The 53,260-nt window shown below is 72.1% G+C and carries 74 protein-coding genes and 2 pseudogenes (1 of these 76 cut by a window edge); 56 read left to right on the top strand and 20 right to left on the bottom strand.

All coding sequences use genetic code 11. From position 1 onward, the window contains the following. Window positions 1–442 carry the end of a PAS domain-containing sensor histidine kinase gene (locus AA75_RS07095; protein WP_033818916.1) on the top strand. Its footprint begins 1,076 nt before the window's first position, so the window shows 442 of its 1,518 coding nt (coding positions 1,077–1,518); its start codon lies off the left edge, out of view; its stop codon occupies window positions 440–442. 334 nt (window positions 443–776) lie between these two features. Here AA75_RS07095 and AA75_RS07090 read toward each other — a convergent pair whose 3' ends face one another. Further along, window positions 777–1,028 carry a WhiB family transcriptional regulator gene (locus tag AA75_RS07090; RefSeq protein WP_014138019.1) on the bottom strand — a complete coding sequence of 84 codons (252 nt, stop codon included), beginning with the start codon at window positions 1,026–1,028 and terminating at the stop codon, window positions 777–779. 369 nt (window positions 1,029–1,397) lie between these two features. Continuing rightward, window positions 1,398–2,369, bottom strand: a complete 972-nt coding sequence (locus AA75_RS07085) for a diacylglycerol kinase family protein (RefSeq protein ID WP_033818915.1) — start codon at window positions 2,367–2,369, stop codon at window positions 1,398–1,400. Between the two features lie 50 nt (window positions 2,370–2,419). Between AA75_RS07085 and AA75_RS07080 the strand changes: the two genes are divergently transcribed. Then, on the top strand, window positions 2,420–2,839 hold the full coding sequence (locus tag AA75_RS07080) for a hypothetical protein (RefSeq protein WP_063794294.1): 420 nt from the start codon (window positions 2,420–2,422) through the stop codon (window positions 2,837–2,839). Window positions 2,840–2,915: 76 nt separating this feature from the next. Here AA75_RS07080 and AA75_RS07075 read toward each other — a convergent pair whose 3' ends face one another. The 6 genes from AA75_RS07075 to AA75_RS07050 form a co-directional block, all read right to left on the bottom strand. Then, entirely contained in the window at window positions 2,916–3,977 is a 1,062-nt protein-coding gene (locus tag AA75_RS07075) for an RNA polymerase sigma factor SigF (RefSeq protein WP_233288946.1), read from the bottom strand. 125 nt (window positions 3,978–4,102) lie between these two features. Next, a complete protein-coding gene (locus AA75_RS07070) occupies window positions 4,103–4,516 on the bottom strand; it encodes an anti-sigma regulatory factor (RefSeq protein WP_033818914.1) in 414 nt (137 codons plus the stop codon). A 239-nt stretch (window positions 4,517–4,755) separates the two neighbouring features. Beyond that, a complete protein-coding gene (locus AA75_RS07065) occupies window positions 4,756–5,238 on the bottom strand; it encodes a GNAT family N-acetyltransferase (protein WP_033818913.1) in 483 nt (160 codons plus the stop codon). A 289-nt stretch (window positions 5,239–5,527) separates the two neighbouring features. After that, window positions 5,528–6,838, bottom strand: a complete 1,311-nt coding sequence (locus AA75_RS07060; protein ID WP_033818912.1) for a site-specific integrase — start codon at window positions 6,836–6,838, stop codon at window positions 5,528–5,530. Window positions 6,839–6,840: 2 nt separating this feature from the next. Next, entirely contained in the window at window positions 6,841–7,056 is a 216-nt protein-coding gene (locus AA75_RS07055; RefSeq protein WP_033818911.1) for a hypothetical protein, read from the bottom strand. Window positions 7,057–7,126: 70 nt separating this feature from the next. After that, window positions 7,127–7,705 (bottom strand): helix-turn-helix transcriptional regulator, encoded by a 579-nt coding sequence (locus AA75_RS07050; RefSeq protein WP_158515454.1) that lies wholly within the window; start codon window positions 7,703–7,705, stop codon window positions 7,127–7,129. Between the two features lie 214 nt (window positions 7,706–7,919). Here AA75_RS07050 and AA75_RS45265 point away from each other — a divergent pair, with 214 nt between their 5' ends. The 49 genes from AA75_RS45265 (at window position 7,920) to AA75_RS06810 (ending at window position 38,764) form a co-directional block, all read left to right on the top strand. After that, the gene (locus tag AA75_RS45265) at window positions 7,920–8,126 is read left to right on the top strand and encodes a helix-turn-helix domain-containing protein (RefSeq protein WP_158515453.1); all 207 of its coding nucleotides are present in this window, start codon (window positions 7,920–7,922) and stop codon (window positions 8,124–8,126) included. Next, window positions 8,123–8,395 carry a hypothetical protein gene (locus tag AA75_RS07045; RefSeq protein WP_033818909.1) on the top strand — a complete coding sequence of 91 codons (273 nt, stop codon included), beginning with the start codon at window positions 8,123–8,125 and terminating at the stop codon, window positions 8,393–8,395. The genes AA75_RS45265 and AA75_RS07045 overlap by 4 nt, the downstream gene beginning before the upstream one ends. Before the next feature lie 92 nt (window positions 8,396–8,487). After that, complete coding sequence (locus tag AA75_RS07040) at window positions 8,488–8,877, top strand: hypothetical protein (RefSeq protein WP_149037984.1); 390 nt, start codon at window positions 8,488–8,490, stop codon at window positions 8,875–8,877. Beyond that, complete coding sequence (locus tag AA75_RS07035) at window positions 8,874–9,200, top strand: hypothetical protein (protein WP_033818907.1); 327 nt, start codon at window positions 8,874–8,876, stop codon at window positions 9,198–9,200. Before AA75_RS07040 ends, AA75_RS07035 begins: the two co-directional genes overlap by 4 nt. Further along, the gene (locus AA75_RS07030; RefSeq protein WP_033818906.1) at window positions 9,197–9,679 is read left to right on the top strand and encodes a hypothetical protein; all 483 of its coding nucleotides are present in this window, start codon (window positions 9,197–9,199) and stop codon (window positions 9,677–9,679) included. Before AA75_RS07035 ends, AA75_RS07030 begins: the two co-directional genes overlap by 4 nt. Next, window positions 9,679–9,864, top strand: coding sequence for a hypothetical protein (locus AA75_RS07025; RefSeq protein WP_033818905.1), 186 nt, complete (start codon window positions 9,679–9,681; stop codon window positions 9,862–9,864). Before AA75_RS07030 ends, AA75_RS07025 begins: the two co-directional genes overlap by 1 nt. Next, a complete protein-coding gene (locus AA75_RS07020) occupies window positions 9,861–10,283 on the top strand; it encodes a hypothetical protein (protein WP_051811956.1) in 423 nt (140 codons plus the stop codon). Before AA75_RS07025 ends, AA75_RS07020 begins: the two co-directional genes overlap by 4 nt. A 12-nt stretch (window positions 10,284–10,295) precedes the next feature. Further along, complete coding sequence (locus AA75_RS07015; RefSeq protein ID WP_033818904.1) at window positions 10,296–10,490, top strand: hypothetical protein; 195 nt, start codon at window positions 10,296–10,298, stop codon at window positions 10,488–10,490. Beyond that, the gene (locus AA75_RS07010) at window positions 10,487–10,801 is read left to right on the top strand and encodes a hypothetical protein (protein ID WP_033818903.1); all 315 of its coding nucleotides are present in this window, start codon (window positions 10,487–10,489) and stop codon (window positions 10,799–10,801) included. Before AA75_RS07015 ends, AA75_RS07010 begins: the two co-directional genes overlap by 4 nt. Beyond that, entirely contained in the window at window positions 10,798–11,421 is a 624-nt protein-coding gene (locus tag AA75_RS07005; RefSeq protein WP_033818902.1) for a hypothetical protein, read from the top strand. Before AA75_RS07010 ends, AA75_RS07005 begins: the two co-directional genes overlap by 4 nt. Window positions 11,422–11,503: 82 nt before the next feature. Continuing rightward, window positions 11,504–12,352 (top strand): hypothetical protein, encoded by an 849-nt coding sequence (locus AA75_RS07000; RefSeq protein WP_033818901.1) that lies wholly within the window; start codon window positions 11,504–11,506, stop codon window positions 12,350–12,352. Further along, entirely contained in the window at window positions 12,349–12,903 is a 555-nt protein-coding gene (locus AA75_RS06995) for a hypothetical protein (protein WP_033818900.1), read from the top strand. The genes AA75_RS07000 and AA75_RS06995 overlap by 4 nt, the downstream gene beginning before the upstream one ends. 29 nt (window positions 12,904–12,932) lie before the next feature. After that, the gene (locus tag AA75_RS06990; protein ID WP_033818899.1) at window positions 12,933–13,148 is read left to right on the top strand and encodes a hypothetical protein; all 216 of its coding nucleotides are present in this window, start codon (window positions 12,933–12,935) and stop codon (window positions 13,146–13,148) included. Between the two features lie 11 nt (window positions 13,149–13,159). Next, on the top strand, window positions 13,160–14,311 hold the full coding sequence (locus tag AA75_RS06985; protein ID WP_033818898.1) for a DNA cytosine methyltransferase: 1,152 nt from the start codon (window positions 13,160–13,162) through the stop codon (window positions 14,309–14,311). A 51-nt stretch (window positions 14,312–14,362) separates the two neighbouring features. Continuing rightward, a complete protein-coding gene (locus tag AA75_RS06980; protein ID WP_063794293.1) occupies window positions 14,363–14,632 on the top strand; it encodes a helix-turn-helix transcriptional regulator in 270 nt (89 codons plus the stop codon). Further along, a complete protein-coding gene (locus AA75_RS06975) occupies window positions 14,629–15,036 on the top strand; it encodes a hypothetical protein (RefSeq protein ID WP_033818897.1) in 408 nt (135 codons plus the stop codon). The genes AA75_RS06980 and AA75_RS06975 overlap by 4 nt, the downstream gene beginning before the upstream one ends. Before the next feature lie 28 nt (window positions 15,037–15,064). Then, window positions 15,065–15,724: a hypothetical protein gene (locus AA75_RS06970; RefSeq protein ID WP_033818896.1), complete on the top strand. Its 660-nt coding sequence runs from the start codon at window positions 15,065–15,067 to the stop codon at window positions 15,722–15,724. A gap of 67 nt (window positions 15,725–15,791) precedes the next feature. After that, window positions 15,792–16,358: a hypothetical protein gene (locus AA75_RS06965; RefSeq protein ID WP_033818895.1), complete on the top strand. Its 567-nt coding sequence runs from the start codon at window positions 15,792–15,794 to the stop codon at window positions 16,356–16,358. Further along, a complete protein-coding gene (locus AA75_RS06960; RefSeq protein WP_033818894.1) occupies window positions 16,355–16,570 on the top strand; it encodes a helix-turn-helix domain-containing protein in 216 nt (71 codons plus the stop codon). The genes AA75_RS06965 and AA75_RS06960 overlap by 4 nt, the downstream gene beginning before the upstream one ends. A gap of 140 nt (window positions 16,571–16,710) precedes the next feature. Continuing rightward, entirely contained in the window at window positions 16,711–16,995 is a 285-nt protein-coding gene (locus AA75_RS06955; RefSeq protein WP_033818893.1) for a hypothetical protein, read from the top strand. Beyond that, entirely contained in the window at window positions 16,992–17,192 is a 201-nt protein-coding gene (locus AA75_RS06950; protein ID WP_033818892.1) for a hypothetical protein, read from the top strand. The genes AA75_RS06955 and AA75_RS06950 overlap by 4 nt, the downstream gene beginning before the upstream one ends. Before the next feature lie 526 nt (window positions 17,193–17,718). Further along, the gene (locus AA75_RS06940) at window positions 17,719–18,201 is read left to right on the top strand and encodes a phage terminase small subunit P27 family (RefSeq protein ID WP_033818890.1); all 483 of its coding nucleotides are present in this window, start codon (window positions 17,719–17,721) and stop codon (window positions 18,199–18,201) included. Window positions 18,202–18,215: 14 nt separating this feature from the next. Next, window positions 18,216–20,042 (top strand): terminase TerL endonuclease subunit, encoded by a 1,827-nt coding sequence (locus AA75_RS06935; RefSeq protein WP_051811955.1) that lies wholly within the window; start codon window positions 18,216–18,218, stop codon window positions 20,040–20,042. Between the two features lie 18 nt (window positions 20,043–20,060). Beyond that, window positions 20,061–20,234, top strand: coding sequence for a hypothetical protein (locus AA75_RS49100; RefSeq protein ID WP_158515452.1), 174 nt, complete (start codon window positions 20,061–20,063; stop codon window positions 20,232–20,234). A gap of 2 nt (window positions 20,235–20,236) precedes the next feature. Then, window positions 20,237–22,255 (top strand): phage portal protein, encoded by a 2,019-nt coding sequence (locus AA75_RS06930; protein WP_051811954.1) that lies wholly within the window; start codon window positions 20,237–20,239, stop codon window positions 22,253–22,255. 181 nt (window positions 22,256–22,436) lie between these two features. Continuing rightward, a complete protein-coding gene (locus AA75_RS06925; RefSeq protein ID WP_033818889.1) occupies window positions 22,437–23,078 on the top strand; it encodes a hypothetical protein in 642 nt (213 codons plus the stop codon). Between the two features lie 39 nt (window positions 23,079–23,117). Next, complete coding sequence (locus AA75_RS06920) at window positions 23,118–24,335, top strand: phage major capsid protein (protein WP_051811953.1); 1,218 nt, start codon at window positions 23,118–23,120, stop codon at window positions 24,333–24,335. Between the two features lie 40 nt (window positions 24,336–24,375). Further along, window positions 24,376–24,771: a hypothetical protein gene (locus AA75_RS06915; protein ID WP_033818888.1), complete on the top strand. Its 396-nt coding sequence runs from the start codon at window positions 24,376–24,378 to the stop codon at window positions 24,769–24,771. A 12-nt stretch (window positions 24,772–24,783) separates the two neighbouring features. Then, complete coding sequence (locus AA75_RS06910; protein WP_033818887.1) at window positions 24,784–25,107, top strand: hypothetical protein; 324 nt, start codon at window positions 24,784–24,786, stop codon at window positions 25,105–25,107. Window position 25,108: 1 nt separating this feature from the next. Further along, complete coding sequence (locus AA75_RS06905) at window positions 25,109–25,666, top strand: hypothetical protein (RefSeq protein ID WP_051811952.1); 558 nt, start codon at window positions 25,109–25,111, stop codon at window positions 25,664–25,666. Beyond that, window positions 25,663–26,001, top strand: coding sequence for a head-tail adaptor protein (locus tag AA75_RS06900; RefSeq protein WP_033818886.1), 339 nt, complete (start codon window positions 25,663–25,665; stop codon window positions 25,999–26,001). Before AA75_RS06905 ends, AA75_RS06900 begins: the two co-directional genes overlap by 4 nt. Beyond that, window positions 26,001–26,336: a hypothetical protein gene (locus AA75_RS06895; protein WP_033818885.1), complete on the top strand. Its 336-nt coding sequence runs from the start codon at window positions 26,001–26,003 to the stop codon at window positions 26,334–26,336. The genes AA75_RS06900 and AA75_RS06895 overlap by 1 nt, the downstream gene beginning before the upstream one ends. Window position 26,337: 1 nt before the next feature. Next, entirely contained in the window at window positions 26,338–26,520 is a 183-nt protein-coding gene (locus AA75_RS06890; protein WP_033818884.1) for a hypothetical protein, read from the top strand. Further along, window positions 26,520–26,927, top strand: a complete 408-nt coding sequence (locus AA75_RS06885; RefSeq protein ID WP_033818883.1) for an HK97-gp10 family putative phage morphogenesis protein — start codon at window positions 26,520–26,522, stop codon at window positions 26,925–26,927. Before AA75_RS06890 ends, AA75_RS06885 begins: the two co-directional genes overlap by 1 nt. Continuing rightward, window positions 26,924–27,343: a DUF3168 domain-containing protein gene (locus AA75_RS06880; RefSeq protein WP_233288945.1), complete on the top strand. Its 420-nt coding sequence runs from the start codon at window positions 26,924–26,926 to the stop codon at window positions 27,341–27,343. Before AA75_RS06885 ends, AA75_RS06880 begins: the two co-directional genes overlap by 4 nt. A 35-nt stretch (window positions 27,344–27,378) precedes the next feature. Continuing rightward, a complete protein-coding gene (locus AA75_RS06875; RefSeq protein ID WP_033818882.1) occupies window positions 27,379–27,792 on the top strand; it encodes a phage tail tube protein in 414 nt (137 codons plus the stop codon). Between the two features lie 47 nt (window positions 27,793–27,839). Continuing rightward, on the top strand, window positions 27,840–28,235 hold the full coding sequence (locus tag AA75_RS06870) for a hypothetical protein (protein WP_033818881.1): 396 nt from the start codon (window positions 27,840–27,842) through the stop codon (window positions 28,233–28,235). 26 nt (window positions 28,236–28,261) lie between these two features. Continuing rightward, complete coding sequence (locus AA75_RS06865; protein ID WP_199520275.1) at window positions 28,262–28,621, top strand: hypothetical protein; 360 nt, start codon at window positions 28,262–28,264, stop codon at window positions 28,619–28,621. Continuing rightward, a complete protein-coding gene (locus tag AA75_RS06860) occupies window positions 28,554–30,467 on the top strand; it encodes a phage tail tape measure protein (protein ID WP_082526309.1) in 1,914 nt (637 codons plus the stop codon). Before AA75_RS06865 ends, AA75_RS06860 begins: the two co-directional genes overlap by 68 nt. Window positions 30,468–30,476: 9 nt before the next feature. After that, window positions 30,477–33,833, top strand: a complete 3,357-nt coding sequence (locus tag AA75_RS06855; RefSeq protein WP_051811951.1) for a hypothetical protein — start codon at window positions 30,477–30,479, stop codon at window positions 33,831–33,833. An 8-nt stretch (window positions 33,834–33,841) separates the two neighbouring features. Then, window positions 33,842–34,369: a hypothetical protein gene (locus AA75_RS06850; protein WP_051811950.1), complete on the top strand. Its 528-nt coding sequence runs from the start codon at window positions 33,842–33,844 to the stop codon at window positions 34,367–34,369. Then, window positions 34,362–34,685, top strand: a complete 324-nt coding sequence (locus tag AA75_RS06845; RefSeq protein WP_051811949.1) for a hypothetical protein — start codon at window positions 34,362–34,364, stop codon at window positions 34,683–34,685. The genes AA75_RS06850 and AA75_RS06845 overlap by 8 nt, the downstream gene beginning before the upstream one ends. Further along, entirely contained in the window at window positions 34,682–35,632 is a 951-nt protein-coding gene (locus tag AA75_RS06840; protein ID WP_051811948.1) for a glycoside hydrolase domain-containing protein, read from the top strand. The genes AA75_RS06845 and AA75_RS06840 overlap by 4 nt, the downstream gene beginning before the upstream one ends. A 12-nt stretch (window positions 35,633–35,644) precedes the next feature. Next, complete coding sequence (locus AA75_RS06835; protein WP_033818879.1) at window positions 35,645–35,899, top strand: hypothetical protein; 255 nt, start codon at window positions 35,645–35,647, stop codon at window positions 35,897–35,899. Next, window positions 35,896–36,219: a hypothetical protein gene (locus AA75_RS06830; protein ID WP_033818878.1), complete on the top strand. Its 324-nt coding sequence runs from the start codon at window positions 35,896–35,898 to the stop codon at window positions 36,217–36,219. The genes AA75_RS06835 and AA75_RS06830 overlap by 4 nt, the downstream gene beginning before the upstream one ends. 150 nt (window positions 36,220–36,369) lie before the next feature. Continuing rightward, window positions 36,370–37,599 carry a helix-turn-helix domain-containing protein gene (locus AA75_RS06825; protein WP_033818877.1) on the top strand — a complete coding sequence of 410 codons (1,230 nt, stop codon included), beginning with the start codon at window positions 36,370–36,372 and terminating at the stop codon, window positions 37,597–37,599. A 108-nt stretch (window positions 37,600–37,707) separates the two neighbouring features. Further along, window positions 37,708–38,136, top strand: coding sequence for a hypothetical protein (locus AA75_RS06820; RefSeq protein WP_051811947.1), 429 nt, complete (start codon window positions 37,708–37,710; stop codon window positions 38,134–38,136). Then, a complete protein-coding gene (locus AA75_RS06815; protein ID WP_149037983.1) occupies window positions 38,136–38,471 on the top strand; it encodes a hypothetical protein in 336 nt (111 codons plus the stop codon). Before AA75_RS06820 ends, AA75_RS06815 begins: the two co-directional genes overlap by 1 nt. Beyond that, the gene (locus AA75_RS06810; protein WP_033818875.1) at window positions 38,468–38,764 is read left to right on the top strand and encodes a hypothetical protein; all 297 of its coding nucleotides are present in this window, start codon (window positions 38,468–38,470) and stop codon (window positions 38,762–38,764) included. The genes AA75_RS06815 and AA75_RS06810 overlap by 4 nt, the downstream gene beginning before the upstream one ends. A gap of 95 nt (window positions 38,765–38,859) precedes the next feature. Here AA75_RS06810 and AA75_RS06805 read toward each other — a convergent pair whose 3' ends face one another. Beyond that, window positions 38,860–39,144 carry a helix-turn-helix domain-containing protein gene (locus tag AA75_RS06805; protein ID WP_063794291.1) on the bottom strand — a complete coding sequence of 95 codons (285 nt, stop codon included), beginning with the start codon at window positions 39,142–39,144 and terminating at the stop codon, window positions 38,860–38,862. 110 nt (window positions 39,145–39,254) lie between these two features. Here AA75_RS06805 and AA75_RS06800 point away from each other — a divergent pair, with 110 nt between their 5' ends. Continuing rightward, entirely contained in the window at window positions 39,255–39,470 is a 216-nt protein-coding gene (locus AA75_RS06800; protein WP_033818874.1) for a hypothetical protein, read from the top strand. On the opposite strand, the gene AA75_RS06795 is transcribed toward AA75_RS06800, so the two are convergent. Next, a complete protein-coding gene (locus AA75_RS06795) occupies window positions 39,467–40,489 on the bottom strand; it encodes a TrmB family transcriptional regulator (RefSeq protein WP_033818873.1) in 1,023 nt (340 codons plus the stop codon). The genes AA75_RS06800 and AA75_RS06795 overlap by 4 nt on opposite strands. A 147-nt stretch (window positions 40,490–40,636) precedes the next feature. Here AA75_RS06795 and AA75_RS06790 point away from each other — a divergent pair, with 147 nt between their 5' ends. Beyond that, on the top strand, window positions 40,637–40,822 hold the full coding sequence (locus AA75_RS06790) for a hypothetical protein (protein WP_033818872.1): 186 nt from the start codon (window positions 40,637–40,639) through the stop codon (window positions 40,820–40,822). A 245-nt stretch (window positions 40,823–41,067) separates the two neighbouring features. Here AA75_RS06790 and sodN read toward each other — a convergent pair whose 3' ends face one another. After that, entirely contained in the window at window positions 41,068–41,463 is a 396-nt protein-coding gene (gene sodN, locus AA75_RS06785; RefSeq protein ID WP_033818871.1) for a superoxide dismutase, Ni, read from the bottom strand. 181 nt (window positions 41,464–41,644) lie between these two features. Here sodN and sodX point away from each other — a divergent pair, with 181 nt between their 5' ends. After that, window positions 41,645–42,091: a nickel-type superoxide dismutase maturation protease gene (gene sodX / locus AA75_RS06780; RefSeq protein ID WP_033818870.1), complete on the top strand. Its 447-nt coding sequence runs from the start codon at window positions 41,645–41,647 to the stop codon at window positions 42,089–42,091. On the opposite strand, the gene AA75_RS06775 is transcribed toward sodX, so the two are convergent. The 5 genes from AA75_RS06775 to AA75_RS06755 form a co-directional block, all read right to left on the bottom strand. Next, window positions 42,075–42,713 (bottom strand): ABATE domain-containing protein, encoded by a 639-nt coding sequence (locus AA75_RS06775; protein ID WP_033818869.1) that lies wholly within the window; start codon window positions 42,711–42,713, stop codon window positions 42,075–42,077. The two genes, sodX and AA75_RS06775, sit on opposite strands and share 17 nt — an antisense overlap. 134 nt (window positions 42,714–42,847) lie before the next feature. Continuing rightward, window positions 42,848–43,600 (bottom strand): amino acid ABC transporter ATP-binding protein, encoded by a 753-nt coding sequence (locus tag AA75_RS06770; protein ID WP_033818935.1) that lies wholly within the window; start codon window positions 43,598–43,600, stop codon window positions 42,848–42,850. A 44-nt stretch (window positions 43,601–43,644) separates the two neighbouring features. Further along, window positions 43,645–44,640: an amino acid ABC transporter permease gene (locus AA75_RS06765; RefSeq protein WP_233288948.1), complete on the bottom strand. Its 996-nt coding sequence runs from the start codon at window positions 44,638–44,640 to the stop codon at window positions 43,645–43,647. 40 nt (window positions 44,641–44,680) lie between these two features. Continuing rightward, on the bottom strand, window positions 44,681–45,619 hold the full coding sequence (locus AA75_RS06760; protein WP_051811945.1) for an ABC transporter substrate-binding protein: 939 nt from the start codon (window positions 45,617–45,619) through the stop codon (window positions 44,681–44,683). A gap of 410 nt (window positions 45,620–46,029) precedes the next feature. Beyond that, complete coding sequence (locus AA75_RS06755) at window positions 46,030–46,947, bottom strand: ABC transporter substrate-binding protein (RefSeq protein WP_051811944.1); 918 nt, start codon at window positions 46,945–46,947, stop codon at window positions 46,030–46,032. Window positions 46,948–47,690: 743 nt separating this feature from the next. Here AA75_RS06755 and AA75_RS06750 point away from each other — a divergent pair. After that, window positions 47,691–48,827 (top strand): annotated as a pseudogene (locus AA75_RS06750) (NADP-dependent malic enzyme); the annotation flags it as partial. Window positions 48,828–48,959: 132 nt separating this feature from the next. Continuing rightward, on the top strand, window positions 48,960–49,922 hold the full coding sequence (locus AA75_RS06745; RefSeq protein WP_033818867.1) for a quinone oxidoreductase: 963 nt from the start codon (window positions 48,960–48,962) through the stop codon (window positions 49,920–49,922). Between the two features lie 57 nt (window positions 49,923–49,979). On the opposite strand, the gene AA75_RS06740 is transcribed toward AA75_RS06745, so the two are convergent. The 4 genes and pseudogenes from AA75_RS06740 to AA75_RS06725 all read right to left on the bottom strand — a co-directional run. After that, window positions 49,980–51,023: a PadR family transcriptional regulator gene (locus tag AA75_RS06740; RefSeq protein WP_033818866.1), complete on the bottom strand. Its 1,044-nt coding sequence runs from the start codon at window positions 51,021–51,023 to the stop codon at window positions 49,980–49,982. 1 nt (window position 51,024) lies between these two features. Continuing rightward, window positions 51,025–51,921, bottom strand: coding sequence for a DUF4097 family beta strand repeat-containing protein (locus tag AA75_RS06735; protein ID WP_033818865.1), 897 nt, complete (start codon window positions 51,919–51,921; stop codon window positions 51,025–51,027). A 145-nt stretch (window positions 51,922–52,066) separates the two neighbouring features. After that, a complete protein-coding gene (locus AA75_RS06730; RefSeq protein ID WP_030267971.1) occupies window positions 52,067–52,246 on the bottom strand; it encodes a DUF6104 family protein in 180 nt (59 codons plus the stop codon). A 51-nt stretch (window positions 52,247–52,297) separates the two neighbouring features. Further along, window positions 52,298–53,260: pseudogene (locus AA75_RS06725) on the bottom strand (hypothetical protein); the annotation flags it as partial.

Raw genomic sequence — 53,260 nt, 5'->3', positions numbered from 1 at the left:
GGTGCTGGCGATGTGCGTGGAGCTGTCCCAGGACGGCCGAGTGGTGGCCCGGCGCACCGGCAGCTTCGGCATCCTCTCGGCGGAGATCTCCACCCCGCTGGCGATGATCCTCACCGAGGTGCTGCAGAACGCCCTGGAGCATGCCTTCGGCCCGTCCGCCTCGGGAAATCTTGAGGTCAGCGCGTTGCGCGGGCGCGCCCCCGCGACCGGGATGGGCTGGTCGGACAGCTGGAACGGCGGGGCCAAGCCGGACGAGTACCTGCTGATCACGGTGCAGGACGACGGCAAGGGCGTACCGGAGGGGTTCGACCCCCAGCAGGGCGGCAACCTCGGGCTGCAGATCGTCCGCACCCTGGTGACCGGCGAACTCGGCGGCACCTTCGACATGGTCGCGGCGCCGGGCGGCGGCACCAAGGTGGTCCTGGAGATCCCGGTCCCGTAGCGGTGGGGCCGCTCGGGCCCCGCGGCAGGCGGTGGAGAGCGAAACGAGGCCCTGTCGACCGGGGGGGTGGGTCGACAGGGCCTCTCGACCCGCTCCGGCCGTCGGGGGGAGTCGGCCGGAACGGGGGCTCTGGGTGGCGCGACGCCCGCCCCGTGTGTTGCACACGGTGAGCGCCTGGGCTCCACGATATTGCTCTCAGTGAGCAGTATCAAGTGCCTGGGCCGCTCGCGTCGTGGGACCTCGCCGAGACGCGGTCCGTTGAGCGGAAGGCTCGGCCGTCCGATGCGGCGGAGCCCTTGATCATGGGTTGATCGGGTTGCTGCTTGACGATGTGTCAGGCGGTGCGGGCGCGGTTGCGGGCGGCACGACGCTTCATCGCGCGACGCTCGTCCTCGCTCATGCCGCCCCAGACGCCGGCGTCCTGGCCGGTCTCCAGCGCCCACTGCAGGCACTGCTCCATGACGGGACAGCGGCGGCACACGGCCTTGGCTTCCTCGATCTGCAGCAGAGCAGGACCGGTGTTCCCGATCGGGAAGAACAGCTCCGGGTCCTCTTCGCGGCAGACAGCGCGGTGGCGCCAGTCCATGGTCGTCCAACTCCTCCGGTCGCCGGGCTGTGGCCCGGCCGACACACTCGATGGCTTGTGAATGTGAACGCTTTCACGAATCCCGCAACAGCAAAAGGGACCAAAGGCCCATCGGGCCCGGGTGGTCTGTGCTGGGGTGGGGTTCCGGCTATCAAGGGATTCGCCACGGCCACGCCCGTGAGGGCTGGTTCTCGCTGTCGCTGCGACGTGTCCCGATCGCCATGTAGAGGTTCGCAAACCTCGGGCTCGGATACAACCCCCTTCGGGGAGGAATTTTTGATTCTTCGGTGTCGCCTAGCTCACAGCCCGTACTTCTATGGAGTGAAGGGGGCTAGCGCGTTCGAGAAGAAGGGCGGGACCCCCTTCTGGTCACACAATCACACGCAGTGCCCGCCGAACGCCTGTGAAACTGACGCGACTCCTGTCTCCAAGATGGTCCCCGTCGACCTGAAACGGGGCCGGTTCCTGTGAAACCAAGGTGAAGTGCCGGACGTCGTGATAGGAGACGACGTGCTTGCCGCTCGGCCCGGAGGCCTTGGCGGCCCCGTCCGCAGGGGCGTGCGAGCGCAGAATCTGACGGACCGTTCGAGCCGTGCCGAACGCCGTCATTCGAGTGATGCCGAAGACGTCGAGGTCGGTGTCGAAGGAGGCGGAGGGGGAGGGGAGCACCGGGCGGCTGCCCAGGTAGGTCCATGGCGAGGTGTTGGAGACTATGGCCAGGACCAGGCTCGGAACCGGCTCCTGCCCATGCATTTCCAGGGTGACGGGGCCCGAACGGCGATGTTCACGCTCAGTGACGTAGTGCCGGAGCGCCTGGTTCACGTACAGCGCGTGGGTGGACTTGCGCCCGGCCCGGCGCTGCTGCTCCACCCTGCCGACCACGCCCGCGTCGAAGCCGAGGCCCGCGGTGAAGGTGAACCAGCGGTCCGGCAGCCCCTCGGTCATCGCCTTGCCGAGCCCGATCGCCCGCTCCCGCCCGTGGGCCAGCGCGTCCAGCAGCGCGCCGGTCGCCTCCACCGGGTCGTTGGGCAGCCCGAGCGCCCGGGCGAACACGTTGGTGCTGCCCCCCGGCACCACCGCCAGCCGCGGCACCCGCTCCGAAGGGCCCTGCGCCAGCAGCCCGTTGACCACCTCGTTGACCGTGCCGTCGCCCCCCAGCGCCACCACCAGGTCCACCGCGCCCTCGGCGGCCGCGTCCCGGGCCAGGTCGCGCGCATGGCCCCGGTACTCGGTGTGTGCGACGTCCAGCTTCAGATCGCTGCGCAGCGCATGGGTGAGCACGTCCCGGGTCCTGGTGCTGGTGGTGGTCGCCTTGGGGTTCACGACCAGGAGAGCGCGCATTGCGCCAGCCTACGGGTCGGTACCGGAGGGACGGCGGTTACCCTGCTGGAGTGACCGCAGAATCCCCCGCTCCCGCCCCCGTGCCCGCCCGGCCCGCCCCGCTGCTGCTCGGCGCCGGTATCACCGTCCTGGAGGGCGTCGCCCTGGCCGGATGGGGCGTCTACGACCTCGTCGCCGGACTGGCCGGCGACCCGGCGGCGCTCGGGCGCAGTGAGGCCGGCGGCGTGGTGCTGCTGCTGATGGGCCTGCTCCCGCTGCTGGCCGGCCGGGCGCTGCTGCTCGGCCGCCGCTGGGGCCGCAGCCCGGCGGTGCTCACCAACTCGATCTGCCTGCCGGTCGCCTACTACATGGGGCAGTCCGGCGGTGCGATGGCCGGCGCCGCGGTGGCCGTCGCCGTGCTGGGCCTGACCGGCATCGTGGCGCTGCTCAACCCCAAGGTGACCGCACTGCTGTACCGCCCGCAGGACTGAGGCCCGCCCCCGGGCCCCGACACGCCGACGGCCGGAGGGTTCTTCCCTCCGGCCGTCGGCGTGTCCGCGCCCGGTCTCACTCCTCGACGAGCAGCTTCTCCCGCAGCTGCGCGAGGGTGCGGGCGAGCAGTCTGGAGACGTGCATCTGCGAGATGCCCACCTCGGCGGCGATCTGCGACTGGGTCATGTTCCGGAAGAACCGGAGCACCAGGATCTTCTGCTCGCGCGGCGGCAGCTGGGCCAGCAGCGGCTTGAGCGACTCCCGGTACTCCACGCCCTCCAACGCCTCGTCGGTGGCGCCCAGGGTGTCCGCGACGGCCGGCGACTCGTCGTCGCTGTCCGGCACGTCCAGCGACAGGGTGGAGTACGCGTTGGCGGACTCCAGGCCCTCCAGCACGTCCTCCTCGGAGATCCCCAGGTGCTCCGCCAGCTCGTGCACCGTGGGGGAGCGGCCGTGCCGCTGGGAGAGCTCGCTGGTCGCCGTGGTGAGTGAGAGCCGCAGCTCCTGGAGGCGGCGCGGGACGCGGACGGCCCAGCCCTTGTCCCGGAAGTGCCGCTTGATCTCACCGACGATGGTGGGCGTGGCGTAGGTGGAGAACTCCACCCCGCGCTCGTGGTCGAACCGGTCCACCGACTTGATCAGACCGATGGTGGCGACCTGGGTCAGGTCGTCCAGCGGCTCGCCCCGGTTGCGGAACCGCCGGGCGAGGTGCTCGACCAGCGGGATGTGCATCCGCACCAGCTGGTTGCGGATCTCCACCCGCTCGGTGGACCCCTCCGGCAGCGCGGCCAGCCGCACGAACAGGGCCCGTGCGGCCTCCCGGTCCGGCGCGCCCGAGCGGTGCCCCTGGGCGGGCACGGCGCCGCGGACGGCCTCCGCGGCGGCCCTGAGCCCGTCCGCGTCGCTCTGGCCCGCGGGCACCGCCTCGGGCCGCTCGGGCGTCGGATCGGTCGGCTGGGTCATCCGGTGGGAGTCCTTCGGGTGCGCGTCGGGTTGGGCGGCGGTGCGGGCGGCGCTCGCCTGCGGCGGTACGGCAGGGCCGGCCGTACCGCGGTCGAGGACCGCGGACTCGGCACGGACGGTCAGGTCGGCGGCGGCCGCGCCGGCGGCGGCAGCTGTGCGGTCCAGATCACTCACGGCGATCACCCGTTCCGTTCCGGGAGCACTTCTCACTGGTTGTACCGCAGAGCACTGCGATACGGGGCGCCGTACGCGCGGTGAATACGACACCGTGCGTACGGCGGATACTGCGGCACGACGGGCTACGCCGGGGTGGACGACCCGCCGCGCTTCTTGTGCAGGCTGATGCTGACCGTGTTGTCCGCCTCGACCGAGGACTCCACCTCGCCCGCCAGCGCGGAGAGCACCGTCCAGGCGAAGGTGTCCCGCTCGGGGGCCCGCCCGTCCGTGGTCGGTGCGCTGACCGTGACCCGCAGGGAGTCGCCGACCAGCCGGAACTCGCAGCTCAGGACGGAACCCGGGACAGCCTGCTGGAGCAGGATGGCGCAGGCTTCGTCCACCGCGATCCGGAGATCCTCGATCTCGTCCAGGGTGAAGTCCAACCGGGCCGCGAGACCGGCTGTCGCCGTTCGCAGCACCGAGAGGTAGGCCCCCGCAGCGGGCAGCCGGACCTCCACGAAGTCCTTCACTCCGGGCTCGCCGTCGATCTGGGACACCCTCACCTCCTGGGTGACGCGCGGTGCTTGCGGCCGAACGGCCGCGGCACTTCCTCTTGCATGGCTCAACTGCTTCGCCCCAACTGTGCGCAGCGGTGGTGCGGTACGTTCCGGTCATACCCACTGGGAAGGGCCGGAACGCCGTGCATCCGCCCGTGACGTTACCGCGATCGGGGGACAGATGTCGTGATCTTCGGCCACCGTCACGGGAACGAGCGAACCCGACGGCCGCCACGGGCTCAGCGCGGGGTCGATCCGAGCGCCGCGAGCGGCTCGTCGGTGAGCCGGTAGACGGTCCAGCCGTCCATCGGGACGGCGCCCAGCGACTTGTAGAAACCGATCGACGGCGCGTTCCAGTCCAGCACCGACCACTCCATCCGGGAGTAGCCGCGCTCGACGCAGATCCGGGCCAGCTCGGTCAGCAGCGCCTTGCCGTGGCCGCCGCCGCGGTTGCCCGGACGGACGTACAGGTCCTCCAGGTACACCCCGTGGGTCCCGCGCCAGGTGGAGAAGTTGCGGAACCACAGCGCGAAACCGACCGGCTCCCCGGTCGCGTCGTCCTCGGCGATCAGGCCGAACAGTGCCGGGTGCGCACCGAACAGCGCGTCCTGCAGCTGCTCCTCGGTGGCCCTGGCCTCCTGCGGGGCCTTCTCGTACTCGGCCAGCTCGCGGATCAGGGCGTGGATGACGGGGACGTCGGCGGTGACGGCGGTGCGGATCATATGGCGAGCGTACTCGGACGCGGGGCCGGGCCGGGAAGGACTTTCTGCCCCTACGGCGGCCCGCGCGGGGACCTTCCGGCCCTGGACGCGGCGCCGGTCCGCAGGGTATGGCCGGGTACGCCACTGCCCCGGCGGGCCGGGGCTCCGCCGGGGCAGTGGCTGCCGTGATCAGGCCTTCTTGGTCTCCCAGAAGATGGCGTCGATCTGTGGTGGAACTCGGCGGCGACGGCCTGGGAGAACTGTCTCCAGACTAGCCGTCAGTATGGAGAGATGCCAGGTCACGGCACGTTCAGCCCGCTACCGCCGAGGCTGACTGAGACGCCGCGCTCGGCACCGGGATGCGGGCGATGGGAGATTCCTGGGAGATCATCTCCCAAGCTGGCTCCCACACGGCCCACGTGGTCCGGGCGACCCCCAGCGATCGCTCCCACCGGGCCTGGAGGCTCTGAGCCACCCGGCGCTCCATCTCGGGGGTCACATGGGAGTAGAGAGCCTCGACCGTCGCGGACTTGTGCCCCATGCGGGTCTCCACGGCGACCCTGCTGTGGCCGTCCTCGTCCAGCCACACCTTGTGCCCGTGCCGCGTGCCGTGCGGCACCATCCCTCGTACGCCCTCCACCGGTCTCAGGGCCGGCCGCCCCCGGGTGCCCTTCCGCTGAGGCTCGGCCGGTCGGCCGTCCACAACGGGGTGCCAGAACTCGCCGTAGAACTGATCGTCGACCCGCAGGTTCCTGCCGGTGACCGACGTGAACACGTACTGCGAGTCCGTGCTGTCCCGCAGCTCGCGCAGCAGCTCGGCCAGGAACGGCGGAAGGATCAAGGTCCTGTACGAGGCGTACTTGGGCGGGATCAGCTGCCAGCCCTTCCCTTTGATCCACTGCCCCTGGTAGTCGACCCGAATGGCGCTGCCGTACGGGTCGTCCGACAGCCACAGCCGGTCCTTGAGCAGGCCCGAGATCTCACCAATGCGCATCCCCGAGTAGGCCATGGTGAGGACCATGACGTAGCCCATGAAATCGCGGGCCGTCCGTGCGTTCTCGGCCACGCAGAGCGCCTGGAAAGGGGTGGGGAAGATGTAGCTGTCCTGGCCGGCCCCGGGCGGGGGCTGGTACCTGCCGCGCTTGGCCGCCTTGCCGGACGGCACCGGATTCGTGTCGATCAGCTTCTGGGCCACCGCGTCCTCGAGCATCAGACGGAACAGGCCCTCGATGGCCGAGACGTAGTTCGGCTTGTGCGCCGCGCTGAGCCGCTTCTTCCAGGCCCGGTACCCGAGCACCGTGATGTCCCGGAGATCGGTCGTCCCCCACTCGGGGAGGATCTGCGAGCGGATGCGCGATCGGTAGGTCCCGTCGCTCAGGGCTCCGACATCGATCGACTCCAGCCACGCTTCGGCGTACTCCGCCATCGTGATCTTGCCGTCGGTGGGGTTGACGAACCGTTTGCCGCGGCGGGCGTCGGCCTCCAGCGCCTGGCCGTACTGTTCCGCCAGTCGCTCCGTGGCGAACCGGTTCCCGAAGTCGTCCTTGCTGGCTGACTCCCACTTGCCGTGGACCTTGTACTTGACGCGCCAGACCTTCCCGCGCTTCTCCGCGTGAGCCATCCTCAGACCCCCGCGCCAACAAGTTCGCTGACGAGCTGGTCGGTGTCGCCCTGGAGCGCGCGCTCCAGCGCGGGAACGTCTTCGGCCTTCAGCCTGGACTCCAACACCCAGACGATCAGTGTGTGGGTGCTCTGGAGCTCCGTCCCGTCGAAGTAGACGATCGCGCCCTGGCGCGGCAGCGCCGGGGCACGCTTGACGCGGATCCGCGGGTGCTCCACGCGGTCCCCCTTACCTGGCCGAGACCGGTGCCACCCTCCCTCGCAGGTGCACTAACCGTAGCGGAGTGCCCTACTTCTGTGAAGGCTGATCGGTTGAATGTTCGACCGACATCCTGTGCCGGTCGGTCACGGCCCGGCGCATGTCCCGCTGCACCTGGCTCCAGGCCTGGAGGTCGTCGCGCACCTGGGCCGGGGCAGGCGGCTCCTCCCCGCGTTCGATGACAAGCGCCATCACCGCCACCGATCCATCCTCACGCAGGTCCAGGACGTCGGTATCGATCACATGGCCGTCGGCCAGCTCCTGGAGGACTCGTGGCGACAGCCGGGCCACGAGCTGTCGAGCGATGGCGAGTTCGAGCTCCGTCGGCTCGGGCTGGCCCGGTGGCGGCCCCGTTTCCCGGGGCGCGGGGTCGGCGGCCAGGACCGGGTCTCCGCCGGCCAGAACCTGCTCGATCGATCCGTCCAGCCACCCGACCTCGCGGGCGTAGCTGCGGATGGTCGAGGTGATGCGCCGCGACCCGCCGCTCTCCACGGTGGCGATCGAGTTGCGGACTACGCCGATGCTGGCCCCGAGCTCGCCCTGCGTGCGGCCGCTCGCGACGCGGGCGGCCCGGAGCTCGCTGCCCAGCCGCGCCCAGTCTGTCTCCATGGGGGCCATCATGCCGCACGCACATGCAACGGAACAGCACAGATCCGGCCCCTTGACCTGCCCTTAAGGGTGCGTTTCGGCACATCGCTGTTGCATCAAACCGAGCACAGCGGGCATCCCGGACGCCGGTCGAACGAACGTGCGACAAGAGTTGATGTCATGAAACTGGGCATGACTGTTGCCACGTGCATCGCGCTGCGCTACGTTTCATCACGTGACACCGAACGGCACGGCAATCCGGGCCTTTAGAGAGGCCAGGAAACTGAGCATCCGCGGGCTTGCTGCGCGCATCTCGCGGGACCCGTCGCACCTCTCCCGCATCGAGCGGGGGCTGGCGGGTGCCAGCGAGACGACGCTGCGGACGGTCGCCGCCGCGCTCGACGTGCCGGTCGCAGCAATCAACAGGGAGGAATCGTCGTGACGACGGCCACCAAGACCAGGCCCCGCAAGGCCCCCGCCACCGCGGCGGCCGACACGGACGAGGCCGCAGAGCTGCGCCACTACTCCATCGAGCAGGTCTGCGAGCTGCTCGGAGTGTCCAAGCGCTGGCTCGCCGGCCGCGTCGCGGCCCGGACCGTGCGATGCACCTTCATCGCCGGCCAGACGCGCTTCACCGCTGCGCACATCCGCGAGCTCTCCGCCGCCGGCGAGATCGACCCGGCCGCCATCGGCCGCCAGCGCTCCGCCTGATCGACCCCAGACATGGGTCGGCCGCCCCCGGCTTGGACTCCAGGGACGGCGCCCGGCCCACCGATCACCCCTACGAAGGAGGCAGGCCGCACATGCAGCCTATCCCCGCCATGATCCCCGCCACCACGGTGGCCCCCCAGCCCGCCGAGCCGGCCGAGGGTGCCCGCCTCGCCGCGGAGCTGATCCGCCGCGCGGTCGCCATCGGCGCCGACCACGGGCTGAGCGCCCGCTGGATCGGCCACGGCGCCGGCATCATCGACGGCCAGGTCCGGTCCGAGGACGACGCTGCGTACCGCGTGCTCCAGGCCTGGTGCAGCACGCTGCCCGGCCGGTACATCGTCCTGGTCAGTGACCACGACACGCCGTCCGGCCCGCGGACCGTGTGGCGCGCCACCGTCGTGATCGGCGACTACTCGGTCTGCCTGCACGCCAGCGCGCCCCTCGGCACCCCCGTCCCGGCCCGAGAGCTGGTGACCGCGTGACCACCGACTCCCAGCTCCAGCAGGGCAGCTACCTGCGGGCCCTCACACTGCTCCCCACGTTGGTCGTCCGCCTCGACCCCGCCCCGCGGTCGGTCGAGATCGCCTGCACCCCCTGGGCCCCGGGGGAGCCCGAGATCAGGATCAGCACGCACCGGGACCTGGACACCCTCACCGCCTGGGCTGCTGAGCTCGGCACCGAGGTCACCTGCGAGACCTGGGCCACCGGCGCCCGGCACTACGTCGCCCGCGCCGAGGTCGGCGGCATCCCCGTCGAGCTGTTCACCCTGATCACTGCACCCCGGCCCGAGGACGGTGCCGAGTGACCGCCGACGCGACCGAGGGCCTGTCCGGCGCCGAGCGCCGCACGCTGGAGTCCTACCAGCTGCTGGTGCCGCAGCTCCAGGCCGAGCGCGAAGCAGAGCGGGCCCGGATGGTCGCGCTGGACCGAGTCGCCCGGAACGCCCGGTCCCGCTGCGCCGCGTTGCTCGCCGACAACGATCGCCTGCGCGGCCGGATCGCGGAGCTGGCGGCCGCGGCTGGCGCCGCGCCGTGGCGGGCCGAGGTCGCGTCGATCGGCCTCGGGCTGTTCGCCGCCGCCGAGGTCGCCCGGGCCCGCTGCGAGGACCACTACCGCATGACCGTGGGCCTGCCCGCCGGCTTCCGCTGGTACCCGGAGCAGCCCGACGACGACGCCGTACTGCGGATGTACGCCGTGGACGTCGAGGGCGCCGAGCGGGACACCGCGTTCATGGTCCACGCCCTGGAGATCCGCACCACCTACGACCCCCAGTGGGAGGACTGATGTCCCGCGGCCTGATCGGCACCCTGCTCATCCTCACCTGCTGGACCGGCCTCGCGGTCTGGGCATTCGCGGACGTCTTCCGCGGCGCCCTGCGCTCCGTCCGCCGCCGCTACCGCCGCGCGCGCCGACTGCGCACCACCCGCCTGGCCGCCGCCCGCACCACCACGAAAGGGGAACCCCGGTGACCTTCCCTCAGCACCTCGGCCCCGCCCCGCGACCGGGGCCCCGATGGCCGCTGCGCCTGGTCCGGGTCACCGACCCGATCCCGGCCCTCGAGCTCCAGCGACCGGACGGCCACGGCTGGTTCCTCCTGCCGCTGCCACGCACCCGCCTGCGGGTCCGCTACGAGCCGTACCCGCTGCCGCGCCTGCAGCTCGCCGACACCCCGCTGCCGTACTGCACCTGGTGCGGGGGAGCCGGCACCTGGTTCAGCGACTACGGCGACGAGACCGGCGAGTACGCGGGCACCGATTACGCCCGCTGCGACTGCTGGGACCCGGACCTGGTGCTCGCCACCTGGCACCCGCCGCTGTGGCTCGCCCGCCGCCTCTGGCGCTGGCGCCCGCCCGGCGAGCCGGCCTACTCCCTCAACCCGCCCTTCTGACCCGGAGGACCGATGTCCACGCCCGACCCGCAGCCGCTGCGCCGCACCGTGGTGCAGCACCTCGCGTCGGGCCTGGCCACCGGCCACCCCGCGGTCACCACATTCGTCCTGGAGCTCCTGGCGGCGCTGGACTCCGCCGGGGCCTCCCTGGACGCCGACGTGGACCAGGTGCTCGCTGCGCCCCGCCCGCTGCGGCGGCCGCGGTGAGCAGCTGCCGCCAGTGGCTGCCCGCCACCGGGCAGCACTGTGGCGAGGCAGCCCGCTTCTACCTCACCGGCTGGCGCTGCCCCGGCCATACCCCGGCCGCCCAGGCCGGCCGGGCCGAGCCCGAGCCGGGCCCCGGCTACACCCCCCAGCGGCTCCCCACCTCGCAGGCCGCGAGCGCCCTGGTCGACGCCCGGGCCGTCGCCTCCGGCAAGCGCCGCTCCACCCCGCAGACCTACCGGCTCGCCCGGGTCGCCACCGGGCGCGGCCCGGAGAACACCACCAGCTCCACCAGCACCAGGAGGACGTCTTGACGGTCGCTCTGTTTCCCCACACCAGCTCGTTCGGGATGTACGGCGCCGAGGACGAGCCGCTCGCCACCGGCCCGCGGTTCGTCCGCACCGAGCGGATGTCCCGCTGGCACCGGGTGCGCTCCGGCGTCCGGTACGGCACCGGCCGCACGGTCTACAGCCTCTGGTGCGGCAGCAGCGTCTTCGACGACCGGTTCCTGTCGCGCGAGTCGCTCCCCGCCGGCGATGTGGTGTGCGCGACGTGCGACGGGCGGGCGGTCGGTTCCGGCCAGGAGCCCGTCGGCCCGGCCGGCCGGACGCTGGCGTTCACCCCGCTCGGCCTGACCCCGCCCGTGCACTGCCCCGGGTCCCGGTCCGACCGGCTCACCCGGGCGATCCCGCCCGGCACTGTCGGCCGGTGCCTTGCCTGCGGCGACCTCCACCCCGTCCGGGCCATGGGCGGCCCGTACAACGGCCGGGCCGCGATCGTCCAGCACCCGCCCGGCGGCCGCCTGGTCAAGCCGTGCCCGTTCCACCGCTGGCGCTACCTCGACGCCCAGCCGGACGGCTCGATCCGCTGCTCCTGCGGCCGCGAGCTCACCGCCCCGGCCGGGGCCGACCGCGCCGCCCACCCGCAGCCCTGACGGCACCCCTGAGCCGCCCGTGGCGAGCCGCGACCACCCCGGCCCGCCACGGGCACCAACCACCTCACGGAGAGCACCCCCTTTGAACGACCAGAAGCCTGTCGAGTCAGTCCGCACGGTGTGGACCCGCGCCCTGCGGAACGAGGTGCTGCGCTTCGGTAAGCGGCTGTCGCGTGTCGGTGTTGTCGGGGCGTGGCTGGCCACCTACGGGAACGCGGACGGAACCCGTTGCCATCCCGGGGTGCAGAGGCTCGCGGGGTTGAGCGGCTACTCCGAGGAGGTCGTCTCCAACTGCCTGACCGTGCTGGAGCGCGTTCGGATGGTCTCCGTCGCACGACGCCCCAACGACACAACGGTCTACCGGCTGCTCATGCCCGTCGCGCGGCCCGAGTGGGAGCTGTTCCTCCCCCTCCTGGAGGACACCCGCCAGAAACGGGCGTACGCGGCCAAAAAGGCCCGGGACATCGAAGCGCGGTCGGCGTCGGAACCCGTCCACGGACGGGCTACGGAACCCGTCCACAGCGGGGTTCCGGAACCCGTCCACGTCGGGGGTTCCGGAACCCGTCCACAGACAGGTTCCGAGGATTCGGAACCCGTCCACGGACGGGTACGGAACCCGTCCACGGACAGGTTCCGGAACCCGTCCACAGCGGGGGGTACATCTACAGCCCCTACCTCCGGTAGGGGGACCCACAAGGACATGGACACGGCTGATCCTGTACCTCAGCCACAGGTCCGCGCGGGCGCGCGGGGCGAAAACGATCAATCCCCGTGGCAGATGGCAGGGCCGGAGCGCGCGATCGCCTGCCGGTACGAGGGGTGCCAGGGCGACGTCGGCCGGGTTTGCACCCGGCACCACGGCCGGCCGCGCCCGATCTCCCACGGGGTCCGGCTCGACGACTGGAACCGGCTCCAGCGGGACGTCTCATGACTCCCGCCGCCGCCCGGGCCGCGCTCTCCGGTGCGATCTGGCACGAACTCGGCGAGCACGCCGCCGCGGCCGCCAGCAGGGTCCTGACCCACCTGCACCACCAGGGCTGGGAGATCGCCGCCCGCCGCACCGACCCGCCGCCCTGGCGCACCCCTCACGCCCTCGCCGCAGCTCTCCAGGCCGAGCTCGGCCCCGGCCCGGCCGGCGCCGCCGGAGCGGTCCTCGACCACCTCCACCACGACGGCTGGCAGCTCACCACCCAGCAGACCAACCACCACCCGACCACCCCGACGGACACCCAGGAGGCCGCCGTGCTCCGCATCCTCATCGTCCTCGACACCCCCGGGCACGCTGCCGAGCTGGTCGACCTGCTCCTCACCGGCGCCGACCGCGTCCAGCGCCGCCGCCCCGAGCAGGCCGCCCGGTGGCGCGAGCTCGCCGCCGACATCACCACCAGCCTCGACGCCCTCGCCCGCCCCGCCGTCGAGCTCACCGACGACGAAGTGGACGCCCTGCTCGCCGCCTGCGGCCTCACCGACCCCACCGTCTGACCCACCACCACCGCGAAGGAGCCCACCTGATGAAGCCCGCGCTCGGCGCCCTGGTCGCCGCCCACAGCCCCGCCGCCGGAGAGAACCCCTGGTCCGGGACCTGGTGCCACGACTGCTCGTACGCGCTCGGGACCTGGACCCCGTGGCCGTGCTCGCCCCTGGAGGGCGGCGCCACCGTCACCGCCATCGAGGGCGGATGGGACATCCGCCAGAAGACCACCCCGGCCGTCCCGGCCCCGCACTGAGGAGAAGACCCGTGACCGACCGCACCGTCACCCACCTCTTCGCCGGCGGCGGAGGAGACGTCCAAGGATTCACCGACGCCGGCTACACCCCACAGGTCGCCGTGAACCATGCAGCCCCCGCCGTCGCCACCCTCGCAGCCAACTTCCCCAACTGCCGAGCCAGACAAGCCGACATCAACAACCTCGACATGCGCACCCTGCCCCGCTCCCGATACCTCGTCGGCTCACCGATCTGCACCGAAGTCGCCCCCGCCAGCGGCAAGACCACCCCGAAGACCCAGCAGTCCATCCTCGACCAAGCCGGCACCGCGGTCCCGGCCGCCGAATGGAACCGCACCAGGGCCACCGCCTGGGACCTCATCCGCGCCACCGAAGTCCACCAGTACGAGGCGATCTGCTGGGAGAACGTCCCAGAGTTCGCCACCCGCTGGGTCCTCTTCCCCGTCTGGCTGCGTGCCTTCCAGGTCCTCGGCTACGACATCCAGCTCGCCTCGGTCAATGCTGCGCACCTCGGCGTTCCGCAACACCGGCACCGTATCCTCGGCGCCTTCACCCGCAAGGGCAGCCCGGCACCGGACCTGCGGATCCGGCCCGCCAGCAACTGCCCGACCTGCGGCCCCGTCACCGGCGTGCAGCAGTGGGCCAAGGGCCGCCGCATCGGCGCCTACCGGCAGCAGTACCGGTACGTGTGCCCGAACCGGCGCTGCGGCCACGCCACGGTCACCCCCATAACCGCCGGCATCGGCGACGCGATCCAGCGGGACGTGCCCGGCCAGCGTTTCGGTGACGGCCGGCCCGACCGGAAGTCGTTCACGCCGTACGCGCCCGAGACGCGCCGCAAGGTCGAACTCGGGCTGACCCGGTTCGGTGGCGACCCGTTCATCGTGATCCTGCGGAACAACTGCACCGTGCAGAACCTCGACGAACCGATCGGCGCACTCACCGCCGAAGGCAACCACCACATGCTCGTCCGCCCGGCCGGCCGTGACGCGGACGACTGCGAGGTGCGGATGCTCACCGTCCGCGAGAAGGCCCGCTGCCAGGGCTTCCCCGACTCCTACGAGTTGCACGGGACCGGCACCGAGCAGAACCGCCAGATCGGCAACGCCGTACCCGTGCCGGCAGCCCGCTGGCTTGCCGGACGTCTTCTCGCTGCCGCCTGAGCCCCGGCGCCTGGACCACTACCCCGCCCACCCCGACCCCCAGGACCCGTCATGACCAGCCCCCTCATCACCGCCCGCCCTGGCACCCCGCTCACCGCCCGCGAGGTCCAGATCCTGCGCTGCGCCGCCAACGGGCAGACCACCGCTGAGACCGCCGCTCACCTCGGCCTCAGCTACTTCACCGTCAAGACCCACCTCAGCCGCATCTACATCAAGCTCGGCGCCCGCGATCGGGCGCACGCCGTCGGCCTGACCATCCGCAGCCGCCAGCTGCGCCCCGCCGAGATCGAGCCCACCGACGCCATCCGGGACATGACGTGACCCGCCGGACGGACGCCTCCACCATCACGGACGACCAGCTCGACCAGCTGTACCGCGACCGCGACGCCTTCGCCGACAGGGTCGACACCCTCACCGCCGTCGCCCGGTCCAACGCCGCCGCCCACAAGGCCGCCGTCACGGACGCCCTCCGCGCCGAGGCCCGGGCCGACCAGGCCGAGGCTCGCGCCGCGGACTGGCGGCAGGCCCACCGCCACCAGGTCGGCCTCCTGCTCGAGGCCCGGAAAGCCGAGGAGGCGGAAGCGCGGGCCGCGGCCGCCGCCGAAGCGGCGGTTGCCCGCGCCCGGGCCCTGGCCGCCGACATGCGCACCTGGTGCGCCCCGTACGGCGCCGCCACCGAGTATGCCGACCGCTTGGACGCCGCCCTTAACGGCACCACCAGCTGACACCGCGCCACCCGCACAGGAGAGCCCCATGCCCGAGTCCGACTCGCCCAGCTGCTGCCTCTGCTCCCGGGAGCTACTTCCCGCCGAGGCCGAGTCCACGGCCTGCCGCCGCTGCCAGGACGTCATCGACGGCCACCTGGCCGAGCTGCCCGACCTCCACGCCCAGCTCGGCCAGCACCTGGAGCTCACCCACACCGCCGGACCGTACGTCACCGGCGGCGGCGTCGAACCCCCCGCCCCGCTCAACGTGGCCGCCCTGAGCCTGGTGTCCACCGGCGGCATCGCCACCGTCCTCGCCGCGTGGGAGGACTCCTGGCGAGCGGCGATGGGCGCCGACCCGGCCGACCACTCCGGCGCCGCCACGTCGGCAGCCTGGCTCCGCGGCGCCCTCCGCTGGGCCAGCTCCCCGGCCTACCGCCCTGAGCACCTGGCCGAGTTCGCCGGCGAGATCCGCCAGCTCCACCGCGACGCCGACCGGATCGTCCACCCCGCCGAGCCACCGACCACCATCGGCCGCTGCCCCCGCACCCGCGACAACACCAGCAACCGGCCGTGCGGCGGCCGCCTCCAGATCCCCGCCGGCGGCACCACCCTGCGCTGCACCCGCTGCAACACCCCCTGGGACAAGAAGCAGTGGGCCACGCTGCGCCGGACCATCGAGGCCGGGCCCGACGCGGCCGCCGCCTGACTCACCCCTGTGAGTGCGCTCACCACCGCCCGGTGAGCGCACTCACCCGACACGGAGACCCACCACCATGACCCGCCTGACCATCGGCGCCGTCCACTCCGCCCAGCTCCACGGCATCGCCGGCCCCTGGGACGTCCACGGCACCGCCACCATCTGGGCCGTCCACCACACCGACGGCCACGACCACGTGACCGTGCAGCTCAGCGACAGCCCCAGCCCCCACCGCCGCTCCCACACCGCCTACGCCCGCGGCCCGGTGAGCGTCCTCCTCGACGGCCGCCGCCAGCTGGTGAACCCACTCACCCCGGCACCCGGGCCGACCTCGATCACCCTCGGCTGGACCGTCCTCCACCAGCTCGACCCCGCCGACGCCGATCACCACACCGCCCGCGCCGATGCCGACCTCGCGCCCTGGCACCCGCTCGACGACGACGGCGCCCCCCTCGGGGTGAGCGCGCTCACCCACCTCGACCGAGCCGTCCAACGCGCCGCGGCCGGCCGCGACGCCGAGCGCGAGCGCGACGCTCTGGTCCGCCGGCTGCGCGCCGGCGGCGTCCAGCGCGACCTCATCGCCACCCACGCCCGGCTCGACCCCAGCCGCATCACCCAGCTCTGCCGCCCCGCACAGCCATGACCGGCGCCCGCACCCGCACCCCGCCACCCGGCTACCTGACCACCCAGCAGATCACCGCCCTCGGCGTACCCGCTGCCACCGTCCGGGACTGGGTCCGCCGCGGCCGACTCACCGCTGCGCCCGGCGGCACCGTCCGGTATCCCTGGTACCGGACTGACGACGTCCTCCCGCTGATCGAGGCCCGCGCCGTCCGGCGCCGCGATGCCGCTTGACGCCCAGGTCAGCGCCATGCCACGATCGTGCCACCACCCGTGTGTCCAAAACCGGGTGACACCACAGCAGTCCGAGGGCCCCGCGGCCGAGCAGCAGCCGCGGGGCCCTCGTCATGCCCGCACCGCCCCCGGAGGCTCCCGTGCAGCCCACCATCGGCCGCATCGTCCACTACGTCCTTAGCGAGAGCGATGCCGACCTCATCACCAGGCGGCGGGCCGCCCGGGCCGCCCGGGAAGCCGTCGGCGTAGAGACCCTGGGCAACCATGTCGAGGCCGGCCAGGTCTTCCCGGCCACGATCGTCCGGGTCTGGCCCGACACCGTCAGCCTCCAGGTGGCACTCGACGGACCCGACGGCGCCTGGGTCACCAGCCGCACCGAGGGCACCGGGCCCGGCACCTGGGCCTGGCCGCCCCGCAGCCAGTGACCGGCACCCCGGTCCACCTGCGCATCGGTACCGACCCCGAGCACTGCATCGGGACCCTCGACCACGCCAGCGGTGCAAGCGTCTACGAGGCAACCGCCGACCTGCTCCAGGCCGCCGCCGGCCTGCTCCACGAGCGTGCTGCCCTGGCCGGGCTCGGCCTGACGACCATGAACGTCGGGACCGACCATGCCGAGTAGGCCGACACGGCCGTGCACGACTCCGGGATGTGCAGGTCGGCCGGTCCCCGGCACAGGGACGGGCAAGTGCCCACGCTGCGCCGAGCAGCAGCCCCGGGGACGCCCGCGCCCGTCGTCCACCGCGCAGGGCTACGGCGCTGCGCACCGCGAGCGGTTCCGCCCCGGGGTCCTGACCCGCGACCGCTGGTGTGTGCTGTGCCACCGCGCGCGTGCCACCGAGGCCGACCACTACCCGCTGTCCCGGCGGCAGCTGGTCGAGGAGGGCCTGGACCCGGACGACCCGGCGCGCGGCCGCGGCCTGTGCAAGCCATGCCACAGCTCGGAGACCGCCCGCAACCAGCCAGGCGGCTGGGCTGCCCAATCCGGACCTGATTACTGAAAGTTTCGAGGTAGGCCGGTCCGAATTTCTGGGTCGGGGCCCCTTCGAACGCGGGGGGGAGTCCGCTCTCTCGCCGACAGGTTTTGAGGTTTTCCGTAACTCGAAATGATCATGACTTTGCGTGACATTTCCGGGGAGGAGGTGACCATGGGTCAGCGAGGACCGGCCCCCAAGCCCACCGCGCTGCGCGTGCTGCACGGCGACCGCAAGGACCGGATCAACACCGCCGAGCCGCAGCCGTCCGAGCTGGACGTCCAGCCGCCCGAGTGGCTCGGCTCGGCCGCCCTGGAGGTCTGGGACCACTACGCCCCCGACCTGATCGCCAAGCGGGTCCTCACCGGCTGGGACGCGGAGGCTTTCGCGAACTGGTGCGACGCGGTGGTCCGCCGCCGCGACGCCGCCGGCCACGTCGAGGCCGAGGGGGCGGTGGTCGAGCTCGACGTGTTCAACAAAAACGGCGAGCTCAGCGGCACGCGGCTCGCGAAGAACCCGTGGCTGCTGGCGCTGGACGCCGCCGATTCCCAGGTCCAGCGGTACGGCGCCCGGTTCGGCCTGACCCCGAGCGACCGGTCCCAGTTGAAGCTAGGGGCTGAGGACGGCGGGATGGGGGCCGAGCGGCTCCTGTCCTGAGCAGGGGAGGAGCGATGGCCGCGCGCACCTCCGCCCGCCCGGCCGCCCGGTCCGGCGGCACCACCACCCGGCCGCCGCGGCGCCCGGGCGCCCGCCGCCGCCCGCAGAAGATCGACCACCACAAGCGCTGGCGGCCCGCCTCGCGCAAGGGCGGCCCGTGCGGCTACACCCTCGACGGCAAGACGTGCGCCCGGTCCGGCGCGCACTACTGCGAGCCGCGCGCCGACCGGGTGGTCAAGTTCTTCTCGGAGCTGCTGGTCCACCCGGCCGGCGCCCCCGCGAACACGCGGTTCGAGCCTGCCGCATGGCAGGAACACGAGATCCTGCGGCCGCTGTTCGGCGAGGTCGTGTGGTCCGAGCAGTGGGGCCGCTACGTCCGCCGGTACTCCCGGGCCACGATCGTCATGGCCCGCAAGAACGGCAAGAGCGCCCTGCTGTCGGGCATCCTGCTCTACCTCCTGGTCGGCGACGGCGAGGAGAGCGCCGAGGTCTACGGCGCGGCCGCCAACACCCGCCAGGCCTCGAAGGTGTTCGAGCCCGCGGTCAAGATGGTCCGCAAGTCGCCGCTGCTGAACGCCCGCCTTCAGCACATCAAGAACGCCCGGCGCCTGGTCGACGAGCGGACCGGCTCGCACTACGAGGTCATCCCCGCCGACGCGGTGAACGAGCTCGGCCACAACCCGCACGGCTTCGTCCTGGACGAGGTGCTCAGCCAGCCGGACGGGTCGCTGTGGGAGGCGATGCGGACGGCGACCGGCGCCCGGTGCCAGCCGCTGATGCTGGCCATCACGACCGAGACCAAGGACGGCGTCAGCTTCGGCGCCGCGTTCATCGACGAGGCCGACCGGGTCATGGAGCGGCCGGCCTCGGCGCCGCACCACTTCGTGTTCGTGCGCAAGGCGCCGCGGACCCAGGACGAACTCGACCGGCTGCACCGGCTGTTCCCCGGCCGGCCGGACCTGCCGGTGTCCATCGACCCCTGGGACGAGGCCAACTGGTACTGGCCGAACCCCGCCCTCGGCAGCTTCCTGAGCGTGCAGTCGCTGCGTGAGGAAGCGGCCGAGGCCCGCGAGTCCGCGCTGGCCGAGCAGGGCTTCCGGCAGTTCCGGCTCAACCAGCGTGTCTCGCACACCAGCCGCTGGATCACGATGGACCTCTGGGACGCCAACGCCCGCTCGATCGCGCCATCGCCCGACTGGATCGGCCAGGAACTCGAGGGGGCGCGATGCTGGGCTGGACTCGACCTCTCCTCCAAGCTCGACCTGACCGCGTGGGCCCTGCTGTTCACCGACGGGTCGGTGGTGTGGCGGATCTGGGCGCCCGAGTCCGTCGTCCAACCGCTGGACGACGCGACCGGCGGCGCCTTCGGGCAGTGGGCCCGCGACGGCTGGGTCACCCTGACCGACGGCGACACCATCGACTACGACCGGATCTACGCCGACGTCGACGCCGACCACCGGCGCTACTCGATCGTCGACGTCACCTACGACAAGTGGTGCGGAGAGCCGGTCCGCCAGGAGATCGAGAAGCGGACCCGGCTCACCCTGGTGGAGTCGAACACCACCTACCTGCGGATGACGCCGCCGATGGGCGAGCTGATGCGCACGCTCAAGGCGGGCGAGCTCGCCCACTACGGCAACCCGGTGGCCCGCTGGATGGCGGACAACCTGGAGTGCAAGAGCCCGGCCGACGACCCGGACCGGATCCGCCCGGTCAAGCCCGCCCGGGACAAGACCGGCAAGAGGATCGACGGCATGCCCGCGCTGCTGTTCGCGATCGATGGCCGGATGCGCGGCCTACCGCCGGTGTCCGTGTACGAGTCCCGAGGCCTGTCGGGCTGACCCCCCAAGGAGGAACCCGTGGACCGCTGGGACGTGCTCGCCCTGCTCGGCATCGTGCTGCTCGGCACCGGGCTGGCGCTGTTCGCCCCCTGGCTGGGCATCGCCACCGCCGGCGCCCTGTGCCTGGTTGCCGGGATCACCGGCGGCGTCCTCGCCGAACGCGCCGCCTCCACCAGCCGGAAGGGGAGCTGACGATGGGGCTGATCCGCTCCGCCGCCCGCGCGGCCGCCGGCCCCTCCTCCGGCCTGGCCACCCCCGAGCGCTGGGTGGAGGACTGGTTCGCCGGAGGCGCCTCCAGCGCCGCCGGGGTGCGCGTCTCCTACGAGACCGCCATGTACTACTCGCCGTTCTTCGCGGGCGTACGGGTCATCGCCGAGGACGTCGGCTCACTGCCGCTCCAGCTGTACGAGCGCCTGGATCCCCGCGGCAAGCAGCGCGCCCGCAGCCACCCGCTGTACGAGGTTCTGCGCTACAAGGCCAACCCGATGATGACCAGCCAGCAACTGCGCGAGACCCTCCAGGGCCACGCCATCACCTGGGGCAACGGCGTCGCCCAGATCGTCACCAACCCCCGCACCGGGGTGATCGAGGAGGTGTGGCCGCTGCGGCCGGACCGGCTGCGGATCTGCGCCCGCTGGACCGGCCCCGGCCGCTTCGAGCGCGTCTTCCAGTACCGCGACGACGTCAACGGCATCAAGGCCACCCTCCTCCAGGACGAGGTGCTGCACGTGGCCGGCCTCGGCTTCGACGGGGTCCGCGGCTACCCCATCGTGGAGTTCGCCGCCAACTCGATCGGGCTGGGCCTGGCCACCGAGACGCACGGCTCCAAGGTGTTCTCCAACGGCTCCGCCCCGGGCGGCGCACTCAGCCACCCGGGCGTCCTGTCACCCGAGGCCCGCTCCCGGATGGCTGCCGACTGGGAGAACATCCACAAGTCGATCAACAATGCCCACCGGGTCGCGATCCTGGAGGAGGGCGTCACCTGGCAGGCCGTCGGCATGCCCAACGACAGCGCCCAGTTCCTCGAGACCCGAAAGCTCCAGGTCACCGAGATGGCCCGATGGCTGCGCCTGCCGTCCCACAAGATCAACGACCTGGAGCGGGCGACCTTCTCCAACATCGAGCAGCAGCAGCTCGACTACGTGGCCAGCGCACTGAGGACGTGGCTGGAACGCTGGGAGCAGGCGATCTACACCCAGCTCCTGACCACCTCGGAGCGGCAGCGCTACTTTGCCGAGCACCTGGTCGACGCCCTGCTCCGAGGCGACACCCTGGCCCGCTACCAGGCCTACGCCGTAGGCCGGCAGTGGGGATGGTTGTCCGCCAACGACGTCCGGGAGAAGGAGAATCAGAACCCGGTCGAGGGCGGCGACGCCTACCTGGTGCCGCTCAACATGGTGCCCGCCGACCAGCCCCAGACCCCAGCCGCGGAGCCTTCGCGTACCGCGGCCCGGGCCCGGGCCCGCCGCTCGGCGGCCGCCCGCCGCAAGATCGCCGCGGCGTTCGCACCGAAGATCGAGGCGGCCGACGCTGCCCTGGTCGAGCTGGAGGCGAAGAAGGTCACTGCCCTGGCGGCCAAGCACCTTCCGGCCACCGACGGCACTGACCGCTCCCGCTCGGTGTCCGCGTTCCTCGCCGCCGTCACGACCTTCTACGAGAACACCGTCAGCTCCGAGACGATCTCCTCCTGGCTGCCGATCTTCTCGCTGCTGGCCGCCGACATCGCGACCGACGCCGCCGAGGACGTCGCGCACGACGGCGACATCGACCTGTCCACCTGGGTCGCCTCCTACACCAAGGCGCACACCGCCTACCGGGTGGCGTCCTCGATCGGCCAGCTGCGGGCCGCCGTCGACGGCGCGCCCGACGACCCGGCCGCCGCGGTCGCCGAGCGCCTCGCCAAGTGGGCGGCCGAGCGGCCCGAGCAGCTGTCCAAGTGGCAGACCGCCCAGCTCCCCAACGCGGCCGCCCGCGAGGCCTGGAAGGACGCAGGGGTCAAACGGCTCCAATGGATCACCTCCGGGAGCTCCGACTGCCCGTTCTGCGACCGCATGGACGGCAGGACCATCGCGATCGACAAGCCCTTCATCGCGGCCGGCGGGAAGGTCACCGGCGACGGCGAGGGCGAGGACCGCCCGAAGCTCGACGTCCACCGCGACACCTTCCACCCGCCGTTGCACCCCGGCTGCGACTGCCAGGTGCTGCCCGAATGACCGGCCGACCGCCGGCCCGCGACGGCCGGGCCGGCTGCCGCTGCTGCGGCTTTCGGATCGTCGACGCGGCCGGCTGGTGCGACACCTGCATCGGCCGCGGCCACCAACTGGTTCCCCTGCCTGCCCGCCCACCGCCCGGCCCCCTGCGGGACCGGCAGACCCGACATCCCGGGAGGACCCGATGACGCGCGTGTACCTGCGCGGCTACGCGCTGCGCGCCGCCGACGCCAAGCCCGACGGGCCGGTCCCGTTCGTCCTGGCCACCGAGGGCCGCAAAGCCGACGGCCTGGACCTGCGGATGAACACCCTCGACCTCGCCCGCTACCAGGCCAACCCGGTCCTGGGCTACGGCCACTCCTACTGGGGCCGCGACGGCCTGCCGATCGGCCGGGTGGACAACGCCCGCCCGGACGGCGACCGCCTGCTGGGCGATCTGGTGTTCGACCCGGACGACGACTTCGCGGTGAGGGTCGAGCGCAAGGTCCGCGCCGGGTTCCTCAACGCCGTGTCCGTCGGCTTCGACGCGCACGACATCGGCCGCGACGGCGTGCCCGCGCGCTGGGAGCTGTTCGAGACCAGCGTCGTCCCGCTGCCGATGGACCCGGACGCGGTCATGGACGCCGAGGGCCGGGCCCTGGCCCGGGCGCTCGGCGACGTCCGCGCCGGCAAGGTCCTGTCGGCGAAGAACAAGGGACTCGTCCAGGCCGCCGTCGACGCGCTCACCGCGCTCATGGACGCGGCCGCCACCGAGGACGGCACCCAGGACGACGGCCGCACCCAGCCCACCGACGACGCCATGCGCCGCGCGCGCCTGCGCCTCTGACCCCCGCATCCCGCACCACCACCACACGGAAGGGGCACCATGCCCAGCATCAGGGACCTCCAGGAGCGCCGCACCGAGCTCGGCGCCCAGGCACGCGCCATCATGGACGACGCCGAGGCGGCCGGCCGCGCGATGAGCGCCGACGAGGAGCAGACCTTCGACCGCCTCCTGGGCGAGCGCGACCAGGTCGACTCCACCATCGCCCGAGCCCAGCGCCTGCGCGAGGACGACCGCACCGAGGCCGAGCGCGCCGCCGAGACCGAGCGCACCGCAGGCAGCCGCGGAACCGACACCGACCAGCAGCAGGCGTTCCGCTCCTACCTCCTGGGCGGCCGAGCCGCCCTGACACCCGAGCAGGCCCGCGCGCTCAACATGGCGTCCGACCCCGAGGGCGGGTTCCTGGTTGCCCCGCAGGAGTTCGTCGCCCAGCTGCTCCAGAACGTCGACGACGCCGTGGACATCCGGCGCCTGGCGACCGTCCAGCAGCTCACCACCGCCGAGTCCCTCGGCGTGCCCACGCTGGACACCGACCTCGCCGACGCCGAGTGGACCACCGAGATCGGCACCGGCAGCCAGGACGACGCCCTGCGCTTCGGCAAGCGCGAGCTGCGCCCGAACCCGATGGCCAAGCGGGTCCTGATCTCCCGCACGCTGCTGCGCCGTGCGACCCTGTCGCCCGAGCAGATCGTCCGCGAGCGCATGGCCTACAAGTTCGGCGTCACCGCCGAGAAGGCGTACATGACCGGCGACGGCAACAAGAAGCCGCTCGGCGTCTTCACCGCCTCGGCGGACGGCATCCCGACGTCGCGCGACGTGGCGACCGGCTCCGCAACCGGGTTCACCGGCGACGGCCTGATCGACGCCAAGTACGCCCTCAAGGCCGCGTACTACAAGAAGGCGCAGTGGCTGTTCCACCGCGACGCGATCAAGCTGATCCGCAAGCTGCGCGACGACAGCGGCGGCGCCGGGGTCGGCAACTACATCTGGCAGGCCGGCCTGTCCGCGGACCGGCCGGACACCATCCTCGACCTGCCGTACAACGTCAACGAGTTCGTCCCGAACACCTTCACCACCGGCCAGTACGTCGGGATGCTCGGCGACTTCTCCTACTACTGGATCGCCGACTCGCTGGCCCTGGAGGTGCAGCGCCTGGTCGAGCTGTACGCCGAGGCCAACCGGATCGGCTTCATCGGCCGCCTGGAGACCGACGGCATGCCGGTCAAGCCCGAGGCCTTCGTCCGGCTGAAGACCACCTGACCGCCCGCCCCCGACCCGCCCCGAGCAAGGAGAGCACAGGATGAGGACCGACCTCGTCAGCCACCTCGACCCGGCCGTGACGCTGGCACCCGCGGCGGCCCGCACCGCCAGCGCCAACGGCACCGGCGTCGACCTGGCCAACTACGACGCAGTCATGGTCGAGATCCACGCAGGCGCGTGGACCGACGGCAGCCACGCCTTCGAGGTCCAGGAGTCGGACAGCTCCGGCTCCGGCTACACCGCGGTGGCCGACGCCTACCTGTCCGGCACCGAGCCGACCGTCTCCAGCGGCGGCACCGCCTCGCAGGTCTACAAGATCGGGTACCTGGGCATCAAGCGCTACCTGCGCGTGATCACCACGGTCTCCGGCTCCCCGTCCACCGGCGCCGTGTACGCCGCGACCATCGTGCGCGGCAAGCCCCGCGTCAAGCCGTAAGGAGGCCGACCGGTGCAGATCACCATGCTGACCCTGTCCGCGTCGCCCGAGGGCGTCCTGGAGCAGGGCAGGACGTACGACGTCCCCGGCGACGTCGCCCGGGCGCGGGCGGCCGAGCTGGTCGACGGCGGCTACGCGCGGATCATTGGCGCGCCCAAGCCCAAGCCCAAGGCGGAGCCCAAGTCGGCGGCGTCCGACCCGGGCGCCGGGTCGCTGGAGAAGATGACGGTGGAGGAGCTCCAGGCCTACGCCGCCGAGAACGACTACGACCTGGGCGGCGTGACGAAGAAGGCCGACATCCTGGCGGCCGTCCAGGCCGCCGAGACCGGGGGCTGACATGGCCTACGCCACCGCCGACCAACTCCGGCTGTGGCTGCGGCTGGACGAGGCGTTCACCGCCGACGAGCAGGAGCAGGCTGAGCTCCTGCTCGACCTGGCGGCCGGCGCCATCGAGGACGAGACCGGCCAGCCGCTGGAACAGGCCGACGACGTCGCGGTCCTGGACGGGTCCGGCACCGGCAAGCTGATCCTCCCGCGCTGGCCCGTCACCGCCATCGCCAGCGTCACGCTCCTGGACAGCGGCGACGTCCTGACCGAAGGCGTCCAGGAGGACTACACCTGGTCCAAGGCGGGGATCCTGTTCCGCCGGTGCGGCCGCTGGCCGTGCGAGCCCCAGGCCGTCGAGGTCGACTACACCGCCGGCTACAGCCCCGTCCCGGCCGGCCTCCAGCGCATCGCGCTGCGGCTGGCCGGGGACGCCTGGAACAACCCCGCCCGCCTGGCGTCCGAAACCCTCGGCGACCACGCGCGGTCCTGGGCCACACCGGGCGAGGCCAACATGGAGCTGAGCGAGGCCGACCGGCGGACCCTGACCCAGTACAAGGCCCGTACGTGAGCGGCATCGGGCACCTGCTCAACCGCGTGCTGGAGGTCTGGCGGCCGGCCGCAGTCCCGGACGGGGCCGGCGGCCAGGCCGTCGCCCTCGCCCTGGCCGGCGAGGTCCGCGCCAAGGTCGACCAGCCGTCAGCGTCCGACAGGACCCTGGCCGCACAGACCGGCTCCCGCCACACCCACACCGTGTACCTGCTGCCCACCGCCGACGTCGCCCGCGGCGACGAACTTCGCGGCGGCGGCCAGCGGCTGCGCGTGCACTCCGTCGTCGAGCCGTCCCGCCCTGACTACCGCAAGGCGGAGACCGAGCTGATCCAACCGGAAGGAGCGCCGCCCTGATGGCTGCCCTCACCCTGCACACCGTCCCCGTCGCGGGCGGCGCGTCCCTGACCGACAACCTGACCGCCGCGGCCGGCGGCGGCGACAGCGCCCCGGTCGGCCCCGGCCGGTTCCTGGCCGTCAAGAACGGCGACTCCGGTTCGCACACCGTCACCGTCGTTGCACCCGGCACCGTGTCCGGGCTCGCCGTCGCCGACGCCACGGTGACCGTCGCCGCCGGGAAGACCAGCCTCATCCCCCTGCCGCGGCTGTTCGCAGGCACCAACGGCCGGGCCGCCATCACCTACGACGGCGTCACCAACGTCTCCGTCGGCGTCTTCGAGCTGGGCGGCTGACATGGCCGGCACTAGCCCCGGCGACCGCCCGCCACCGCTGCCCCCGGACTCCCTGACCTGCCGCCAGGAGGCCGCCGCCGCCCTGGAGGGGGACGACGACCCGCAGCGGGCCATCGCCTGGGCGCTGCTCGGGATCGGCGCCGAGCTCGCCGCCCGCCGCCAGGCCGAGCGCCGGAACCGCTGATGGCCCGCGGCCGGCGCCCGCCCGGCGGCGGGACCCGCTCCGGACTGACCGTCAGCATCGAAGGCCTGGAGCGGCTTCGGCCCCGCCTCTCCGAGCTCGCCGAGGAGATCGTCACCGCCCTGCGCAAAGCGGTGCGCGAGTCCGCCGAGGACGTGCGGCGCGAGACCCTGCTGAACGTCCGCAAGGACACCGGCACCCTCCAACGCAAGCTGGACATCCGGTACAAGGCCGAGGGCCTGCGCGCCGAGGTCGGATGGTTCGACCGCGACGCCTACTATGCCGCGTTCCAGGAGTTCGGGACCAAGAGCATCACCGCCAGGCCGGCGCTCGGCCCCGCCATCGAGGCCGAGCGCAACCGGATCAAGGACCGGCTCAGCGACGAACTGCGAAGGGAGCTCGGCCTGTGACCGCCATCGCGCCGATGGGCCCTGTCCAGCAGGCCGTCTACGAGGCGCTGACCGGCGACACCGCCCTCACGGACCAGATCACCGGGGTCTTCGACTACGTGCCCGAGGGCACCGCCTACCCGTACATCGTGATCGGCGAGTCGGTCGAGACCCCCGACAACCGGCACGGCGCCCTCGGCCGGCAGACCGTACTCACCCTGCACATCTGGTCGCAGTACCGCGGCCACGCCCAGTGCCTGGCGATCGGCGCCCGCGTCATGGCCCTGCTCGACCACCGGCCGCTCGCCGTCACCGGGCTGCGGCACGTCGCCACCCGCTACGAGATGGGCCAGACGCTGACCGACCCGGAGCCGCCCGGCGACATCCGGCACCTGGTCCACCGCTACCGCGTCGTCACCGAGCAGGACGGCGCCTGAGCACCCTTCACCCACACACCTGAGGAGGCACCGGCATGGCCGGAATCGACGGATTCGGTACCCAGCTCAAGAGGGGCGACGGCGGCGGCCCCGAGGTCTACACCGCAGTCGCCAACGTCACCTCGATCAGCCCGCCGGGCCTGTCCCGCGAGACCCTCGACGTCACCACCCACGGCTCACCGAACGGGTGGATGGAGTTCATCGGCGGCCTCAAGGACGGCGGCGAGGTCAGCGCGGACGTCAACTACGACCCGTCCGAGCACGACTCCCTCATCGACGACTTCGAGGACAGCGAGCCCCGGTCCTGGCAGATCGTCTTCCCCGACGACGCGACGACCACGTGGACGTTCGACGCGATCCTCACCGGCCTGGAGCCGGATGCCCCCTACGACGACAAGCTGACCGCGAGCCTGACCTGGAAGGTCTCCGGCAAGCCCGTCCTGTCCTGAGCACCCCACCCGCCCGACCGAGTACAGCAGAAAGGAGCGGTGCCCCGATGGCGCTGCTGAGCAAGGACCAGATCAAGGCCGCCAACGACCGCACGTGGGAGGACGTCGAGGTGCCCGAGTGGGGCGGCGAGGTGCGGATCCTCTCCCTGTCCGGCACCGACCGCGACGGCTGGGAGCAGTCGATGATGGTGCTGGGTCCCAACGGCACCATGCAGCGCCGCAACCTCGTCGACGCGCGCGCCAAGCTGCTCGTCAAGTGCCTGGTTGACAAGGACTTCCAGCGGCTGTTCGACGAGAAGGAGGTCCGGGACCTGGCCGGGAAGGACGGCGCCGTGCTCGACCGGCTGTTCGACCGGGCGCGCAAGATCTCGGGTCTCGGCAAGGATGCCAAGGAGCAGGCCGAGGGAAACTCCGAGGCCGCCCAGAGCGGCTCTTCTACCTGAGGCTGGCGGGCCACCTGGCGATGCCGGTGGCCGAGCTGCTCGCCCGGGTCAGCTCGGCCGAGCTGACCGAGTGGATGGCCTACGAGCGGATCACCGGTCCGCTCGGCCCGGAGCGCGGCGACGCCCTGCACGGCATCCTCACCGCGACCGTCGCCAACACCGCCCGCTCCAAGGGCCGCAAAGCCCGGCCGCAGGACTTCATCCCGCAGTGGGCCGGCAAGGTCCGCCAGGACTGGACCGAGATGCTCGCCGCGGTCCGCGCGGCCAACCGCGCCATGGGCGGCGCCGACCTGACCGAACACGGGAGAGGAGACGCCGATGTCGATCATGGAGGAGCTCCTGGTCGCGGTCGGCATGGACGCCGACGGGCTGACCGCCGACGCTGACCGCGCCGCCAGCGGCGTCGAGAAGTCCCTGAACGGCATCGCGGGCGCAGCCGCCGGCCTCGGCGTCGGCGGGGCCTTCGCCATGGCCCTGGACTCTGCGATGGACATCACGGCGACTACCAACAAGCTGACCAACCAGCTCGGCCTCACCGAGGACGAGGCGGCCCGGGTCGGCCATGACTCCGCCGCCGTCTATGCCGCCGGCTGGGGCGAGTCGGTCGACCAGATCGGCGAGGCGCTCGGCGCGGTCGAGTCCAGCATCGGCGCCCTCGGCACCACCAGCGATGCCCAGCTCCAGCAGATGACCAAGGAGGCACTGGCCCTCGCCGACACCTTCGAGTTCGACGTCGGCGAGGCCACCCAGGCCGCCGGCAACCTCATCAAGTCCGGCCTGGCCAAGGACGGCGAGCAGGCCTTCGACCTCCTGACCGCAGCCGCCCAGAAGCTCCCGCCGGCGCTGCGCGAGGAACTGCCCGCGCTCACCAACGAGTACAGCACGTTCTTCAGCCAGCTCGGCTTCTCCGGCGAGGACGCCTTCGGGGTCCTGGTCGAGGCAGCGCAGAACCCCATCTTCGAGCTCGACAAGGTCGGCGACGCGCTCAAGGAGCTGTCCCTGCGCCTCGCGGACACCGCCACGGTCACCGACCCGCTCAAGTCCATTGGCCTGGACGTCGCGAAGATCCAGAAGCTGGTCAACGAAGGCCAGGGCACCGTCGCGTTCGACGAGATCATCACCGGGCTCAAGGGCGTGCAGGACCAGACCAAGCGCACCGCGATCCAGGCCGCGTTGTTCGGCGGCCCCGGCGAGGACATGGGCAACACCCTGCTCCAGCTGGAAGCGACCGGCGCCGCGGCCAACGCGGGCCTGGAGGACGCGGCTGGCGGTGCCGCAAAGATCGCCGCGTCCATGCAGTCCAGCCCCGCCCAACAGCTGGACTCCATCATGCGGACCCTGTCCACCACGCTCGGCGAGGCGCTCGCACCCGCTCTGAAATGGGTCTCCGACTTCCTCCAGGACAACCCGGGGCTGGTGTCGGCGCTGACCCCGGTGATCATCGCGCTGGCCGCCGCCCTCGCCGTGTGGACCGCCGTCCAGTGGGCGCTCAACTCCGCGCTGCTGGCCAACCCGCTGACCTGGGTGGTCCTCGGGATCGTCGCCCTGGTCGCCATCCTCATGGTTGCCTGGCAGCGCTCGGACACCTTCCGCGAGATCGTGACCGCCTGCTGGGAGGCAGTCTGGTCCGTCCTGAAGGGCGTGTTCACCTGGATCACGGGCACCCTGTGGCCCGGCGTACAGGCCGCCTGGTCCGCGATCTCCAACGGCGCGGTCGCCGCCGCGACGTGGATCCGGGATGCCTTCAACTCTGTGGTCGGGTTCGTGACCGGCCTCCCGGGCCGGATCGCGGCGGCCGCGGCGGGGATGTGGGACGGGATCACCCACGCCTTCCGGTCGGCGATCAACTGGATCATCGGCAAGTGGAACGGCCTGAGTTTCGGGATCCCGTCCATCTCGATCCCGGGGATCGGCACCGTCGGAGGCGGCTCGTTCCGGGTCCCGCAGATCCCGATGCTTGCGTCCGGCGGCGTCGTTCCCGCCACGTCCGGCGGCATGCTCGCGCTGCTCGGCGAGGGCGGCCAGGACGAGGCCGTTGTGCCGCTCGACCGCCTCGACGGGATGCTCCGCTCCGTCGCCGGGGCCGTCCGCAGCACCGGCAGCGACACCGGCGTCTGCACGACCCGGGTGGTCCTGGACGTCACCGGCGCCGACCAGGAGCTCAAGGCCCTGTTCCAGCGCATCGTCAAGATCGACGGCCGCGGTGACGTCCAGACCGCCTTCGGCCAGTAGGGAGCCCCCGTGTCCTTCCCCACCGACCCGCTCACCACCCTCGTCGAGATGAGCGTCGACGGCACCACCTGGACCGACATCACCGACGACGTCTACAACCGCGACCCGATCGTCATCACCGGCGGCCGCTCCCGCGAGGGCGCCCGCGTCGACCCCGGCAAGTGCAGCCTCACCCTCGACAACCGGTCAGGGCGCTACTCGCCGCGCAACCCGCTGGGCCCCTACTACGGGCGCATCGGCCGCAACACCCCGCTTCGGGTGTCGGTCAAGGAGGGCCCGCCGTTCCTGCGCTTGTCCGGAACGGCAGGGTCCCGCGCCGGCACCCCCGACCATGCCTCGCTGGACATCACCGGCGACCTGGACGTGCGGGTCGACGTGACCGCTACCGAGGGCAACGTCTGGTTCACGGGTGCCAGCTGGGAGCTGATCGGCAAGTACGACAGCCTCTCGGGCAACCAGCGCAGCTGGCGGCTCCTGATCTTCGGCGGCGCCCTGCTCTTCGCCTGGTCGACGGACGGCACTGGCGCCGGCGCGCAGCAGATCACCTCCGCGCATCTGCCCGCCCCGGGCGCCGGCCGCCTGGCGGTCCGGGCCACCTTGGACGTGAACAACGGCGCCGCAGGCTACACGGCGACCTTCTACACGGCCGCGTCCATGGCCGGCCCCTGGGTCCAGCTCGGTGACCCCGTCGTAGGTGCGGGCGTGACGTCGATCTTCGCCGGCACGGCGCCGCTGGAGATCGGTGACCTCACCGGCGTGGCCGCGACGCCCATGCCCGGCCGGGTGCACGCCGCCCAGGTCCGCTCCGGCATCGGCGGCACGATCGTCGCCGCCCCGGACTTCACCGCCCAAGTCCCCGGCACCACGAGCTTCGCCGACTCGGCGGGCCGCACCTGGACCCTCGCGGGCGACGCCGAGATCACCGACCGCCGCCCGCGGTTCACCGGCGAGATCGCCGAATGGCCGCCCAACTGGACGACGGACGGCTCCGACCAATGGACCACCGTGGTTGCGGCCGGCCCGATGCGCCGTCTCGGCCAGGCCAAGACGCCGCTCCAGTCGCCGATGCGCCGTGAACTTTCCAACCCGGCCCGGGCCGGGATCGTCGCGTACTGGCCGATCGAGGACGGCACAGGCGCGACGTCCGTCGCCTCGGCGATCCCCGACGCCCCGCCGATGGAGATCACCGGCACCATCAACCCCGCCCGCTACACCGGCTGGAACGCCTCGCTGCCGCTGCCGACCCTCGGCGACGGCCGCCTCACCGGCACCGTCCCCGCCTACAGCGGCACCGGGGAACTGTCCCTGCGGCTGTTCCTCGCCGCCCCGGCCGCCGGGATCGCCGCGGAGCGTCGCCTGCTGACCTTCACCGGCACCGGCACGGCCCCCACCTGGGCCGTCTGGCTGGAGACGGACGGCGATGTGACCCTGCGCGCCTACGACAGCACCGGCACCGAGCTGTTCAACTCCGGCTCCGTGCCGGTCGGCGCCAACGGCCGGCAGCTCAGCCTCGGCGTGGAACTCGTCCAGTCCGGCGCCGACATCAACTGGGCCATCTTCAGGTTCGCCCTCCCAGATCTGTCCAACCTCGTTCTGTCCGGGACGCTCGTGTCCCGCACCTTCGGCCAGATCACCGCCATCACCATCGGCGAGCAAGGAGGCCTCGGCGAATCGGCGGTCGGCCACCTCGCCCTCGCCAACGACACCGACGCCTATGCCAACACCGCCCAGGCCCTTGTCGCGTGGAGCGGGGAGTACGCCCAGGACCGGATCGTCCGGCTGTGCATGGAGAGCCAGATCCCGCTCACCACCTACGGGGAGCGCACCGACACGGCCCCGCTCGGACCGCAGACCACCGACACCATCCTCAACCTGCTGGAGAGCGCGGCTGCCGCCGACGGCGGCCTGCTGTGCGAGCGCAGAGACAGCCTCAGCCTCGCCTACCGGGCACGCGCCACGTTCTACAACCAGCCCGTCACGCTCGCCCTGGACTTCGAGACGCCCGGAGAGGTGCCCCCCGGGATCCGGCCGGTGGACGACGACCAGAACATCGCCAACGACATCACGATCAAGAGGGATCAGGCATCGAGCGCCCGGGCCGTCCTGGACGAGGGGGCGCTGTCCGTCCTCGACCCGCCGGACGGCGTCGGCCGGTACGACATCTCCACCCCGCTCAACCTCTACTCCGACGACCAGTGCGCCGACCAGGCCGGATGGGCACTGCACCTCGGCACGGTCGACGAGGCCCGCTACCCGCGGATCCCGGTCAGCCTCACCGCGGCCCCGCAGCTGATCGAGGCCACCACCGCCCTCGGCCTGCGCGACGTCCTCACCCTCGACAACCCGCCCGACGGGCAGCCGCCGGACCAGATCCGACAGCTCGCCGAGGGCTACACCGAGACCCTCACCCGGGCCACCTGGGACCTGGTGCTCAACTGCTCGCCCGCCCGGCCCTGGGACGTCGCCACCCTCAGCGACACCGCGCTCGGGCGCCTGGACACCGGCGGCAGCGCCCTGGCCTCGGCCGCCAGCAGCGCCGCCACCGGCCTGACCGTCGCCACCACCAACGGGCCGGCCTGGACCACCGACCCGGCCGACCTGCCGTTCGACGTCGTCCTGGGCGGCGAGCGCGTCACCGTCACCGCGGTGGCGCCCTGGCTGTCCGACGCATTCACCCGGTCCGTGTCGTCCGGCTGGGGCAGCGCGACCAGCGGCCAGACCTGGGCCACCGCCGGCGGGTCCGCGTCCGACTACGGGGTCACCGGCACCGCCGGGACGCACACCGTCGGCAGCACCTCGGTCAGCCGCTGGTCTTCCATTGCGGTGGCGCACCCCGACTCCGACACCACCGTCACGGTGTCGACGTCCGCGCTCGCCGCCGGGGCCAGCCAGCTGGTCGCCCTGGCGGCCCGCTGGAGCGGCGACAACGACCAGTACCAGGCCCGGGTCGAGCTCACGACCGCCCAGGCTGTGATCCTCAGTCTGCGCCGCCGGGTCGCCGGTGTGGAAACGCAGCTCGCCGCGCTCACCCTGCCCATCACCCACACCGCGGGCGGCCAGATCAAGGTCCGCCTCCAGGCCTACGGCACCGCGCTGCGGGCCAAGGCCTGGCCGGCGGCCTCGGCCGAACCGTACGACTGGCACGTCACCGCGACCGACACCGCCATCACCGCGTCCGGGTCGGCCGCGCTCCGCTCCAACCGGGTCTCGGGCAACACCAACACCACCCTGGTCGTCAGCTGGGACAACGTCAGCACGACGTCGCCGCAGCTGCTGACCGTCACCCGGTCCGTCAACGGCATCGCCAAAGCCCAGTTGGCCGGCGCCGACATCCGCTTGGCCCAGCCGATGATCCTCGCCCTGTAGGAGGCAGCATGGTCCTCGCCGTACCCGCGCCGCCCGTGCGCGCCGCCGGGAGCCGACTCACCGCGCCGGTCTACGGCGCCGACGTCACCGACGACATCACGTTCCTGGCGAACACACCGCTGTTCATCGGCACGCAAACCGTCGCGCAGAGCATCCCGAACAACACGATCACCTCGCTGACGCTCGACAGCGAGACCGTCGACACCTACAACGGGCACTCCACCAGCGTCAACACCTCGAGATACACCCCCACCGTGCCGGGCTACTACGAGGTCAACGGCGTCTACGGGCCGGCGGCCAGTGCCAGCGGCAACCGGTTCCTGTTGGTGGCCAAGAACGGCGTCGCCACGGCCCTCGGCCAGGGCGGCGGCGCGGCCGCGGCCGCCACGAACACCGGGTCCGTACAGGTCACCGACACCGTGTTCTGCAACGGCAGCACCGACTACATCGAGATCCGAGCCTTCCAGAACTCCGGCGGCGCCCTCAACACCGCGCCGTCCCCAACCGGCATGACAGTGAGGTGGGTCCATGCCTGACGACCTGACAGTCCAGGCCGCGCCATCGTCGCACCCCTGTGCGCTCGACGGCTGCCCCGAGGCCGTCCTCGTCCAGTGGCAGCGCCGCATCGACGAGGACAGCACCGCCGCCGTGTACGCGTGCGGGCGGCACGCTCTGACGCTCGACCTCGCGGCGCAGGTCCACGCAGCGACCTGCGGCGCGCCGGACCCGAAGCTGCTCCCGGAGTGCGGCTGCACCCCGGAAACGCTGCCGCCGCCCATCGAGGCGCCAGTGCTCGGCACCGTCACCCTGCCCACCGGCTGGACCCTGCCCGCCCCGATGGAGGCGCTGTGACGATCCTCGGCGTCGACTACCCGTGGACGCACCCCGCCCCGGCCGCTCTGAAGGCGGCCGGCGCCCAGTTCGCGATGCGCTATCTGTCCACGGACGCCACCAAGAACCTGACCCGCCGTGAGGCCGACGCGCTGGCCGCCGCGGGCATCTGGTCCGGGGTGGTGTGGGAGACCACCGCCGGGCGGGCCCTCGCCGGGCAGGCCGCCGGCGCCGCGGACGCCCGCGCCGCCCTGGCCCAGGCCCAGGCATGCGGCATGCCGAGCTCGCGACCGATCTACTTCGCCGTGGACACCGACACCACGTGGGGCGCTGTGCTGCCCTACTTCCGCGGCGTCACCTCGGTTCTGCCCCCCGCCCGGGTCGGCGTCTACGGCGGCATCCGGGTCGTGGCCGGCGCCGCCGACTCCGGACTCGTCCAGTGGTACTGGCAGGCATCCGCCTGGTCCGGCGGCCGGTGGGACCCGCGGGCGCACATCCGGCAGCTCGGCTACATCACCATCGGCGGCATCGAGTGCGACCGCAACACCGCCCAGCTCGCGGACTACGGGCAGTGGATGCCCGGCCGCACCCCGGAGGAGACCGACATGCCCCTGACCGATACCGACATCCAGCGGGTGGCCGCGGCCGTAGTGCCGGCGGTCGTCTCGGCCCTGCTGCAGGCGCAGGTGCCGCGCGTGAACGGCAAGTGGGAGCAGGACCCGGCCCGGCCCGGCGTCGAGCTCCAGTGGCTGCTGGCCGGCATCGCGCCGACCCAGTACCAGCTCGCCGACGTCCAGGCCCAGCTCACCGCCCAGGGCGCGGCGGTCAACACGCTGGCCCAGCTCGCTGCCCAGCAGCACCCGGACATCAACGTCGACGCACTCGTCGCCGAGTTCAAGGCCGAGCTCGCCAAGCTCGACCTCCGCCTGACCGTCACCCCCAGCACGCCCGCCCCGTCCGCAGGCTGACAGGAGACCGCCATGACCGACGCCACCCGCCGCACCATCCGCACCACGATCTGGACCGTCGCCGCGGTCGCCGCGGCGCTGCCGCTGCTGATCCACACCGCGGGCCTGCCCGACGCGCTGCCCGGCATCGGCACGGTGATCGGCGTGTCCGCCGCCATCACCCGCCTCGCCGCGCTTCCCACCGTCGACCAGCTGCTGCCGGCCTGGCTCCGCAAGGAGGCGGCCCGGGCCGCTCTGCCGCCCCTCGACTCCCCGGAGGCTCGATGAGCGACGGCACCGGGATAGCCCAGGTCGACACCCTCGTGGTCTGGTGCGTGGCCGGAGCCGCCATCACCGGCGCCCTCGGCCTGCTCTGGAGGCTCACCCGCGGAGTCCGCGCCATCGCGCACCAGCTCGACCAGGTCGCCGAGGACTGGTCCGGCACCCCGGCCCGGCCCGGCGTCCCCGCCCGCGCCGGAGTGATGGAACGGCTCGGCCAGATCGAGTCTCGCCTGGGCGCCGTCGAGCACGAACTCCACCCCAACAGCGGCGCCTCACTCCGAGACGCCGTCGACCGCGTCGAGCGATCCGTATGCGCGAGCGACTGACCGGCACTCAGCCACCGCCCCCTACCCGGCCTCGGCCGGGTAGGGGGCGCTTCGTCGTGCCCGGCAACCATAAATTCACAGGGCCAGGCTCCCGTACGGCCTGCTTGCGTCCTACCCTGCTGGGAGGACCGATCCCGAGCTGGGGGCACCATGAGCGGCGAGACCATCGGCGCGCGCATCCGCGAGCACCGCAAGATCCGACGTCTGTCCGTCCGCGAGCTGGCCACCCGGGTGGCCGTCTCGCCGAGCGCCATGGAGAAGTACGAGAGCGGCGCCCGGAACCCGGCGCCGGGCCTGGTGGTTAGGATCGCGCGGGCTCTGGCGGTCGGCCCGGAGCGGCTGACCGGGCAGCCCTACCTCAACGGCAGCGAGACCGAGGACCAGGCGCAGGCTGTGATCCCCGAGCTCCGGCGCATCATGCTGACCTACGACAGCCCTGACGACCTCGGGGCGGTGCCGCGGCCGCTGTCCGTGCTGGGCGCCGAGATGTCCGAGGTCGCCCGGATGCGGCAGGCCGGCTCGTACGTCCCGATGGGGCCGCTCCTGCCGCCGCTGCTGTCCGAGCTGACCCAGGTCGCACTCACCACCGCCGGGCGCGAGCAGGCCCAGGCGTACCTCTTGCTGGCTACGGGCTACCGCGCGGCCAACTCGCTCTCGCACAAGCTGGGTTACCACGACCTCAGCTTGACCGCGATCGAGCGCGTCCGGTGGGCAGCGGACCGATCCGGCGACCCGTTGATGCAGGTCACCGGCGCCTACCTCAAGGCTGGCGCGATGCTCAGGATGGGGTCCTACGCCTCGGCCCGCCGGCTCCTGACCGGCCTCGCCGACGAGGTGCTTCGGCTGTCCCCGGAGGAGTGCCCGACCGAGGCTCACAACGCCGTCCTGGGCGCCCTCTACCTCAAACTCAGCATCCTGGAGGCCCGGGACGGCCAGCCAGCCCGGGCGGCCCAGTACCTGGACGACGCCCGCCACGTCGCCGCCCTGCTGCGCAACTCCGACACAGACCACTACGAGTTGAGCTTCGGCCCGACGAACCTCCGCATCCACGAGGTGGCCGGCCTGATCGACGGCGGCGACACCGAGCAGGCCCTGGCCCGCCTGCGAGAGTGGGGCGCGGAGCAGGGCGCGGACGAGTGGACGCTGCCCGCCGACCTGCCGGCCGAGCGCGCCTCCCACCACCACATCGACGTGGCCTCGGCGAAGTTGGCCCGCGGCGACCGCGCCGGATCGGCCCGGGCGCTCCGCACTGCCCGTCGGCTGGCCCCCAACCACACCAGGTTCCACCCCACCACCAGGGCGACCGCGGCCACCCTGGTCCGCCTCGACCGGAACCCGTCCGAGGACGTTGCCGAGCTGGCTCGCTGGGCAGGAGTCTGACGCCCTGTCAAGGGCGAGGCTGAAAGTTCACCCCGCACAAAGTGTGCGGAAACTGGCCTCACAGATTGGGACGATCCCCTCACTGAGAGAGAGTGAGGGGACCGCTCCATGTCCACGACTACGAGCATCGACGCCGCGCGGGCCTGGCTCGCCCAGGCGGACACCGACCCGGACCACGCGTACCGCTGGTGGCTGTCCAGCCCGGGCTCGGTGGCCATCCTTCCGGCCGGCCGAATGTGGGACGTGGTCGAGCTCGGCCCGGCCCAGGCGGACCAGCTGGCCGGCCACCCCGCCATCACCGGCCCCGTCATCCGCTACGACGACCGCGACCGGGCGTTCGTCCTGGTCCCGCCCGGCACCCGCGACACGTGGACCTCGCAGCTCGCGCCCTGCCTGAGCGAGGTGCACTACCTCTCCGTCCCGGACCCGAGCCGGACGGCCCCGCCCGGCGTGCACTGGGTGATCCCGCCGGACGGCACCGGCACGCTCACCGAACCGGCACTGCTCGCCGCCGCGCTTGCAGAGGTGGCTCTGTGATGGCGCTTCAGCCCGCAGCCGTCCCCGAGTCGGCCCAGGTGATGGAAGCCAGTATCGCCCTGGCGCTGGAGGCCAGCATCGACGGCGTCCTGGCCCCCGTCGGATGCCTCGGGGTGGAGGCAGGCCGGGCCGCACTCTGGGCTGCCGCCGACCGAGAGGACATCTGGCTCGACTCCTACCCCGCGACGGTGGAGGTGCTGACTGCCCCCTCCTGGCACGCGAAGATCCAGTCCATCGTGATCCGGGACGGACGCTGGTCCGCGCCGCTGCTGCTCGGCGACAGCTACCGCGAGACGACGATGCGGCTCCAGGTGGTCGACCAGGGAGCCAGGTGACCGGCGGGGAGTGGCTGGAGCCCGCGCTGCGGTGGGGAGCCGAGAAGGCCCGTGCGCGGGGAGAAGGCAGTCCGGAGCTCGACCATCCGACCGACGGCCCACCAGCGTCTTCTGAGCGCGCCCAGTGGGTCGGTCCGTACTGGGACGCGTTCCATGGTCTCGCGGCCGCGGTCGGCGAGCTCCGCGACCTCGTGGCCATGCCGATCAGCGAGGTGCCGGCCGAGGCCATCCACGAGGTAGCGGCGGAGGCCCGGGCGCAGCTGGACCGCATCGAGGCGGTCACCCGTGGCTGAGCCGGAGAGCTGGCCGGACACCGGGTACTGCGTGGTGTGCGGCGAGTACGGGGAAGGCGTGTTCGCGGCGGTCCTCAACCGGTTCGCCGACTCGATCAGGGGCCACCAGGGCTGCCGGGGGCCGACATCGCCGAGTCAGGCCGGTCCCACAGCAGCGTCCAGGTCGGGACGTCGAGGGCGGCTGCAATGCGAGTGAGATCGCCGAGTGTGGAGTCCCTCATCCCGCGCTCGGTCTCGGAGATCGTCCGGCGGTCGAGGCGCACGCGTTCTCCGAGTCGCTCCTGGGTCACCCCGCGCGCCAGCCTGAGCTCGAGGATGCGGCGGCCGACCGCGTGGCGTTCGGTCAGGACCCGGGCGTGATCGTCAGCAGGCAGCACCATCCGACGCTTGCCGAGCTGTGATCAAAAGTCTGTACGTCACCGGCGACATTCGATCGAACGCGTTCGATGTAGCATTCATTCGTCCCTGGGGGGATATGACCAGGAGCACCGTGAGCACCGAACCGACCCCAGGCTGGACCCTTGACCGACCGTTCGACCTCGCGGACAGCCTCGCCGACCTCGGGCGCGCTGCGCAGCATGCGGCCGACCTGGCCCGGGCTGACGACGGATCCGGCGCGCAGGCCAAGGCCCTCCGCGAGGCCCGCGCGGTCGTCCGCCGGCTGTCGGTGAGGATCGAGCGGCACAGAGCCCCGGGCGGCGGCTAGCTCCGGCGGCGCTCCGCGCGCCCGGCGAGCCGCCCGAGCTCGTAGAGGAGGGCCGCGTTCGACGCGCAGCCGAGGGCGCGCCGCATCGCCAGGAGCTCGCCCTGGACGGCTCGCTCGCTGATGCCGAGGGCGGCGGCCACGCCGGCCTGTGCGGCTCCGGCCGCGAGGTGCTGGGCGATCTGCTGCTGGCGGCCGGTCAGCCGCGGGCCGCGGGCGGCTGCTGGGGCCGCTGGGGCGCGGTCGCCCTTCCATACGGTGGCGCGGGCCCAGTCCCGATCCACCATCGCCGCGACGTAGGCCACGAGGGCCTCGTCCTCCAGGACTATGGCGCGCGCTGGCTCGTCGCCCGGTCCGACCCACGGCGTTTCGTCGCTGAGCACGGCCCAGCGTCGGTCGAGGATGATCGACCGCATGAAGGGCTCCGCGGTCACTCGGATGTGGGCGCCGGCCGCGGTCATCTGTGCGGCCCACTGGGCCGTGGCGTCGTCGGTCCGGACGGAGTCCATGTAGAGGGTCCGCATGGAGACCCCGCGATGCAGCGCGTCAAGGTCGCGGGGCAGCGCCAGGGCGAGGGTGGAGGCGGGGCGCGGGCCCCCCGGCTGGGCCGCGAGGATCTCTGAGGTCGTCCCTGCGACCAGCTCGCTGATCCGGGCGTTGATCCGCTCGACTCCCTCGAGGTGCTCGACGGTGCCCGCGCTGGGCGCCTGCTGCGCCCTGCGCTGCTGCCAGGCGATGGCCAGGTCCTGCACCGAGGCTGGCAGCGCCACCGCGCCGGTCATGGCGTCCGAGACCTGCGTGAGGAGCTGGTCCCGGCGGCGGTTGGCGGCCTCCGCGGGGGACAGCGCGATGTACTGTCCGGCCGGCTCATGGGGGTGGGGGACCACGAGGCCGAAGCGGAGCAGCTCGGCCAGGGGCTCGGCATCGGCGTCCGCGTCGGTCGGCGCCCCGGTGTGGAGGATGGTGAGGTACAGCGTGCGGCCAGCCGGGCTGACGTCCCACGGCCGGAACGGCTCTGGCATCCTCTACCCCTAGACGGTTGCGGGATCCCGCATGCGGGAACCCGCACCGGTTTTCTCTTGATCCTACCGGCGGGAGGGGAGGAAACTGTTCGTGCTCCCCGGGGATACCCGGTTCGGACGATCTCACACCACTGACCTGGAGGATCCATGCTCCGCATACGCGCGCTGACGGTGGCCGCTGCTGGACTCGTGGCCGCCGGCGCCCTGCTGTGCCTCCCGGCCGGCCCGGGCGCCGCTCTCGCGGACACCGGGTGGAACCTGGCCGTAGGTGACCCGGATGGCGACGAGCCCGACGTGGCCTCCGTGGCCTTCATGGACACCGGCTGGAACTGACCTGTCCGCTGGTCGCTGACCGCCGGGGGGCACGACACGGTGCCACCCTCCTCGCACCCCCCGGCATCAACGGCAGTATCCCCCGTCCATGGCTGGACGGGGGATACTGTATTTCATGATCATCTGGGATGTGGATGGGCGATGATCTTGTTCATTGCCGTGCATCGCGGTGCATCAGGCTGCATCGCTAAGGATGGCCCAGGCGGCCCGCCAGCTGCGAGAACCGGCAAGTCGCCTGGTCAAGATCACGCCTTCTTCGTCTCCCAGAAGATGGCGTCGATCTCGGCGATCAGGTCGAGCAGGGCCTGGCCGGTGGCCGGGTCCGAGGAGGCCTTGGCGGCCGAAGCGGCCTTGCCGGCCCGGTTGAACAGGTCGTGCAGCCCCGGGTAGGCCTCGAAGTGCGGGGCCTTGAAGTAGTCGGTGTGCAGCACGGAGAGGTGGTGCTTGACCAGCTCGGCGCGCTCCTCCTTGATGACGATGGCGCGCGCGCGGAACTGCGGATCCTCGTTGGCCTGGTACTTCTCCTGAGTGGCCTTCACCGACTCGGCCTCGATCCGGGCCTGGGCCGGGTCGTAGACACCGCAGGGCAGGTCGCAGTGGGCGTGCGCGGTGACGCGCGGAGCAAACAGACGAGAGAACATGGGAGTCCTTCCTTGGATCGTCTTCCCGCGCCCGAGATTACCCGCACGCACCCCGCACTTCGCGTCTGCCCCGTGGGCCCGGGACCAAAGGAGGAGGCCGAACCGGCCGATACCGGGCGGTGCGCCGGGCACGCCACACTGGAGGGTGCACAGCAGCGGACACGAGGTCAGGGGTGAACGGATGCCGGTGAGTCGGCGCGGCGGCGGTGCGCCGTTCGGGGTGGTGGACGTGGCAGGGCCGTCGATGCGCCGGCTGCTGCGCGACGGCGACCAGGTGCTGGTCCGCTACGGCGCGCCGCTGCGGCCGGGCGCCGTGGTGCTGTTCCGGCACCCCTTCCAGCAGGACCTGCTGGTGGTCAAACGGGCCGTCGGCCGCCGCCCCGGCGGCTGGTGGATGCTCTCCGACAACCCGCTGGTGCGCACCGACAGCCGGGAGTACGGCGCGGTGCCGGACGAGCTGGTGCTCGGCCGGGTGCTGCTGAGGCTGCGGCCGGCCCCGGCCTGGCTCGCCCCGGCGCCCTGGCTGGCGCGGGCGCTGGCCGGCTGGCCGTGGACGCTGCTGCCGGCCGCGGCGGTGCGCCGGCTGGGGGTGGACCGCACCCCGCCGGCGCTCAGGGACGGGGAGTGAGCTGGGCCCCGCGCAGCGCTTCTCCCCGCTGGGCCTCCCCGCGCAGTGCCTCGCCCCGCTGCGCCTCCTCACGCTTGCGCGCCCGGTAGGCGGCCACGTTGGCGCGGGTCGCGCAGCGGTCGGAGCAGTACCGGCGGGAGCGGTTGGTGGAGGTGTCCAGGTAGGCGTTGCGGCAGGGCGCGGCCTGGCAGATGCCGAGCCGGTCCACGCCGAGCTCGGTGAGGTGGATGGCCAGGCCCATGCAGGCCACGGCGGCGTAGTTGGCGGCCGCGGTGGGCGCGTTGTCGGCCAGGTGCAGGTGCCAGTGGGGCCTGCCGGTCTCGTCCAGGTCGTCGTGGCCGGAGACCATCGGGCTGACCGGGTACTCGACCATCAGGCTGTTCAGCAGGTCGACCGCCCGGACGTCCTCGCCCTCGGCGGCGGCCTCGAAGACCCCGCGCAGCCGGGTGCGGACCGCACGCAGCCTGGGCAGATCGGACTCGTCGGTGAGCGCGGCGGCCCGCGAGGGGACCTTGAACAGCGCGCGCACCGCGTCCACCGTGGTCAGTCCGTCGGTGCCGCGCTCGGGCTCCTCGCTGTTCACCAGCCGGACGGCGAAGTCGGCGTACGAAGCGAGCTCCACGGTGGTCCTTCCAGAGGCGGTAACGGGTATACAGCCTCCAGGGTATTACGTTCCGGACGCACCGCGGCGGCCCACCGGAGTACCGGTGGGCCGCCGCGACGGGTTCCGGGGCCGCGCCCCCGGAACACCGTGGATCAGAGCACCTTGGACAGGAACGCCTTGGTCCGGTCGTGCTGCGGGTTGCCGAGCACCTCGCGGGGGTGGCCGGCCTCCACCACCACACCGCCGTCCATGAAGACCAGCGCGTCGCCGACCTCGCGGGCGAAGCCCATCTCGTGGGTGACCACGATCATGGTCATGCCCTCCTCGGCCAGGCCCCGCATGACGTCCAGCACGTCGCCGACCAGCTCGGGGTCGAGCGCCGAGGTGGGCTCGTCGAACAGCATCAGCTTGGGCTTCATGGCCAGCGCCCGGGCGATGGCGACCCGCTGCTGCTGGCCGCCGGAGAGCTGGGACGGGTAGTTCTTGGCCTTGTCGGCCAGCCCGACCCGCTCCAGCAGCGCCATCCCGCGCTCCCGGGCGGCGGCCTTGGACTCGCCCTTGACCTGGACCGGCGCCTCGATGACGTTGTCCATCGCCGTCATGTGCGGGAACAGGTTGAACCGCTGGAAGACCATCCCGATGTCGCGACGCTTCATCGCGACCTCGCGGTCCTTCAGCTCGTACAGCTTGTCGCCCTTCTGGCGGTAGCCGACCAGGTCGCCGTCGACCCAGAGCCGGCCGGCGTTGACCTTCTCCAGGTGGTTGATGCACCGCAGGAAGGTCGACTTGCCGGAACCGGACGGGCCGATCAGGCAGAACACCTCGCCCTGCCGGACCTCCAGGTCGATCCCCTTGAGGACCTCGACCAGGCCGTACGACTTGCGCACGCCCTCGGCGCGGACCATCAGGCCGCCCGGCTGGACTTCGGTCGGGTTGTTCGTCAGATCGGTCATCCGAGACCGCCTCCTTCACCGCCGCCGCCGTGGACCCCGGCGTCGGCGGGCTTCGGTGCCGGCTTCGACCGCAGGCCCTGGAACAGGCCGCGCATCCGCTGGAGCGGGGTGGGCGGCAGGGCCCGGTTCGAGCCGCGGGCGTAGTGGCGCTCGATGTAATACTGCCCGATGGTCAGGATCGAGGTGAGGAAGAGGTACCAGAGGCTGACCACGATCAGCAGCGGGATGCTCTGGAAGTTGCGCGAGTAGATGTTCTGCCCGGCCCGGAAGAGCTCCTCCAGGGCGATCACGCTGACCAGCGAGGTGGTCTTCAGCATCGAGATGGTCTCGTTGCCGGTCGGCGGGATGATCACCCGCATCGCCTGCGGCAGGATGATCCGCCGCATGGTGTCGAAGCGGCTCATGCCGAGCGCCTGGGAGGCCTCGTGCTGACCCTCGTCCACCGACTGGATGCCGCCCCGGACGATCTCAGCCATGTACGCGGCCTCGTTGAGACCGAGGCCCAGCAGGGCCGCGACGAAGGTCGGGATCAGGACGTTGGTCTCCTGCGACCAGAACGACGGGCCGAACGGGATGCCGATCGACAGCCGGGCCCAGAGCACGCCGAGGAAGTTCCAGAACACCAGCTGCACCAGCACCGGCGTGCCGCGGAACACCCAGATGTACACCCAGGCGGTGCCGGACAGCAGCGGGTTCGGCGACAGCCGCATCACGGCCAGCAGGATCCCGCCGAGCACGCCCATGACCATGGCCAGCGCGGTCAGCTCGAGGGTGACCACCAGGCCGTGCAGGATGCGGTCGTCGAAGAGGTAGTGACCGACGAGGTCCCACTTGAAGGCGGGGACGGTCACGATGGCGTGGATCAGCATGGCCGCGAGCAGCAGGATCACTGCGGCGCCGACCCACCGGCCGGGGTGACGGACCGGGACGGCCTTGATGGCCTCATGCCGTCCCGGGGTCGCCTCCGGCCCCTTGTGGAGAGAGTTCACGATGTGGCCTCAGAACAGGTCGCTCGGAGCGAGGGGGACGAGATCAGCTGGTGGCGCCGTTGAGCTGCGCCTTGTCGATCGCGCCGGCGTCGACGCCCCACTTCTGCAGGATCTGCTTGTACGTGCCGTCGTCCATCAGCGACTGCACCGCCTTCTGCACCGCGGGGGTGAGCGCCGAGCCCTTGGCGAGCGCGATGCCGTACGGGGCGGAGTCGGTGGTGGGGCCGAGCTTCTCCAGCTGGCCCTCGGTCTGCTTGATCGCGTAGTCGATGACCGGGGAGTCGGCCATCATCAGCTGGTCGCGACCGGAGACGACGGCGTTGGTGACGTCCGTCTGCAGGTCGAACTTGTCTCCGTCGTTGGGCACCGGCGGCTTGCCGGCGGCGACGCAGGCGGGGTTGATCACGTCGGTGATCTGGTCCGCCTGGGTGGTGCCGGTCTGCACCGCGATCTTCTTGCCGCACAGGTCGTCGGCGGAGATCTTGTCGGGGTTGCCCTTCTTGACCGCGATACCGGTACCGGCGGTGAAGTAGGTGACCATGTCGACGGTCTGCTCGCGCTCCTTCGTGTCGGTGAAGGAGCTCATGCCGAGCTGGTACTTGTTGGCACCGATACCCGGGATGATCGCGGTGAAACCGGCGTTCTGGACGTCGGCCTTCAGGCCCAGCTTGGCGGCGATGGCGTTGGCCAGGTCGACGTCCATGCCGACGATGGTGCCCTTGTCGTCCTGGAACTCGTTCGGGGCGTAGGAGGCGTCCGACCCGACGACCAGCTTGCCGGACGACTTGAGGTCGGCGGGGACCAGAGCGGCGAGCGCGGGGTCGGCCGTCACCGCCGAAACCGACGCGCTCGGGTTCCCGGCGCTGGAGCCGGAGCCGGAACCGGAGGAGCTGCTGCTGCTACAGGCGGTGAGCAGGAGCGTGCCGGCGGCGAGGGCGGCGCCGGCCACGACGAGGCGGGGGCGCGGGGTACGAGCGGACATCAGGGGGATCTCCTCCTGTAGGAGAGACGGGCGGAGCACGCCGCCGGGGGAAGCGGTGCGCCGGACGCGTCGGACCCCGGCGTCGCTGTCCGGGGCCGGCCACGACCGGTCGTTCGGTTTGTGCTGGTCCTGCCTGAATTCAATCGCCACCCTCCGCCGAGGTGGACGAAATTGATCGAACTGCCTCGACTGGGACGACACCCGGCTGCTTGGGCTGGGGGAAGGCCGCTGCGACCGAGTTGGGTGGAATCCTGCCACTGAGTACCGGGGAACGGGTCTCTCTGCAGATCAAAATCGGATAACGAGGCGCCTCAACGTCCGCTATTCGGACGAATTCCGCGCCCCTGTCACCCTGTGTATAAGTATGCAGACCGGAGTGCTCAAGGCGAGCACCCCGGCCGCCTGTGGCCTCAGCCGCCGTTCACCACCGCGTTCTGGGCGGCGCCGTCCTTGAGGTTCCACTTCTCCAGGATCTTGTCGTACTCACCGCTGCGGATGATCTGGTTCACCGCCTTCGCCAGCGTGTCGCGCAGCTCGGCGTTCTCCTTGGCGACCGCGAGACCGTACGGCGAGGGCTGCAGCTGCTGCCCGGTGATCTCGAACTGCGCGCCGTTGAAGCCCTTCTGCACGGTGTAGGCGGCCACCGGGTAGTCGTTCATGTCGGCCACGGCCTTGCCCGAGGCGACCAGGGCCAGTGCGTCGTTGTCGGTCTCGGTCAGCGTGATGGTGAGGGTCTTGTGCGCCTTGTCGCAGGCGCCGGTCTGGCGCTGGGCGATGGCGGCCTGGGTGGTGCCGCGCTGGACCGCGACGGTCTGGCCGCACAGGTCGTCGAGGGACTTGATCTTCTTGGGGTTGCCCTTGGGGACCAGGATCGTGGTTCCCGCCAGGAAGTAGTCCACGAAGTCGACACCCGGGTTGACCTGCTGCCCGTTGTCGTCGGTGCCGTCCCGGCGCTGGCGGTTGTCGGTCAGGGCCGACATCGCGACGTCGAACTGCTTGGCCTGGAGGTCCGGGATCAGCTTGTCGAAATCGGTGTCCATGATCTTGATCTTGATCTTGAGCTGCCGCCCGATGGCCTCGGCGAGATCCGGGTCGAACCCGGTGGGGAGCCCGTCCTGTCCCTTGAACTCGACCGGCGCGTAGTTGACGTCCGAACCGATCCGCAGGACGCCGGCGGTCTTCACCGCGTCGGGGAGCCGGTCGTGCAGCTCCTCCTCGGGGGACTTGGCCGCGCCGATCGAGCTGCAGCCGGTCAGGAGCAGGGACCCGGCCGCGAGGGCCGCGCCGGATCTGGTGAAGCGGCCGGATATGCGGGCGCTGTGGTGCATGGAGCTGGTCCTCCTGTGGGAGAGGGCGGTGCTGTCCCACCGGGGTGCGCGGGTGTGCGCCGGCGGTGTACGGGCACGTCTCGGTGCTGCCGAGAGGGGGTGGGCCCGTCCGGTTCCGGTGGTCGATTGCGAGGATCCTGCCATCCCACCCTCCTGCCCCGGGTCTCGGGTGTGTCAGAATCCGGTATCGGGTAACCCCCGAAGCCCGAACACAGACCGCCGGTTCGCGACAGGACCGGGGTGCGCAGGACCGGAAGCCGAAGACGTCGACTCTGGATCCGAGGCACCGGCTCCCCTCCGTGTCTGCGTTCACTCCTACGGGTGTCCGTACTGGCCCGGCCGTTGCCGCCACTGGCCCCGGATCCTTCCGAGATCCGGTGCCGTCAAGTGGCTCAAAGGCCGTGAACAGTGCGTGACAAGGACGAAAAGGCACAGGTGCGGTGCCTTCGCCCGACCTAGGCTCAAGCGGTGTCTGTCACCTTCCCGGCTCCGGCTGGTGATGCCTGGGTAAGACCGGAAGTACAGCGCAGAACACTTGAAACCCTCATCCGAGGGCGCTGCCCGAAGGCCGTGCCCCGATCCCGGCCACCGGGTACGCGGTCCGCGTACCCGGGTTTTCCGTCCCCGGCCGGGTCGGCCGGCCGCCGGTCGCGCTCTCGCTGATCATTGACGAAGAGGTCATCGTGGCAGCGGAGATCATCCAACCCAGTACTCAGGACACCGTCGATCCCGTCGACGCCGTCTTCGCCCTCCACCGGGGCGGCAAGATGGAGGTCCGGGCGACCGTTCCGGTCCGCGACGCGGACGACCTGTCCCTGGCCTACACCCCGGGCGTGGCCCGGGTCTGCACCGCCATCGCCGAGCAGCCCGACCTGGTCAACGACTACACCTGGAAGTCGAACGTGGTCGCGGTCGTCACCGACGGCACCGCCGTGCTCGGCCTCGGTGACATCGGCCCCGAGGCCTCGCTGCCCGTGATGGAGGGCAAGGCGATCCTGTTCAAGCAGTTCGGCGGCGTGGACGCGGTCCCGATCGCGCTGGCCTGCACCGAGGTGGACGAGATCGTCGAGACCGTGGTCCGGCTCGCACCCTCCTTCGGCGGCGTCAACCTGGAGGACATCTCCGCCCCGCGCTGCTTCGAGATCGAGCGCCGGCTCCAGGACGCCCTGGACATCCCGATCTTCCACGACGACCAGCACGGCACCGCGATCGTCACCACCGCGGCCCTGTGGAACGCCGCCAAGGTGAGCGGCCGGGAGATCGGCAGCCTGCGGGCGGTCATCTCCGGCGCCGGCGCGGCCGGCATCGCGATCGCCAAGATGCTGGTCGCGGCCGGCATCGGCGACGTCGCCGTCTGCGACCGCCGCGGCGTCGTGCACGAGGGCCGGGGCGACCTGACCGACGTCAAGGCCGAGATCGCCGCGCTGACCAACCGGACCGGGATCAAGGGTTCGCTGGCCGACGCGCTGGCCGGCGCCGACGTCTTCATCGGCGTCTCCGGCGGCACCGTGCCCGAGGACGTCGTCGCCACCATGGCCGAGGGCTGCTTCGTCTTCGCGATGGCCAACCCCAACCCGGAGATCCACCCCGAGGTGGCGCACAAGTACGCCGCCGTGGTGGCCACCGGCCGTTCGGACTTCCCGAACCAGATCAACAACGTGCTGGCCTTCCCCGGCATCTTCGCCGGCGCCCTCCAGGTCCGGGCCACCCGGATCACCGAGGGCATGAAGCTCGCGGCCGCCAAGGCGCTGGCCGCGGTGGTCGCCGACGAGCTGACGCCGCAGAAGGTGATCCCGTCGCCGTTCGACGAGCGGGTCGCACCGGCGGTCACCAAGGCGGTCGCCGAGGCCGCCCGCGCCGAGGGCGTCGCCCGCCTCTGACGGCGCCCCGCGGACGGGCGCTCCGAACGGGCGTCCGCAGGACGAGCGGCGGACGGCCGGGGACGGACACGCGGTGCAGGTCACACCGACGCGTGGTTCCGGGCCCCGGCCGTCGCGGCTATCGTCCGGATCATGTTCGCTGCCTACGCCGCACGTATCGACCCCGCCGATCCGCTGAGCGGGCTGGAGCTCGGCGAGCTCCCCGAGCCCGAGGCCCGACCCGGCTGGAGCGTGGTGACGGTCAAGGCCGCCACCCTCAACCACCACGACCTCTGGTCCCTGCGCGGGGTCGGACTGCCCGCCGAACGGCTCCCGATGATCCTCGGCTGCGACGCGGCGGGAATCGACGAGGACGGCAACGAGGTGGTCATCCACTCCGTCATCGGCCAGAGCGGCCACGGGGTCGGGCCCAACGAACCGCGCTCCATCCTGACCGAGCGCTACCAGGGCACCTTCGCCCAGCGGGTCGCCGTGCCGACCTGGAACCTGCTGCCCAAGCCCGCGGAGCTCTCCTTCGAGCAGGCCGCCTGCCTGCCCACGGCCTGGCTGACGGCCTACCGGATGCTGTTCACCAACGCCGGCGTCAAGCCCGGCGACACGGTCCTGGTGCAGGGCGCCGGCGGCGGCGTCTCGACCGCGCTGGTGGTCCTCGGCAAGGCGGCCGGGCTGCGGGTGTGGGTCACCGGACGGGACGAGGCCAAGCGGGCCAGGGCCGTCGAGCTCGGGGCGGACGCCGCGTTCGAGAGCGGCGCGCGGCTGCCCGAGCGGGTGGACGCGGTGATGGAGACCGTCGGCGCGGCCACCTGGTCCCACTCCGTCAAGTCACTGCGCCCCGGCGGCACGATCGTCATCTCCGGCGCCACCTCCGGGCCGAGCCCGGCGTCCGCCGAGCTCAACCGGATCTTCTTCCTGGAGCTCCGGGTGGTCGGCTCGACCATGGGGACCAAGGAGGAGCTGGCGGGGCTGCTGGCGCTGTGCGGGACGGCCGGGGTGCGGCCGGTCATCGACAGCGTGCTGCCGCTCGCGGAGGCCCGGGAGGGGTTCGCGCGGCTGGCCGGGGGGGACGTGTTCGGGAAGATCGTGCTGACGCCGTGACGCCGTGACGCGCAGTTCCGCCCCCGGCCTTGGGCCGGGGGCGGAACTGGCCGTGCGTCAGATGAAGAGCCGTCGGATGCGGGCGGCGGTGGTGGCCAGGGCGGCCTGGGCTTCGGCGAGTTGGGCCGGGGTCACACCGCGGGCATCGCGGGCGGTGTCCCTGACCTGGTCGCGGAAGCGGTCGAGCAGGCGGTCCAGCTCGCGGTCCGGGGCGGCTGCGGCGTCCGTCCGGGCCCACTCGGGGAGCTCGGCAGCGGTGACCGTGTCCGTGTCCGGGTCCGCGGTGTCGGTGTCCTTGTCCAGGTCGATCCGGGTCACCCGGATCTCCTCGGACTCCTGCTGGCCGCCCCAGCGGGCCGCGTCCGCCAGCGAGGACAGCCCCTTGGTGAGCTCGGCCAGCCCCTCGGCGAGGCCGGTCGACCAGTCGCCGCGGCTCGCGTGTTCGCGGACCTGCTGTTCCACCCGCCGCTTCAGCCGCAGCGCCTCCTGCTGCGCCGCGCTGCGGGCCGCCTTCGACTCCTCGCGCAGCCTGCGGGCCTCCCGCTCGGCGGCCTTGGCCTGTTCCTTGGCGGCCCGCTCCTGCTCCTTGGCGCGCTTGGCCTGGTCCTTGGCCTGCGCCTTGAACTGGGCGAACTCGTCCTTGGCGCGCTGCCAGGACTCCCGGTCGCCCCACGGACCCGCCCACGGGTCCCCGGCGTTGCCGGGCCTGGCGGTGGTGGCCTGCTTGGCCTCGCCCCAGAGCTCCTCGCGCAGGTCCTTGGCGCTGTCCCGGACGTCCTCGCGGATCGCGTCGGCCAGCTGCGCCACCGAGTCCCGGATCTCCAGCTCCAGTTCGGCGAGCTCGCTCTGACGCCCGGCCAGCTCCTGGCGGCCGGCGTCGGTGAGCCGGTAGACCTTCCGGCCGCCCTCGGTGCTCTGGGTGACCAGGCCCTCCTTCTCCAGCTTGGCGAGCCGCGGGTAGACCGTGCCGGCCGAGGGGGCGTACAGGCCCTGGAAGCGCTCCTCCAGCAGCCGGATCACCTCGTAGCCGTGGCGCGGCGACTCGTCGAGCAGCTTCAGCAGGTACAGGCGCAGTCGGCCGTGGCCGAAGACCGGGGTCATCTCAGACCTCCTTGGTCAGCTCGGGGCCGGCCGGGAGCTCCTTGGCCGGGCCGCCGTGGTCGTCGTCCGCGTCGGGCCGGCGCAGGACGGTCACCGGGCCGGAGACGGTGGTGACCGCCAGCTTCCCGGTGCCGGAGCCGAGCTGGCCGGTGAGCCGCTTGGCGCCCCAGCTGCCGGTGACGGTGAGCTCCTCGAAGGTGCTGGAGACGTCGCCGGTGGTGGTGCCGGCCTCGACCTTGGCGTCGGCCAGCGAGGGCAGCCGGACGCCGACCTGGCCGCTGACCGTGGAGACCTTGATGTCGGTCGGGGTGGTGACGTCGAGGTCGAGGGTGACCGCGCCGCTCACCGAGTTGGCGTTGATCCGCTCGGCGGTGCCGGCCACCAGCGTGATGGCGCCGGAGACCGTGTTGACCTTGAGGTCGCCGGCCACCCGCTGGGCGTCCACGTCGCCGGAGACGGTGTTGGCCTGCACCGCGCCGGACAGGCCGACCAGGGTGGCGCCGCCGCTGGCGCTGTGCGCGCCGACCTTGCCGGCGATCCCCGAGACGGTGGACTCGGCGGAGACGGTGCCGACCTTGACCTCGGCGCCGGCCGGGACGGTCAGCGAGACCACCGCGCGGCGCTTGCGCCGCAGCGAGCTGATGAAGCTCTTGACCGACTGCACCGACTTGAGGGTCTCGCCGAACTCGTGCCAGTCGAGGTCCTTGTAGGCGACCGTGAGCACCCCGCCGTCGAGGGTGACCTGCAGCGGCTCCCCGTCGACCTCGGTCACCTCCAGCCGGGCGGGACCGTCGCCGGCCACCACGTTCACCGCGCCGCCGATGATCCGCACGTGCAGGGTGTTGACCGGCTCGTCGAAGTTGATCCTGTCAGGCTCGCTGACCGTCCACTGGCCCATTGGGTCCCGCCTCCCGTTCGCGATGTATCGCGTTCCACTGCTCAACACGATATATCGCGAATCGGGGAAGTCAAGCGGTTCCGCCCCGGACACGCGAACGGCCCGGAAGGCGGGTGCCTTCCGGGCCGTCACTGGGCGGCTCGCCTCAGTCCTCGTCCTCGTCGTCGAGCCGGGCCAGCCAGGTGGCCAGCCGCTCGACGGGGATCTCGAAGTCCGGGTTGAGGTCGACGAACTCGCGCAGGCGCTCGGCCAGCCACTCGAAGGTGACCTCCTCGTCGCCGCGCCGGCTCTCCAGTTCCTCGATGCCGCGGTCGGTGAAGTACACGGTGCGCTCCGGTCCGGTGGGATCTGACCTGGTCAGGATAGTGCGGGCGGCTCAGGTGTCGTTGCGGTAGTAGGTGAACGAGATCTTCACCGCACCGGTGGACTTGTTGCCCTGCTCGACCACCTTGCCCACCACCACCCCGCCGTTGGCCCGGTTGCGCAGGCAGAAGATCCGGCCGGGCGGCAGGTCGTCGTACTTCAGGTCGGCCACCGGGTGCTGGTCGATCGCCGTCGAGCACTGCTCGGGGCTGAGCGACTGGTCCCGGGTGATGTACGCGTCGCTGCTCCCGGACGACCAGTTGAAGTCGTCGTACGAGGGCGACAGCGCCCAGGCCGGGTACGAGGAGTCCGGCACCACGATGCCGTTGGCCAGGTCGAAGCTGTGGCTGGAGTCGGGGCTGGCCAGCTCGCGGTTCTCGTACACCATCGTGTACTTGGGCGGGCCGGACGGTGCCGCGCTGCCGGCGCCCGCCGCACTGTCGGAGCCCGCACTGCTCTTCGCCTTGGGGGAGGGCGAGGCGGAGGGCGAGTACGCGTCCTGGGCCGGAGCACTGGCGCGCGGCGCCGACGAGGCCGCCCCCGAGGAGCCCGACGATCCCGGCGAACCCGAGCCGGCGGTGCTCCCCGAGGCGGACGAGTCGCCCTTGCCGCCCAGCTTGTCCATCAGCACCACGCCGCCGACCGTGCCGCCGAGCGCCATCACCAGGGCGACCGTCAGCAGCACCTTCCAGGACACCCCCTTGGGCTGCGGCGCCGGAGCCGGCCGGGAGTCCGGGACCACCGGGCCGGGCGGCGGGGTGTCGAAGGAGGGCTGGTGCAGCGCGGTGGCCGCGGGCGGCGCCACCGGCCCGGTCGGGGCCTCGGTGGGCAGCGTCGGCGGACCGAACGCCCCGGCGGGCGGACCGAACGCGCCCGCCGGCGCCGCGGTCACCGGCCCGGTCGGGTACCCGCCCGGCACCGGCGGGTACCCGGCCGTCGCGCCCGGCGCCGCCGAGGGAGCCGGCGGAGCGGGGGG

The sequence above is a fragment of the Kitasatospora sp. MBT63 genome (assembly GCF_000710465.2).
Taxonomy (GTDB): Bacteria; Actinomycetota; Actinomycetes; order Streptomycetales; family Streptomycetaceae; genus Kitasatospora.
Note: the sequence above shows the minus strand (reverse complement) of the source record. Positions and strands in the feature narration are given on the sequence as shown.

Excerpts from the sequence above, each read along its gene's own strand:
- AA75_RS07090 (WP_014138019.1), bottom strand. The coding sequence starts at position 1,028 with ATGGACTGGCGCCACCGCGCTGTCTGCCGCGAAGAGGACCCGGAGCTG.
- AA75_RS07085 (WP_033818915.1), bottom strand. The coding sequence starts at position 2,369 with ATGCGCGCTCTCCTGGTCGTGAACCCCAAGGCGACCACCACCAGCACC.
- AA75_RS07065 (WP_033818913.1), bottom strand. The coding sequence starts at position 5,238 with ATGATCCGCACCGCCGTCACCGCCGACGTCCCCGTCATCCACGCCCTG.
- AA75_RS07060 (WP_033818912.1), bottom strand. The coding sequence starts at position 6,838 with ATGGCTCACGCGGAGAAGCGCGGGAAGGTCTGGCGCGTCAAGTACAAG.
- AA75_RS07050 (WP_158515454.1), bottom strand. The coding sequence starts at position 7,705 with ATGGAGACAGACTGGGCGCGGCTGGGCAGCGAGCTCCGGGCCGCCCGC.
- AA75_RS07040 (WP_149037984.1), top strand. The coding sequence starts at position 8,488 with ATGCAGCCTATCCCCGCCATGATCCCCGCCACCACGGTGGCCCCCCAG.
- AA75_RS07025 (WP_033818905.1), top strand. The coding sequence starts at position 9,679 with ATGTCCCGCGGCCTGATCGGCACCCTGCTCATCCTCACCTGCTGGACC.
- AA75_RS07015 (WP_033818904.1), top strand. The coding sequence starts at position 10,296 with ATGTCCACGCCCGACCCGCAGCCGCTGCGCCGCACCGTGGTGCAGCAC.
- AA75_RS06995 (WP_033818900.1), top strand. The coding sequence starts at position 12,349 with ATGACTCCCGCCGCCGCCCGGGCCGCGCTCTCCGGTGCGATCTGGCAC.
- AA75_RS06990 (WP_033818899.1), top strand. The coding sequence starts at position 12,933 with ATGAAGCCCGCGCTCGGCGCCCTGGTCGCCGCCCACAGCCCCGCCGCC.
- AA75_RS06980 (WP_063794293.1), top strand. The coding sequence starts at position 14,363 with ATGACCAGCCCCCTCATCACCGCCCGCCCTGGCACCCCGCTCACCGCC.
- AA75_RS06970 (WP_033818896.1), top strand. The coding sequence starts at position 15,065 with ATGCCCGAGTCCGACTCGCCCAGCTGCTGCCTCTGCTCCCGGGAGCTA.
- AA75_RS06965 (WP_033818895.1), top strand. The coding sequence starts at position 15,792 with ATGACCCGCCTGACCATCGGCGCCGTCCACTCCGCCCAGCTCCACGGC.
- AA75_RS06960 (WP_033818894.1), top strand. The coding sequence starts at position 16,355 with ATGACCGGCGCCCGCACCCGCACCCCGCCACCCGGCTACCTGACCACC.
- AA75_RS06940 (WP_033818890.1), top strand. The coding sequence starts at position 17,719 with ATGGGTCAGCGAGGACCGGCCCCCAAGCCCACCGCGCTGCGCGTGCTG.
- AA75_RS06935 (WP_051811955.1), top strand. The coding sequence starts at position 18,216 with ATGGCCGCGCGCACCTCCGCCCGCCCGGCCGCCCGGTCCGGCGGCACC.
- AA75_RS06930 (WP_051811954.1), top strand. The coding sequence starts at position 20,237 with ATGGGGCTGATCCGCTCCGCCGCCCGCGCGGCCGCCGGCCCCTCCTCC.
- AA75_RS06925 (WP_033818889.1), top strand. The coding sequence starts at position 22,437 with ATGACGCGCGTGTACCTGCGCGGCTACGCGCTGCGCGCCGCCGACGCC.
- AA75_RS06920 (WP_051811953.1), top strand. The coding sequence starts at position 23,118 with ATGCCCAGCATCAGGGACCTCCAGGAGCGCCGCACCGAGCTCGGCGCC.
- AA75_RS06915 (WP_033818888.1), top strand. The coding sequence starts at position 24,376 with ATGAGGACCGACCTCGTCAGCCACCTCGACCCGGCCGTGACGCTGGCA.
- AA75_RS06905 (WP_051811952.1), top strand. The coding sequence starts at position 25,109 with ATGGCCTACGCCACCGCCGACCAACTCCGGCTGTGGCTGCGGCTGGAC.
- AA75_RS06895 (WP_033818885.1), top strand. The coding sequence starts at position 26,001 with ATGGCTGCCCTCACCCTGCACACCGTCCCCGTCGCGGGCGGCGCGTCC.
- AA75_RS06890 (WP_033818884.1), top strand. The coding sequence starts at position 26,338 with ATGGCCGGCACTAGCCCCGGCGACCGCCCGCCACCGCTGCCCCCGGAC.
- AA75_RS06885 (WP_033818883.1), top strand. The coding sequence starts at position 26,520 with ATGGCCCGCGGCCGGCGCCCGCCCGGCGGCGGGACCCGCTCCGGACTG.
- AA75_RS06875 (WP_033818882.1), top strand. The coding sequence starts at position 27,379 with ATGGCCGGAATCGACGGATTCGGTACCCAGCTCAAGAGGGGCGACGGC.
- AA75_RS06870 (WP_033818881.1), top strand. The coding sequence starts at position 27,840 with ATGGCGCTGCTGAGCAAGGACCAGATCAAGGCCGCCAACGACCGCACG.
- AA75_RS06860 (WP_082526309.1), top strand. The coding sequence starts at position 28,554 with ATGTCGATCATGGAGGAGCTCCTGGTCGCGGTCGGCATGGACGCCGAC.
- AA75_RS06850 (WP_051811950.1), top strand. The coding sequence starts at position 33,842 with ATGGTCCTCGCCGTACCCGCGCCGCCCGTGCGCGCCGCCGGGAGCCGA.
- AA75_RS06845 (WP_051811949.1), top strand. The coding sequence starts at position 34,362 with ATGCCTGACGACCTGACAGTCCAGGCCGCGCCATCGTCGCACCCCTGT.
- AA75_RS06835 (WP_033818879.1), top strand. The coding sequence starts at position 35,645 with ATGACCGACGCCACCCGCCGCACCATCCGCACCACGATCTGGACCGTC.
- AA75_RS06830 (WP_033818878.1), top strand. The coding sequence starts at position 35,896 with ATGAGCGACGGCACCGGGATAGCCCAGGTCGACACCCTCGTGGTCTGG.
- AA75_RS06825 (WP_033818877.1), top strand. The coding sequence starts at position 36,370 with ATGAGCGGCGAGACCATCGGCGCGCGCATCCGCGAGCACCGCAAGATC.
- AA75_RS06820 (WP_051811947.1), top strand. The coding sequence starts at position 37,708 with ATGTCCACGACTACGAGCATCGACGCCGCGCGGGCCTGGCTCGCCCAG.
- AA75_RS06815 (WP_149037983.1), top strand. The coding sequence starts at position 38,136 with ATGGCGCTTCAGCCCGCAGCCGTCCCCGAGTCGGCCCAGGTGATGGAA.
- AA75_RS06805 (WP_063794291.1), bottom strand. The coding sequence starts at position 39,144 with ATGGTGCTGCCTGCTGACGATCACGCCCGGGTCCTGACCGAACGCCAC.
- AA75_RS06795 (WP_033818873.1), bottom strand. The coding sequence starts at position 40,489 with ATGCCAGAGCCGTTCCGGCCGTGGGACGTCAGCCCGGCTGGCCGCACG.
- AA75_RS06790 (WP_033818872.1), top strand. The coding sequence starts at position 40,637 with ATGCTCCGCATACGCGCGCTGACGGTGGCCGCTGCTGGACTCGTGGCC.
- sodN (WP_033818871.1), bottom strand. The coding sequence starts at position 41,463 with ATGTTCTCTCGTCTGTTTGCTCCGCGCGTCACCGCGCACGCCCACTGC.
- sodX (WP_033818870.1), top strand. The coding sequence starts at position 41,645 with ATGCCGGTGAGTCGGCGCGGCGGCGGTGCGCCGTTCGGGGTGGTGGAC.
- AA75_RS06770 (WP_033818935.1), bottom strand. The coding sequence starts at position 43,600 with ATGGTCCGCGCCGAGGGCGTGCGCAAGTCGTACGGCCTGGTCGAGGTC.
- AA75_RS06760 (WP_051811945.1), bottom strand. The coding sequence starts at position 45,619 with ATGTCCGCTCGTACCCCGCGCCCCCGCCTCGTCGTGGCCGGCGCCGCC.
- AA75_RS06755 (WP_051811944.1), bottom strand. The coding sequence starts at position 46,947 with ATGCACCACAGCGCCCGCATATCCGGCCGCTTCACCAGATCCGGCGCG.
- AA75_RS06745 (WP_033818867.1), top strand. The coding sequence starts at position 48,960 with ATGTTCGCTGCCTACGCCGCACGTATCGACCCCGCCGATCCGCTGAGC.
- AA75_RS06740 (WP_033818866.1), bottom strand. The coding sequence starts at position 51,023 with ATGACCCCGGTCTTCGGCCACGGCCGACTGCGCCTGTACCTGCTGAAG.
- AA75_RS06735 (WP_033818865.1), bottom strand. The coding sequence starts at position 51,921 with ATGGGCCAGTGGACGGTCAGCGAGCCTGACAGGATCAACTTCGACGAG.